Consider the following 57,671-nt stretch of genomic DNA (forward strand, 5'->3'; position numbering starts at 1 on the left):
CACAGCTTCCGATTTCCATGCTTGTCACTGCATGGTTTGAAGACCGGCGCGCAACCATGATGTCGATCGCTTATGCCGGAGGCGGCCTTGGCGGTACAGTATGGTCGCCTGTTCTTACAAAATTTATTTCTTCCGGAACTGACGGATGGAAAACCGCAATGCTGTTTGCAGCTGTTACAGTCGGCGTCATCACCGTCCTTACTGCCCTCTTCCTGGTAAAACGTTCTCCTGCAGAGTATGGCACAGAACCATACCGCACCGGAAACAAAACAGACCAGAAGGACAGCCGTCAGGAAAAGGCAGCCGAGTGGATCGGCGTATCTAAAAAAGTTGCCACAAAATCCAGCGCATGGTACTGCGTCCTTGGCGTTGTGATCTGTGTCGGTATACTGGCTGCAGGAGTTACAACTCATGTTCCGAACTTTGTCACATCCATCGCGCAGGACGGCGGAACTCTTCAGGGAACAGTATTGTCCGTTTATTCCGTTGTTTCCATTTTTGGTATGCTGGGCGGCGGCGTGTTGATGGACAAACTCGGCATCCGCAAGACCGTTCTTTGTGCAGCTGTACTGGTTATCGTCGGGCTGGCAAGTCTGGTGGCTTACTCTGTAACCGGAATTACAGTGGTCGTATTTGGATATGCATTCTTCGCACTGGCTATGTTCCTTCCGAAAGTTCTGCCGGCAGTTTTGATGTCCAAAGTATTCGGAACAAAAGATTATGCCGGAATTTATGCTACTGCTAATCTCTTCTTCCTGATCGGATCTGCTTTCGGCGCTGTGCTGACCTCTATTATCCAGGGGATTGCAGGTTATGGAATGACCTGGATCTTCTACATGATCGTAGCTGTTTTAATGTTCTTCTTTGTATCCGGCGCCATCAGCGGAAGTGAGAAGCTTCAGGCAAAATATCCGCAGGGTGATTAAACAGCAGCTATTTTACGTTAATATTTATTTACTATACTACTTTTTAAGAAAGGGGAACTATTCATGAAACAAATCGACAACAAATTAACTCAAAAATTTGATGAATATCCGCAGTTTGGTGTTCTTCAGGGCGTTAAGGTATTTGTAACTGGTACCAACATCGCCGGACCATTTGCCGGATGCCTCATGGCTGAAATGGGAGCACAGGTCCTTCAGGCCGAATCTCCTTCCATCGCCTGCCAGACAAGAGGTACACTGTCGTGGTCTCAGAACCACCGTAACGAATATTCCATTACGATCAATACAGCAAAGGCTTCCGGACGTAAAATCTTCTATAAATGTGTCGAATGGGCAGATATCTGGATCGAGGCCGGTAAGCCGGGATCTTACGCAAAACGCGGTATTACAGATAAATCCTGCTGGGAACACAATAAAGCCCTTACAATTGTCCATGTATCAGGATACGGACAGTTTGGGCCATCTAAGGACAAACCGTCCTACGATGTGTCCGGACAGGCAATGGGCGGATATATGTACCTGAACGGACCTTCGCCCACTTCCAGCCCTCTGAAAGTAAATCCGTACCTGTCAGACTATGTGACCGCATACAATGCCTGCATCGTCGCTCTCTCCGGCTATATCAACGCACAGCGCACCGGCGAGGGAGATTCCTGTGACGTGGCACAGTATGACACAATGTTCCGTCTGCTGGACAACTATCCGGCAAGGTGGTTCAACAACGGCTATCCGAAGCAGGGCGAGCCTGTTCCGGAGCGTACAGGAAACAAGAGCGACATGGCGGCATGCTTCTCCTTCTACGATACAAAGGACGGCAATACTATCTTTGTCGCTATCACAGGACAGGGCCCTGTTACCCGCGGATATCCGATCATCGGTATGGGAAAACCGGGCGTGGCAAAAGATATTCCAAAAGACTGTACCGGATTCCCTCTCTTTGACCCAAGGGGACAGAAAGCCGACAAACTCCTTACCGAGTTCTGTGCTTCCCACACCTGCGACGAGCTGGAAGAAATCTTCAACAAGGCAGGTATCCCCTGCCAGAGAGCTTACGGACCTGCTGATATCGAAAAAGATCCGCAGTATGAAGCACGTGAGAACCTGGTGGAATGGGAAGATCAGTGCTTCGGCCGCATGAAAGGCATCGGCATTACCAATATCTTCAAGAAGAATCCTTCTCAGATCGTTGCTTCCGCTCCCTGCTTCGGCGAGCACAACAGGGAAGTTCTTCAGTACTTTGGCTATACCGACGAGGAGATCGACAAACTCTACAAAAATAAAGACATTGTAACATGGACTCCTGCCGAGACAGCAAAACGGAAATTATTCGTAGAATGGGGATTCTTCTGGGATCCGGAACGTCAGGCAAAACGGATCGGACTGGAATATCCGCCGAAAAAGAAAACAAAGAAATAGTAGCAGCTGCTACTCATGAAATATTGATTAACCTCCGAAAAAAGACCGCCGGATCGGGTGCAACATTCCTGATCCGGCGGTCTTTTCCCGCATATATTTACCGGGTTAACCTTAATATTTACTGCCTATCCGTCTTTTATGCAGTTTACTAGTTATAGCGGCGATACGTCTGTTATATCTGCCCGCTATGATAAATAATCTTTGATATTTTCTTCCCCGAATTCAGATATCCGCTTTGTCTGACACCTTCCTGAACAATCCGATCCAGCTTTTCTTTCGGCATTCGCAGAACCGTATCATCCTCCAGAACAATTTCACATCCGTCATCATTATTACCTGTCTCCCCGCATTCTACTCTATACATATTCTTTCTGTTGATTGCACCGATTTCTTCCAGTGCATTGATCATACGGTATACAGTTGCCAAGCCGATCCTTTTATCTTCCTGTGATGCCTTGTAATAGATTTCTTTACAGCTTGTACAGTCATTTTCTAAAATAATATCAATCAGGATCTTTCTCTGCTTTGTGATCCGGCACCCGTTTTCTTTTAGCCTTTGAATAATCTCATCTTTTCCGTTCACTCACTCGCCCCGCCTTACGTTTGTGAAATACTGATGACTTCAAATCCTGCTCCGCCGCTCCATGCACCCTCACCGTTAAAACGTTTGCCTGATCCTTTCAGTATAAGAGATACCACATCAACGAATACGTTTTGAAACAGGATTATTCCTACCTTGAATTAGTATATTCTAACTTTAGTTAGATTTCAATAACTATCTTATACATTTTTCAGGATTTTTTATTTAATAGGAAATTTCTTTCCTATTAAATAAAACGTTCTGCGGGATGCGCACTCGCGCGAAGTGGAATTTTGCCACTAAGGCGACCGCGCTCGGCGCGAGAGTTCCGCAAGCGGAACTCTTTGTTCTTTTAATCAAGCGTCTCCCACACACAGGGATATATTACGTTGACCTAAGCCGGGCCGACAACTGAGGGGGACTGCACATATTGTGAGTCCCCCTCTTCGCATCATTCTTATTTATTTCCGTCTGTCAAAAGATTTCTCATGCTCCTTAAGCTGATCAGCAGGGTCGATGTATTGTGGAGCAAAGCGGAGGAGGTAGGCCTGATCATTCCAACGCCTCCCAGCAGGATCAGCCCTGCATTGATCCCGATAATCTGGTGATAATTTTTCCTGATCCGCTTCATCATTCCGTTTGTGAGGCGTTTCAATGTAACAAGCTCTCCCAGGTCTTCCGCTGCGATGGTAATATCGGCAATCTCTCTTGCAATCTCTGCGCCATCGCTGATTGCGATGCCGGCATCAGCAGCAGACAGAGCAGGGGAATCATTGATTCCGTCCCCGATCATAATAACCTTATGCCCCAGTGCTTTCTCCCGTTCCACAAATCCGGCCTTTTCTTCCGGCAGCACCTCCGCATAATACTCATCTACACCAACCTGGCGTGCGACAGAGGCGGCAGTCTTCTCACTGTCTCCAGTCATCATAACTGTTTTCTTTATTCCTTCTGCCCGCAGCGCCCGAATCATATCTGCCGCTTCTTTCCTTAATGGATCTTCGATACAGATGACTGCTATCAGCTCCTGCTCGACGGCAAGATACAAGTGGGAATATTCTTCCGGCAGCGTCTCAAACCTTTCCTGGTATTCCGGGCGGACCGCACAGCTCTCATCCTCAAAAACAAAATGTCTGCTGCCGATCACCACTTTTTTCCCATCGATATAGGAAGAAATCCCATGAGCTACGATATATTCTACTTTAGAATGCATTTCCTCATGGGCGAGCTGCCGCTTCTTTGCCGCATCCACCACGGCCTTTGCCATGGAATGGGGAAAATGTTCCTCCAGGCACGCCGCAATCCGCAGACATTCTTCCTCCGGATAATCTCCAAAAGGAAGTACCGCTTTCACAGTCGGCTTCGCCTTTGTGAGCGTCCCCGTCTTATCAAAGACCACTGTGTCCGCTTCTGCTATTGCCTCTAAAAACTTCCCGCCCTTTACTGTAATTCCGTATCCGCCTGCTTCCCGGATCGCTGACAGTACGGTCAGCGGCATAGCAAGCTTTAGGGCACAGGAAAAGTCTACCATGAGCACAGATAACGCTTTGGTTACATTCCGGGTCAGGAACCATACGCCTGCTGTTCCGAATAAAGTATACGGCACAAGCCTGTCAGCAAGGTGCTCCGCCCTGCTCTCCATGGAAGACTTCAATTTCTCAGAATCTTCGATCATTGCCACAATCTTTTCAAATCTGGTAGATCCTGAAACCGCCTTTACCAGAACGTCCAGTTCTCCCTCCTCGACTACAGTTCCCGCATAGACAGACTGGCCCTGTACTCTGCGTACAGGCATGGCCTCCCCGGTCAGAGAAACCTGGTTTACCATCCCTTCCCCGCCGTAAACTTCTCCGTCAAAAGGAATCACATTTCCCATATGTACGGTCACGACATCTCCCTTCCGGATCTGGTCTGCCTTCACAAGGATTTCCTGTCCGTCTCTTTTAAGCCAGACCTTTTTAATGTTCAGGGACATACTCCGCGCCAGGTCTCCCACTGATTTTTTATGGGTCCACTCTTCCAGAAGTTCTCCGACTCCCAGGAGAAACATAACCGAACCGGCGGTATTAAAGTCTTTGCGTATGACAGAGACGCCGATCGCTGCCGCGTCCAGAAGCGGGACTTCAATCTTCCCTTTCCGGATACAGCACAGTCCCGCGGCAAGATATTTCAGAGAGCGGAACACCACAACCCCCGCCCGCAGCGGAGAGGGCATCAGAAGTCTCCCACCGTAATGCAGCAGTATTTTCGCAATAAGCTTCTCCTTATATGCTGTGTTCAGCGTCCTCCCGGAATTACGAACAACTGTTTCCGGCACAGTTACATTTTCATACCGGAAACTTCTCAGCAGCCGGATCAGCGCGGTCCGATCCCCGCTATAACAGATGACAGCGTCTGCGGTGCGTTCATACACTTTGACATCTGTTATATTTTTCTGTCTGTCCAGATACCACAAAAGAGTATCCGCCTCCGCACATGTCATTTTTTTCTGAATGACATGAATGCGAAGACGGCCTCTGATCTCATGCTTTATGATATATTTCATAGACGGCTATATCTTTCCTTCATCTGAAGGATCCGCACCGTCTTCTTCTGTTTCCTGCACTGCCGCAGCCTCCTGCGCTGTCCTTTCCTCATTGATCTGCTGTGCTTCCGCAAGGATATCCTCTGCGTTTTCCTGGACTGTGGTAACTGTTTTCATCACGCAGTCCTTCGCGCGCAGAGCAGCCGCCGTACACTCTGTATATACCTTCTTTGCATCCCTGCTGGATAAAATCTTTACCCCTGCCGTTCCGAAGAGGACACCTCCTGCAAATAATCCGATCTTCTTCATTAATGATTCACTAAACATAAAATTCTACCTCCTGATAAGATTTTTATACTGACTGACTATCGTCTGATCACTTATGTCTGTATCCGGTATAAAATACCATTATAAAACAGAATACTGCAGCCCACGCCCAGAATTTATGCTGTTTCACTTGCCATCACTTCCTTCTCCTCTGCTGAATCACCTTAAAGGTATAGTATCAGCATAGCAATACTTTTTCGGGCTAGTCAAACATAATCGCCATTATCGATAAATCTTCTCATTATCTTATATGCTCTCGAATTCCGCTTGACAGCAGGAAGGTTTCTGATACATATGCAAACTTTCTCACTTCCTGCCTTTCGATCTGAATGTAATTTTCATGCATATCCGTCATCTTAATGCATACCAAAAGGGTGAGAAGCCTAATTATTCACTTCTCACCCCTCTTTACCATAACAGCATCCTGACTCACAAGTTTTTTCAGGTTCTCACTATTCGCTTATAAAACACTGCTCTTTCGTCCCACATAATTCAGCAAGCGCATTAAATCCACCAAATTAACAGTGCCATCTCCGTTAATATCCGCTGTTTTAAGTGGTTCCGTTTCCAAAAGTTCCTTCCTCCCAATATGATTCAAACACATCATAAGATCGACTAAGTTAATGTAGCCATCTCCATTAATGTCTCCCGCCTTCTTCTCTATCTCTCCAGAAGAAGGGTCATACACATAATCTGTATCAGAGGCTTCCGGCAATTCATATAGGAAATTTACTCCCGAACTATCGGGTGAATCCGGAATATGATCTGTAAAGTTTTCATTTCCTACCAGGAAATAATCATGCTGAAACTCTTCATAGAACTGATCGTCCCATGTAGCATCCAGCCAGTAGTATAGCCCGTCATCCATCTGCACCATGTTCCAGGCATGTCCGCCCCCGGCATATCCTGTCACATATATATTCTCAATATTATAAGAATTCATCATAACCTGCATCACTTTCGCATAGCCTTCACATACCGCCGACCGGCTGGAGGTCATAGCACCTGCAATAGAATGAGAAATTGGTATTGTGGTATCTTCTGAATATTCAATATCTGCAATCAAAGTATCATGGATATATAGCACTTTATTGTAGATATGATCCTGGTCTGAAATTCCAGACTGATATACTGTCTCTGCTGTGTTTACTATCTCATCTAATGTATTTCTGCGAACATCACCATCAGCGTATTCGTCATACGTCACGACCTCTAAGGTACGGCCGGAGTATAAGACACTGTTCGCCAACCAAAAATACTGGGGATTATCGTTCCGGAATGTAAAGTAAACTTCTGTCTTTTCATAGCCTGTCAAATCAGTCAGACCAAGTTCTGACAGATTAACTGTAAATGCTTTTGCATACTGATTTTCACCGACCGATACTGTCGACGCATCTGACCCATCTACGGTAAACTTTCGGCACTCTTCATTCAATTCACGATAAAGTGCCTGCCTTTGTTCTCCATGATCTCTCTTTATCATATCCTGATACCCGTAATCTGATCCATATTCTAAAAATGGATACTGAGCTCCTGCCTGTGCATCCTGACTACCCTGACTCTTTTCTTCCGCACTCCATTCGTCAGCCTGCTCATCAGATATTTCAATCCCAACCAATGCTTCCAGATCTCCTATGGCTTCACGCAACACATACTCTTGTGCATGAACTTCAGAGACATTTCCGGCAAACCATATCAGACAGATAACAAATAAAATAGTCCTTATCCATCTGCGAATTATTCTGTAGTTATCTTTTATCCTCATTTTGTACCCTCTTTTCACTTAACTATCTGACTTAATCAAAGGATCATAGCGCAGATGTCTTTCTCCCTACATAGTTCAACAGTCTCATCAAATCTACAAGATTCACTGTTCCATCTCCATTGATATCTGCCGCTTTCAAAGCCTCACCTTCCAGGAGTTCTTTTCTTCCCACATGGTTCAGGCACTTCATCAAATCCACAAGATTGATTTGTCCGTCTGCATTGATGTCTCCCGTTGTTCCGCCTTCGATATGAATCTGATAAGCTGCCGTCAATTCACCATCCGCAGTAGTTACCCTGATTTCTACACTCCCAGCTCTTTGTGCTGTTACAATTCCAGACGGATCCACCGTGGCAATTTTTTCATCACTGCTTGTCCACACTGCATTTTCTAAAATGCTGCCGGAAGGATAACATACAGGATCCTGCCAATAGTTTCCCTCCTGATCAATTTCTACATTATTATTTATAAAATACATATTTTGAACTGCCGGCAGAATGGTTTCGTTAATTACCGCAATTCCCTTTTCCTTCAATGTCTGAATATCTGCATTATTCAGCGGAGTATTGGACACATTGATCTCCTGCAAGCCCTCTAAATCTGTCAGTACAGACAATCCGAAAATCATATTTCCGGACAGATCCAGTGTCTGCAATTGCTTCAGGTTCTGCATATGCGCCAGATCTTCTTCTGTCAGATTCGTACATGACAGATTGACACTGATCAAGCGGGCCAAAGTCTCCATCCAATCTAATCCCTCCAGGGGATTTCCTTCCAGCGACAGCTGCTGAAGATTTATGTAAGTCTTCAATGCCTCCGCTTCTGCTATTGCATTGTAAGACAGATCAAGGCTTACCAAACTCTCCGCTTTCGCCAACGCATCTACACTGTTGATCTTATTATTTGAAGCATTCAGTACTGAGAGCTTTTCCGTGTTAATTCCATCCAATGATTCAAGGCCGCATCCGCTGATATTCAGTTCTGTCAAATTCACAAGGTCTGATAAACCTGACAAATCTATTTCTTTCATAGGATTATCTGCCACATTCAAATACTGTAGATTCTGCAGCGTTCCTGCCGTTCCGAAAACCAGGATTTCATTTCCGCTGACGTCCAATCGTTCAAGTTTAGTCAGTTTTTTCAGCGAAGACAGGGTGGTCAGTTCATTATCCGCAAGCTGCAGCTCCGTAAGTTCTCCTAAAGAGGCAAGCGCACCCAGATTAGAGAGGTACTGTCCGCTGGCGTCTAACTTTTTTAAATTCCGCAGCCCAAATATAGGCGACAGATCAGTAATCTCATTATTTGCTATATCCAGTTCTTCCAGGTTATCAAAATACTGAAGTCCGTTTAAATCTCTGATGTATCCGTCTGAAAGATCCAGATTTGTGATTTCATCAGCCTTACTAAAATCCGGTTCTCCCGATCCATCGTCCCCCAGAACATCTATCAGTTCTTGCCGCAGCCAGTCATCTTTTACAGTCGGCGATAAAGCGGGGATCACAATTTCTTCCTGCTCTTCTTCCGGTACTTTTATACTTTCCGCTGAATGATCCGCTGCTTTGACAGACATGGTTTTCGCACTTTTCGAAAGTATATCCAATACCTTGAAGCTCTTCTTTAAATCCTGAACACTTTTACTGTCACTGGTGTTCAACACTGAAGAATCTATGCAGACATTTTTTACTGCTTTTTCTACAAATTTCTTTACTACGGACGTTGTAATATCCCCCCAGCCAAATGTGCCTTGCAGGACTCCAGCAATACCACCGCTAGCATATCCGATAAGCTCACTCTTCATATTTTCAGCCAGATATTTTTGAGCCTTTTCTGAAAATTCTTTTACATTTGCATTTGATACGATTCCCACAGTTGAGTCATAAGAAGCCCCGTCCACATTTAGATACACAGCGTTCACCCCGCCAAATCCAAATGCAACGCCTTTACTTTTCAGGACACACTCCTTCCCGTTTATCTCAAATCGTAATTCCTGCTGCACACTGGATGACTCCACAAATCCCTCGCAAAGAGGTGTATTCAGTGTGTTGATCCATACAGATGCCAGCGCGTTTACAAATTGATTTTCTTCTGCTGTCAGCTGACTGCTATTGGACTGAAAAGCGCTCTGTGTCGCTACGCCCCGGAACGCGCTTTCCACATTTGCGCTCCAATTGGCGCTCTCTGTAGCAGAGGACAGATTTTGTCTGGCTGCAAATGTCCATTTCGAGGTATTCACAGTACATGTATAGGCGCTTATATAATTTCCGCTTTCCAAAGCCATCTCCTTGAATACGCTCTCGTCTTCTACATACAGTTTCCCCAGGCAGAATTTATCTCCATCTGCCTCAAGGGAAACATCCTGCTTCCCATAGAACACAACATTGAAATTGCCGCTTTGAGAAATAAAGCTGCTTTTATTTCCCTTCCCATCCTTTTCACTGGAAGCAGAGAGGACACTATGTGCCGCAGGAATATGGAAGAGGAGTACCTTGAGATGAGCCGTCTCGTGCAGGACCGTTCCATCCACATGTTTCAGACAGGCGGGCACCCTTCCATCTTGACAAACGCAGAGCTTTCCGCCAGAGTCATAACTGAATTTATCTACAGATAAGCTGTACTCTGCTACTGCCAGGTACAAGCGAACACAAAGCGCCGCCTCATCCTCGTATTCTGAAGATGAAGCGGCGCTTCGTTCCTTTTATCTGTTGTGATATTTTATATTCTCTCCTCTGTCTGAGCGTCAAACAGATGGATCTTGTCCTTTCGGAAGTTGAAGTGCACTCTGTCTCCTTTGCGGATGGGAGTGTCTGCCGCTGTTCTGACTGCCACAGTTCCCCCATCGTGATCGAAATACAGATATGTCTCCGAGCCCAGCATCTCATAGACACGGACCTTGCTTTCTACTCCCTCGTCCGCGATCAGCATATCCTCCGGGCGCACGCCGATAATGACGTCCTTCCCAAGCTCGCTTTTTTTCTTTACCCGGTCAGCCATGTCCGGGGGCAGCTCGATCTGCATACCCGCTGTGCTGACATAGACCTTCTCATAGCGCATCTGGCATCTGCCTCTGAAGAAATTCATGGGCGGCATGCCGATAAATCCTGCCACGAACACATTGGCCGGTTCATTGTACAGCATTTCCGGGGAGGCGATCTGCTGGATCTCGCCGGCTTTCATAACCACGATCTTTGTCCCCAGCGTCATGGCCTCTGTCTGGTCATGGGTCACGTAGATAAATGTACTGTTCAGTTCCCTGTACAGCTTCTGAATCTCCCTCCTCATCTGGGTCCTGAGCTTGGCGTCCAGGTTGGACAAAGGCTCATCCATGAGAAAGGCCTTCGGCTGCCGCACGATGGCGCGCCCCATGGCCACTCTCTGCTTCTGTCCGCCGGAAAGCTCTGCCGGCTTTCTGTCCAGCACCGCTTCCAGTCCCAGGATCTTTGCCACTTCCTCCACTTTCTGTCTGCGTTCTTTTTTCGGCACATGCTTCAGCCTCAGGCTGTATGCCATATTCTCCGCCACTGTCATATGTGGATAGAGAGCATAATTCTGGAATACCATGGCTATATCCCTGTCGCAGGACTGTACATCATTCATCTTCTTCCCATCGATCACAAGAGTGCCGTCGGAGATCTTCTCCAGACCGGCAATCATGCGCAGGGTGGTGGATTTTCCACACCCGGAAGGTCCTACAAAGACCACGAAATCCCTGTCCTGTATATCCAGGGTAAAATTCTTTACCGCGGTAACTCCATCATCAAATTTTTTATAAACATGGTTTAACTGAATTTCAGCCACAGCTATTCCTCCTTGTCATCCGTGTCTGATCTGTTTTATTTATTCCATCCGCTCCAGAAGCTGCGGCAGCTCCTGGATGGAATTCAGAATATAGTCCGCCTCGCCCCGGAAGTCTTCCTCGCTGCTGACGCCGCTTAAGACTCCAATGGCAATGCCGCCGTTGTTCTTTGCAAACACAACATCATTGTAAGTGTCTCCCACCACGGCGATCTCCTCCGGTTTCAGATGAAATTTGTTCTGAAACTCCAGGAACATATCCGCCTCCGGCTTGGGTTTTCGGATACCGTCATCGGCTCCTACATAGTCAAATTCCTGGTATGTGCCCAGCTTTTTCAGACAGCTCTCTGCCGAGTACAGGGTGTCAGCCGTGGCAAGTCCCACGCAGATCCCTTTTCCTTTCAGATCCCGCATGACCTGTCCGATATCTGTCAGCTCTCTGTAGCTGATGTCTCCGCTGGTGACACTCCCGTTAAAGAGCCGCTCCAGCTGCTCCTGAACCCTGCCGGTATCCAGGACAATGCCTTTTTCTTCCAGCGCCCGGCAGATATCTTCCGCGATCTCCTGGTAGGACTTGTAGGCAAGCGCACCTTTAGGATCCACTTTCCCGTCTTCCACGCCCATGGCCCGCAGCACATAATCGGTCATCTGCGCGTTGTCGTCCAGGTTGTTTTCTCGTAAAAACGCCGGAGTCACTTCCAGAGCCGCCTTAAGCCACAGGGAGAAAAAATCCACCAGGGTTCCATCTTTGTCAAATAAAATTCCTCTGATCATATTTATGGTTCATCCATCATCTTATTTATTTCGCCGAATGTGCGATATCTGGATATCTTCTGTCCCTTGAACACAGGGTTCATGTAACCAAGAAGCTGCTTTTTGCTGCTGCGGATCTCCAGACGTATCCACTGCCACTGCCTTTCTTCCAGGTCTGTCTCCGCCAGGACTTCCCAGGCGCCATTTCCCAGTTCTTTTACTTCCAGCTTCTCAAAGCTGCCGTTTTTCACAAGGGAGATCTCCGGCTGTTCAGAAAGCCCCTCCACGACAGCCTGTATGGTGACTGTCCTGGCTTCCTCCGGAAGTTCGTCCCCGGGCAGGAATGTTTCTCCTGCCGCATGGATCACCGGCGTCATTTTACAGAACCGGGTCACACACATATGTCCCGCCTTCACGGCTGTCATCAGATTTTCCGGTGACAGATCGCCGCAGCAGACCCATGTAGCCGGATCGCCGGGGATAGACGGAAGATCCGCCCCCTCGTAGCGCTCCTCCACCAGATTGTGTGAGTCGCTGCCTCCCACACCGTAGATCCTGTGTCCGTCCTGCCACAGCGCGTCCAGAAAGCGCACCGCCTTCTCGTTGGAGTCCGGAGCGTCTGTGTACGTGGGATCATTGATGATCTCCAGGCAGTCTATGTCGCGCAGATCCGTCTGTTCATAGAGCCATTTCCAGATGGTGAGGAAAGGATGATTGATGCTTGTGATCCAGTGATTTCTTCTGGCCTCCTGTATGGTCTCCTCCATATAGGTATCCACGATCTCCTCCCCATTGTGGGCCACGATGTCCATGATGCGCTCCGGCATCTTTGTGATACCAAACAGGTTCATGTGCCCTTTGTCCGTCGTCACTTCTATGCCGGGAAGGATACACAGGGATGTATTGCACCATCCTGTGTGCATCAGGTTGTGCTCTGTCGGCACGTAGAAATCCATCTCCATATCCTGTGCCTTCTTCATGGCTCTTTCCAGGGACTCCTTGCCGTCAGACAGCCTTGTATGGGTGTGGAAATCACCCTTGTACCACTGCTTTTTCGTTCCACATATTCTGTCCCAGCGGTACTTCTCCGGCGAGATAGCCAGCCCGTCATCCACCCAGCAGGTATCCATCGGATCTGAGACAGCGCCCTTTTCATCGGACACTGTCATGGTGATCTGTCCTTCTCTTTCCCCCAGTCTCTGGTTCAGATATTCTGTGAAAATACCAAGTCCTACCTGCCATGTGCCCGCCTGGATCCTGCCGGGCACGCCTCCGATTGTGGTATCCTCCGGTCCTGCCCCGATGCCCAGGTTCTGTTCTCCCCAGGCAAGCTGCTTCTGCAGCCGGACGCGGCCGTCTGGATCTTCCACAATGATAAAGCTCATGTACCGGAACTCATCCGGAAGATCCACCTGGATATACAGGTTTTCTGTATCACAGGGAACCTGTACCGGTTCCCTGTGCAGATTGTCCGCTTTGCGGCTGATGGTAAATGTCAGTGTCTCTTTCATTTTATAACGCGTCCAGCGCCTCCTGTGCTGTTTCCTGTGCTGCGTCCAGCGCCTCCTGTGCCGGAACATTCTCCAGCTCTACCTGGTCTGCCGCGATCTTCAGTGCGTCAAGGATCTTGCCTCCCGTCGGGTCTACAAGGGCTGATGTGCCGTGCATGGACTGCTGCAGAGGTACAAGTGCATGGGGGTTCTCATCTGTGTAGGCTTTGAAATCCGGCACTTCCTGTGTGGACTCACGCACTGCCACGTATCCTGTAGCCATGGACCATTTTGCCTGGTTCTCCGGTGTTGTGAAGTATTTCATAAATTCATACACGCCCTGCTTCTCTTCATCAGAGGATCCCTCCAGCATAACAAGCTGCAGTGCGTCTGCTGTAGGTGCGGACGGATTGTCGCCAAATCCCGGCTGCTCGATGGCTCCCACAATGCTGAAGTCAAGGTCTGCCTGGTCTCCTGAGGATCCTGTGTATCCGCCGGCCTTGTTCTGAAGCACATCGTCAATGGTTGTATACCAGTACTCCCATCCCTGTCCACCGGAATGTACTTTCATGATCTGGTCATCGTGGATCCACTGACGGAAGCTCTCCCACACATCTACCCACTCTGGTGAGTTGATCAGACATGTCTCCCCGTCCTCGCTGATCAGGGAAGCGCCGTTGCTTAAGGCAGCATCCACCAGGTTTGCGTAGCCCCACATAGGCTCCCAACCGATGACAGAGCCGTCGTCTGTAGTGATCTTCTCTGCTGCTGCCTCAAGATCTTGCCATGTCTTGATGGTGGTTGGGTCAATGCCTGCGTCTGAAAAGATCTGTTTGTTGTAGTACAGTACCTGTGTGGTTCCATATGCCGGAAGGGCAAACAGCTTTCCGTCTGCATCCACGCCCTGCTCATAGAAAACTTCAATGTAGTCGTCTTTGTCAAACTCATCATCAGCCTCTACATACTCGTTAATATCTGCCACAAGGTTCTTTTCGGAAAGGTTTCTGGACTTGTCTGTGTCAAGAAGTGCCATGTCCGGCGCGTTCTTTCCTGCAATACCTGCCTGAAGTTTCTCATATGTCTCTGTGTAGTCTGCCTGGGTTGTAGTCGCTACCTCGTACTGATCCTGTGAGGCATTGAAATCATCCACGATCTCCTGGAATACATTTACAGCCGTCTTTCCTCCGGAATACCACAGATCGATCTGGATCTTTCCGTCTGCTGTGGTAGTTGTCTCAGAAGCGGAGCTACCGCCGCAGCCAGCCAGAAGAGAGGTTGCCATTGCGCATAATAAAAGTGCTGATACAATTCTTTTTTTCATGTCATTTCTCCTTTTTTGTTCAATTCCTTTTTTACTTTTCCTTTATTCAGTTAAAAATAATCTATGTAAGAGGGACTAGCCCTTCATACCCGTATCTCCGCCGATGCCGTTGATAAACCATTTCTGGGTAAAGGCAAAGAGGATCAGAAGCGGCAGGACGATGATGGCGCTTCCCGCCATAACAAGGGGCCACTCGGTTCCGTAGGCGCCTCCTTCGATAAAGAACTTTCTAAGTCCCTGGGACACCAGCATTTTCTCGTCTGTGTCCGTGATAAGGGACGGCCACATGTAGTTGTTGTAACAGGTGATAAAATTCATAAGTCCCATGGTGATAAAAGAGGACTTTGTCATGGGGCACACCACTCTCCAGAGGATCTGCCAGTGGCTTGCCCCGTCTATCCTGGCCGCCTCGATCATTCCCGCAGGCACCTGCATGAAGGCCTGTCTGAGAAGGAAGATGCCGAATATGCTGACACATCCCGAGATAATAAGGCCTGTGTATGTATTCAGAAGTCCCCAGTTGGCCAGAATGATGTAGCTGGGAATATAGGTGGCTGCCGTGGGCAGCATGTACGTTCCCATGATAATGGCAAACAGAACTTTCTTACCCTTAAAGTTCATAAACACGATGGCATAGGCGATCATGGCCCCTGTGACAATCTGTATCAGCAGTGTAAATGCAGATACATACAAGCTGTTTGCCACGTATTTCAGAAGCGGGGAGTTAAAGATGACTTCATAAAAATTCTGCCACTGAAATTCTGCCGGGAAGAAGGCAGACACATCCATAACTTCCGCCTTTGTCTTCAGTGCACTCAGCACCATCCAGATGAAAGGGAACACTGTAAATACGCAGAACACAAGAAGTATGATGATTTTTCCTGTCTTTTGAATTCCTGTTTTTATCTTCATATTTTTTCCTCTTTTCTAATAGTGAACCCATTTTTTGGATGCTGTGAACTGTATGGTTGACAGGAACACCGTCAGAATGATCATGACGATAGCCACCGCTGTAGCCTGTCCCATATTAAATTCCTCAAATCCAAGCTGATAGTACATATACAGCAGCGTCCTTGTGCTTCCCGACGGGCCGCCCTGGGTCAGGATCTGTATCTGATCATAGGCCTGCAGGGAACTGACCATTGTAATGATCACCAGGAAAAATGTGGTGGGGGAGATACACGGCAGCGTCACATCCCGGAATCTCTGCCAGCTCTTCGCCCCGTCAAGGCCGCTTGCCTCGTACAGCTCTCCCGGAACTTTCTCCAGAGCCGACAGGTAGAAGATCATAGCGTATCCCAGGCTCTTCCAGACAGTCACAATGATCACCGCCAGCATGGCTGTCTCGGAACTTTTTATCCACTGCAGTGCCGGAAGATGCAGAAATTCCAGCACTGCGTTTGCAATTCCGGTGTCCGGATCATAGATCCAGGTCCACACAATGGAAATTGCCACTGTAGGCGTGATCCACGGGGAAAACAGAATGAACTTCACGATCCCGCTTCCTTTGAACGCCTTCTGCATCAGCAGCGCCAGGAGCAGTCCCAGTACGATGGTGGGAACCAGGGTTCCCACAGTAAATACAAGTGTATTCCACAGTGCATCGTAGAAACGGTCGTCCTTAAAAAGCGCTATAAAGTTGTCAAGAAATACAAAATTGTATGTTGGCGACATGTAATCCCAGTCTGTAAAACTGATGTAGACTGACCGAAGTATCGGGTAAATCCAGAACACGATCAGCGGGATCAGTGCAGGCAGGACAAACAGCCACACACTTCCCACCTTTCGGAAATTAATCCTTTTTTTCATAACTCATTTCCTTTCTGTTTATAATTCCATAGATCACAAGCATTGTAACCGCCGTTGCGGGCAGTGAGATCCATATGCCGGACATCCCCACAGCCACCGGAAGCAGAAACAGATACGCCGGCGAGACGATCAGACTTTCTGCAAACGTGAGGATCACGGCCAGCTTCGTCTTCAGCACTGCATTCAGATAGGACAGATTGAATTTGACAAAGCCTGTCACAAGAAAGGCAAGTGCGCTGATCCGCATGCCGGTTTCAAAAAATACAACCGCCTCATCCGAAAGCCCGAACCACCGGGCCAGGTGCGGCGTACAGATAAACACTGCTGCCATGGTGATGACTCCCAGCACACCGGCTCCGGCTCTTGCTGTCTTTCTGACCTGTGCCAGCTCCGCAGGCTTTCCTGCTCCGTTGTAGTAGCTGAGCAGCGGCTGCACGCCGTCTCCTATGCCGGTGAGAAGGTACTGTACCGGAAACACAATATAGGAGATCACTGCATAGCAGGCTACCGCCGCGTTTCCACCGTACCGCAGGCACTGCCAGTTGGTGAAGATCAGAGCCACCGTGGGAGCCAGGGATACGCCGAAAGCCGTGACGCCGCTGCGGCAGATCCCTGCGGCCAGCTTTCCCTCCAGAGCCGGACGGGCTTTCTCTTTGTAAGCCTTAAGAAGAACCGCCACGCTGATGACGAGGACCACAAGCTGGGCTGTCACCGTGCCCCAGGCCGCACCCCGTATCCCCATTCCCATTGGAAACATCAGATAATAGTTGACTCCGATATTGACCGCAAATCCGGTCACCATGCTGATCATGGCCGCGAAGGACAGGTTCATGTTCCGCAGGATGGGAGTGATACCGGTACCGCATACCTGGAGCACGCCTCCCGCGATAATGATGCCTGTGTACTTCTGTGCCTCTTCCAGCACCTCACCTTCCGCCCCTAAGATCTGAAGAAGAGGATCTCTCACAAGAAAGAGGAAAAGTGACAGGAGAATACCAGCCAGGACAAGAAGGGTCGCTGTGGTATTGAACATTCTCCTGCAGCCTTCCCGGTCCCCTTTCCCCATCATATTGGAATAGAGGACGCTTCCGCCTGTTCCGATCCCGACTCCCAGCGCAGTGATCACTGCCGGTATCGGCCAGGCGATATTGATCGCCGCAAGTCCGATGTCCCCCGCCGCTTTTCCCACAAACAGTCCGTCCACCACACTGTACATGCCTGACATCGTGAATGCGATCATGGTCGGGAGCGCCTGTTTTAAAATTCGTCTGAACATGGATTTCTTATTCCTTTCTCCTGCGTCCTTTCGGACACAACCCGGATTATAAACAATGATTTTTAAAAAATCTTCAAAGAAATGTAAAGTCTGCGTTAAGTCATTTTCTGCGGGAGAGCATAAAAAAAGGACCTCCCGGAGCAACGCTCCGAAAAATCCTTTTCCCCATTTTATTCTTCTTTATGATGCATATCCTGCTCGAACTCCTTCGTGGACTGTATCAGCATCCTGTCAAACCGTTCCGGATCGCTGAGCATGATCGCCCCGCACAGGGCGTCCACAAAAGCCATCTGAGAGATCCTGGATGAGATCCATCTGCTGATCTCCGAAAAATGGATCGTGGGCGTAATGAAAATGTAATCCGCGATCCGTGCCAGCTCTGACGTCTGGCCGCCTGTCACAGCCACCGTCACTGCCCCCGCCTGCTTAGCCGCCGCCAGGGAATCTATGACAGCCTGGGTTTCTCCGGATATGGAGAAACCGATGGCCACGTCCTTTTTCCCCAGATGCCCGGCGCTGACTTTCTGAAAGAACAGATCCGAGTAATTCCGGCTGGTAAGTCCCAGATGAAGCATCCGCCCCGAAAGTTCAGCCGCCGCGTTGGCCGAGTTGTCTGTCCCGTATACATCGATGATCTTGGCCTTTTTAATGACTCTGACCACCTCTTCCATCTGTCTGAGATCCAGATGTTTTGCCATATCGGATATCATGGTCAGATCATCCCGTATAATCTGAAAGACTGCCTCGTACTTCTTATTTTCACGCTTCTGCCCGGTCTGCTCACCGGACAGTTCCTGCTGCCCCTTCTCCTGCCACACAGTCTTCTGAAAGGCCGACCAGCTTTCATACCCTGCTGCCTGCAGCATGCGGATAATGGTGGCCTGCCCCACGCCGGCCCTCTCTGCCAGTTCCCGCACAGTTATGTTCCCGGCCGCCTCCGGATTTTCCAGAAGCAGATCTGCCGCTTTTTTCTGGTTCCGGCTCAGCATGGCATAGCAGAGCCTCAGTTCAGTCTCCCACATATCTGTCACTCCCTTGTCCGGAACATTGCTCCGTTTTTTTGACTTTTTTCAATGTCTTAATTTTAGCATTGTCGGCCGGACAAGGGTGTAGAAAATTTACAATTTTACAAAGATTTAACCTCACATTCGTGTTCTGTGTGCAGCAGCATATGTGCTTTATGTGACATAGGCTGCCCCATATACTCGTCATAGAGCTTCAGAATATCCGGGTTCTCGTGTGAGAAGCGCACCTTGTAATCCCGGTCCAGGCGATAGAGCTGCTTCCCTCTTTCAAATGCCAGCTCCTGTCCGTCGTGGATCGGCTGTCCGCCGCCGCCCACGCAGCCGCCGGGACATGCCATGACTTCCACAAAGTCATACTGCACTTCCCCTTTTTCCATTCTGTCAAGAAGGGTTCTGGTATTTCCAAGGCCGCTGACTACTGCCGTGCGTACTTTGATCCCATTGATGGTAACCTGGTTCCGCTTTACGGCAGTGACAGGATCTTATTCGCGGACATCCAGTACAGAAGCCCTCGTCATCATCCGTTGGCTCTTCATCTTCCATCATCTCTTCAAGAGGACAGTCTTCTTTATCATCGCAGTATTCACAGTTCCCGTCACACCCTTGGATCCCTTCCAGCATCGCAAGAATAGATAACGTCTCTTCTGCTATCTGATCAAACTTTTCGGCAGACATTACGATCAGATCGCCTTTAGCACGTTCTATCTTCAGAATACCATCCTCATCGATGTTATTTAAGACATTTGCTATTGTCGTAAAATTCTTTAGAAATTTCTTTTCAGTTGTTGTAATCATACAATTCTCCTTTCGGCAGATAATATCTGTTTCATATGAATATGGTAGATGACTACCTGGAACGAGAAAAAGACGCCCGAAGGCGCCTTTCCCTGTTATGCAACTTTTTTTAATTTTCCATTTTCGATGGTATATACAGAGTCTGATAAATACTCTTCTGGTGAAACTTCTGTCATGTTAACATCCTTAACCATGGCTTTACATATTTCGGGCGACACTTTATCTTTAAAATATGGGGGCAGAATTAAAAGTTCAAAAACGGAAGCTGGTAAAATCAAAAAACCATCTGGGAATAACTTATTTAGCTTTTTCTGTATTTTTGGAGAAAAAATTGCTCCGGCAGTATGAAAATTCCCATGAGAAAATAAGACAAGAAACATTCTTTCTGACGAACCATCAATATTCTTCTCAAAATAATTTTCATCCAGATTTCTCATTGCCAAATCAAAGGGTGAATGTAATCCCACGTTGTTAAGCTCTTCTGAAGCATATGCCGCCTCAAATACCTGCTCTTCTGTCACATTCCATAATTTTAGAATAGTCTTAGTCACTTTAAAGCTCATACTATCATTCAGTACAACAACTGGATAAAAAATGAGGTCTTCCTCTCGCCGTATGATGATATGATGAGACTTCAGCATTTCTTCATATGACTCATTCATAACACCGATAGTAAGCTTATCTTTTATTTCATTAAATGACGTAGGAAGATGAATTTCATCAAGCGGACATGCTCCACGGATTTTTCCGATCATAGTCAGAATTTCATTTATTACCTTATCACAATCTGTTTCGTAACTGTTCGGATAATAGATTGCAGATGCATTTTCTCGAAAGGTAACTGAAATTCCAGTACACTCTCCTCCATTCTTCGCTGCCGTGACTATCTCCGCCTTAAGGTTCGGATAGTTTCTTTTAAGATACTGTACTACCTCGTTTAAATTGATCATCGTTACTTCCTCCTCTTATTATTTATTACAAAAGAAATTGGGAAAATACAGTAAATGAAATTGAATATAAATACGAAAAACACTGTAATTCAATGTTAGAATTGATAGCAACAAAAAAAAGACACCCAAAGGCATCTTTTTTTCACCCTATAATCCTTTATTATACATAATCAGTCATATATGCTTTCCTCCTCTTTATTATTTTACATGGTGAGTATGCACAATAAGGTTATAAAAGGACTTTAAAAAAAAATAAACATCCCCCATTATTACGGCGATGTCATATACGCAAATACAGTTATGTCACTTTTTGGTTACCTGAATGGTTACTTTTTGTTATGAATAAAAAAAATCCCTTGATTTCAAGGGATTTTCCAACTGCGGAAGATGGGACTTGAACCCACACGATCGCATTGATCACAAGATCCTTAGTCTTGCTCGTCTGCCAGTTCCGACACTTCCGCATGACATCTGCTGTCCGAAAATTATAATACTACATCACTCTTCGAATGTCAACAGTTTTTATTAAATTTTTTATATTTCATATAATATATATATTTTCAGAAATCCTTTGAAAATTTCCGCCCTGTCAGGCGGAAACCTTCAGGAACTTCCTTTCTTGCCTCTTATTAAGCAATACTCTTCTTTGCAAGCTCTGCCAGTGCTGTAAATCCTTCTTTATCATTTACAGCCATCTCTGCCAGCATCTTTCTGTTCATATCTACGTTTGCAACCTTTAATCCGTGCATAAATTTACTGTAGGAAAGTCCGTTCATTCTTGCAGCAGCGTTGATACGTGCGATCCAGAGCTGACGCATCTGGCGTTTACGCTGTTTTCTTCCTGCGTATGCGGAAGTCAGCGCTCTCATAACAGACTGTTTTGCAACTCTGTACTGTTTGGAACGTGCTCCTCTGTATCCTTTCGCCAGCTTTAAAGTTCTATTGTGTTTCTTCTTAGCGTTCATTCCGCCTTTAATTCTTGCCATGTCTTATTCCTCCTTCAATCTTTCGCCAATCTTACAGATATGGTAATACTTTCTTCATATTCTTTACATTTGTTGCGTCTGTAATTGTAGCCTGTCTAAGATTTCTTTTTCTCTTTGTAGACTTCTTGGTTAAGATATGGCTCTTATAAGCTTTGTTTCTTTTCAGCTTTCCTGTACCTGTTTTTTTGAAGCGCTTTGCAGCCGCTCTATTTGTTTTAATTTTTGGCATGATATTTTCCTCCTTAAGATAATTAAATATTTTTAACGTTTTTCAGTTAAAACCATGCTCATGTTTCTTCCTTCCAGTTTCGCCGGCTTTTCCACCACCGCTGTATCTGCAAGCAGTTCTGCAAAATCATCCAGAATATGCTTGCTCTGCTGTACGTGAGCCATTTCTCTTCCCCGGAAACGCAGAGTAACTTTGACCTTGTTGCCTTTACTGATAAATTTTCTGGCATTGTTGACTTTTGTATTCAAGTCATTTGTGTCAATGTTCGGTGAAAGACGCACTTCCTTCACTTCAACCGTTTTCTGTTTTTTCTTGGCTTCTTTTTCTTTTCTTGCCAGCTCATATTTGTACTTACCGTAGTCAATGATCTTACATACCGGCGGCTGAGCCTTAGGAGCAATTTTTACCAGATCAAGTTCCGCCTGTTCTGCCAGCTTCATTGCTTCTCTTGCCGACATGATACCCAGCTGTTCTCCATCTTCGCTGATCACACGTACTTCTCTGTCTCTGATCTGTTCATTAATCATTAAATCGCTAATTGTAGTGCACCTCCATCATAAAATAAAAAATAAGTGAATAGCTCAGACTACCCACTTATATCACATAACATGCTCACTCATGTAAGACTGTCAATATCAAACCGATAGTCACCCGATCGTGCTATGGTGAGAGTGGATACTCTGCTTTGTTTTTTGCTTTACGCATTGTCAATATTATCACATTTCTTTTTTCATGTCAACACTTTTTTCTACCTGAAATATCGGGTTTTACTTGCTAAATACTATCTTATTCATTATAATATAACCTGCACACATTTGAAAGGAAAAACAAAAAAATGAGAAAAACAATATCTTATGAGGAGGTTTTTTACAAATGAATAACAGAAGCAGTTTTTCCGGCAAGCTGGGATTTGTACTGGCTGCTGCCGGCTCAGCAGTCGGTCTGGGAAATATATGGCGTTTCCCCTATCTGGCTGCACAGTATGGAGGAGGGACTTTTCTCCTTGTCTACCTTATTATAGCAGTTACCTTTGGTTTTTCACTGATGATCGCCGAAGTGGCAATCGGACGTAAAACCGGTTTGAGTGCGATCGGTGCTTTTAAAGCTCTGGACTCCCGTTTTGGATTCCTGGGACTTTTAGCTTCCCTTGTTCCAATTATTATCCTTCCGTATTATTCTGTGATCGGCGGATGGGTCATTAAATATTTTGCCGTATTTCTGACCGGAGGAGGCGCCGCTACTGCAGCCGATGATTACTTTACCGGTTTTGTAGGCAGTGTTTTCCAGCCTTTAGGATGGTTCCTGCTCTTCCTTGGCGCTACTGCAGTCATTGTTCTGCTTGGTGTAGAAAAAGGAATTGAAAAAGTAAGTAAATTTATGATGCCGATTTTGGTAGTGCTTGCCATTGGTATTTCCATTTACTGTCTCACCTTAGACGGAGCTATGGATGGTCTGGCATACTACGTACAGCCTCACATGTCTGATTTCTCTGTCAAGACTGTACTTGCCGCTATGGGACAGCTTTTCTATTCCATGTCTCTTGCTATGGGTATCATGGTAACTTACGGTTCTTATATGCGTAAAGATACGAACCTTGAAAGTTCTGTACGCCAGATTGAAATATTTGATACTGTGATTGCTTTCCTGGCAGGCCTTATGATCATTCCGGCCGTATTTGTTTTCTCCGGCGGAGATCCGAAAATCCTGCAGAGCGGTCCCAGCCTGATGTTTGTCATTCTGCCTAAGGTTTTTGAGAGCATGTCCTTCGGCGGAGTTGTAGGAGCTGCATTTTTCCTTCTTGTTATTTTTGCAGCCCTGACTTCTTCCATCTCTTTGATGGAAACAATTGTGTCCATTTTCCAGGATAAATTTCACTGGACCAGAAAAAGTTCCTGTATCTTTGTGACTGTAATGAGCATTGTACTTGGAGCGCCGTCCTCTCTTGGATTTGGCCCTCTCTCCTTTATCAGCTGGGCAAATATGACAATCCTTGACATTATGGATTTTGTCAGCAACAGTGTGCTTATGCCGATCGTTGCCTTTTTCACCGCAATCTTTGCCGGTTTCATTATCAAGCCGAAGAGTATTTCAGATGAAGTGCGCTTAACGAATGGAAAATTTGCAGGGGAAAAATTGTTTACCGTGATGATCAAATGGATCACCCCTGTATTTTTGATATTGATCCTTGGAAGCTCTGTTGCCAATGCAATGGGATGGTTTAAACTTTAATTCATCCATATCACGGAAAGGCGGTATGACCACATGTCTATAGAAAACGTAAAAGCACATTTCAGGAAATGGGATATGGAAAACCGTGTCCTGGAATTTCCCGTATCCAGCGCCACTGTCACAGAGGCCGCCCTGGCCCTGCATACAGATGAGCAGCGAATTGCAAAAACTCTTTCCTTCATGGTGGATGAGCAGCCGATTCTTATCGTCACTGCCGGAGATGCCCGTGTTGATAACAAGAAATACAAAAGCACTTTTCACAAAAAGGCATCTATGTTAAAACCCGATCAGGTGCTTGATCTGATCGGCCACCCGGTCGGCGGCGTATGCCCTTTTGGAATCAAAGACGGGGGCAGCGTCTACTTGGATGTATCGCTAAAGCGTTTTGAGACAGTATTTCCTGCCTGCGGCAGCGCCAACAGCGCCATTGAACTGACTATCCCGGAGCTGGAAAAATATTCCGGTTTTAAAGCCTGGGTAGATGTCTGCAAAGAATAGCGTCGGTGTACAAGGGGCAGCACGGTCGGCGAAGGGTAAACAAAAAACCGTCTGCGGTATGGATATGACAGGCTGATAAAACAGCTTCTGTCCGCAGACGGTTCTCTATTTTATTATTTTTTTATTCCACGATCCAGGATTCTATCTCTTCCGCGCCGGCATATTTTTCCAGATACTCTTTTCCCTTCTCCAACACCTTTTTAAGATCTCCGTTCTCGGAAAAGCAGTAGACCAAAGTCAGTACTTCCTGCGCTTCCTCTGTGATCATTGCTCTCTCGGAATCACTGGTAGAGCTTCCGATCGCCCCTTCTTCATCTGCCAGAACAGGAAGCGCCTCTATATTTATTTCGTTTTTCCCGATTCCCTTGTAGGTTTCTCCGGGAAGTCCTATCCGAAACGTCAGTTCCTCACCTATTTTATCCGCATCATAGGACCCTGCAGAAAACCCGGATTCAATGGATATCAGATTATTCACATCTACCACTGTATTGACCTCGTAAAGCCCTTTTCCCTGTCCGATCCGGCGGATCAGCGCTTCTGACGACACTCTGTATCGGCTTGGATCCTTTCCGAATGCTTTATAGGCCGCTCTGGATTCTTTGATACCCGGAATCTCATTTATTCCATAATCAAAAATCTCATCTTTTACTTTTTTTAAAATATCCTTTTTAAGATATTCCCACATCTGCTCATTCTTTTTTTCTACTTTGACATGGTACTGCAGACAGCCAACCTTTGTTGCCGGCCATTTCTCTTTCATATTTGGGTCAATGGTCAGATTTTTTTTCATGAGTTCTACCTCTTATCTTTCGTTTCCCATACAGAATACCGCCACTACGCCCGGACCGGTATGGCTTCCGATCACAGTTCCGATATTATTGATCAGAATATTGTCTATTCCCATTTTCTGGCGTACCAAAGAAGCTACATATTCTGCATCTTCGATACAATCTCCATGGGTAATCATGATAATATCATTATCCCATCCTTCTGCCTGTTTCACAGCCATATCCACAATCTTATTGAGAGCTTTCTTTCTTCCTCTCTCTTTTCCGATAACCTGAAGGGCGCCGTTATTATCCATGTGGATGATGGGCTTGATCTGCACCATAGTTCCAAGGACTGCCGTAGCTTTGGAAACTCTTCCGCCTCTGTGAAGATGATTCAGGTCATCCACTGTTACATTATGGCAGATATGGAGCTTATTTTCCTCTACCCACTTTGCAGTTTCTTCCAATGTCTTTCCGCTTTCCTTCTGCTTTAGCGTCTTATAAAGCAGAAGCGCTTCGCCCAGACAAGCGCAGAGCGTATCGATCACAATAACTTTTGATCCCGGATATTCCTCCATCAGCTCTTCCGCCGCAATTTTCATGCTGTTGCATGTTCCGCTTAAAGCAGAGGAAAAGGCGAGGTGGAGCACATCCTTCCCTTCTTTTACAAAGCCTTCCAGAGCCTCTTTTGCTTCCTCCGGATTCACCTGTGAAGTAACAGCCATTTTCCCTTCTCTGAGTTTCTGAAAAAACTCTTTTGAAGAAAGTCCATCCATATCCTCATAAGTCTGTCCGTCTATTGTATATCGAAGAGGAACAACCGGAACATTTCTCTCTGCCAGCCATTCCTTCGGCAAATCTACCGTACTGTTTACTGTGATCACGTAATCTCTCATTCTTACGACCTCCTAAATCCCGTTTTCATAATCATACCACCTTTTCCACTATTAGGCAAAATTTTTTTCGGAATGCTGTTTCGGAGATCCCTTCACGGTGCCTTTTGAATATTGGCGTCCCTTTTTCTAATTCAATTTCACACGAAGAAAATTTCTTCCTGTAAAAGTCTTGTTAAAACATATCATACAAAGAATAGTCACCGTTCCCAGAGCAAATCCGCCCCAGTTAAACAGAGCTGTTAAAACCAGCAGAATAAGGCGCATAAATTTCAGGGCATAGCCCAGCTCAAAATTAGGCTGGGTATAGTTAGCCACCGCCACGAATGCCATATACAGCATAACTTCCGAGTTAAACCATCCGGACTGTACTGAAAATTCTCCCATAACAATACCTGCAATGACACTTAGAGGTGTACTTAACATACTGGGCGTATTCAATGCTGCCAGACGAAGCCCGTCTATGGCAACCTCTAATATCAAAAGCTGAAACACAAGGGGGATATTGACTGTATCCCTCAGGGCTACAAAATGAAAAACCTCCGGCAGCCAGTTCAGATTCTGCATAAATAAAAGGAATACCGGCGTAAAAAAAACAGTCAGAAATGTGATGATCCCCCGTGAGATTTTTAAGTAAAGCTGTGTGATCAACGGGAAATAGTAATCATTTGCCTCTTCGATGATATCAAGAACAGACGTTGGCAGGATCATGGCAGAAGGTGAATTGTCCACCAAAAGAACGATTTTCCCCTCCAGCAGACAGGCGGCGGCTGTATCCGGACGTTCTGTATATTTAAATTTCGGCATCGGATTGAGTAATTTTCCTCGGAACAGCTGCTCTGTCAGTGTCTGCTGGTTCATACGGAGATCTTTTGTGTGAATATTTTTCAACTCATCTATCAGGCGTGAAAGAAGCTGCTTATCTACCCGGTCAGTCATATAGCAGACTGCCACGTCTGTTCGGGAACTTTCTCCGATATCCAGCATCTGCATCACAAGGTGAGGATCCCGGATCCTCCTCCTCATCAGCGCTGTATTAAATACGATTGTTTCTACAAAGCCATCCCTGGATCCCCGAAGAGATTTATCCTTTTCCGGTTCCCCCACATTTCTGGCCGGGTAAGTTCTGCAGTCGATCACAATACATGCTTCATAGCCGTCAATAAAAAGACAGGTAGTTCCTGACAGAAGATTTCGGAACACCTGATCAAATTCTCCTATGATATCAACTTCTACATAAGGCACATGCTGTTTTACAAATCCTGTGGCACTTGCAGGCATATTCTCCTTCGTCACTCCAAGAAAGGAATCCATAATCTTCAGCATCGCCTCGTCTTTCATAAATCCGTCAATAAAGAAAAAGGCAGCTTCCCTTCCTCCAATCATAAGATCTCGTTGTATCAGATCAAAACTGTCCTGAATCGGCAGGATCTGATTCATATATGCGACATTCTCCTTTACTGAGGCAGTCACAATTCTTGTATCCGGCATAATCTTATTTCCTCCATATCCTTATACGATATGTTTAATTTGCCCTGATCTGCCGGAAATATGCAAAAAGAGACAGGGTAATTTTCACCCTGCCTCCTTTTAACTTCTATTTCCCGGTTGTACTGCCGAACCCTCCGTTTCGCACCGCATCTGCGTCATCGTCGACTGTAATGCCGTATTCTACAAAAATCCCCTGCATAAATCCTGTCCCGGCCGCTATTTCAATGGTTTTCCCTTCGTTTGTATCATTTGTGATCTTGGAAAAAATATGGCCTTCATTATCAGAGTAAAAATAATCACTGTCTATGATCCCAACGGTATTATTCAACTGAAGCCGGTATTTAAAACCAAGTCCGCTTCTCGGATAGCATTTCAGCACCCAGTTCTCTTCCATTTCCACGCGGATCCCGGTAGGAATCTTTACAGTTTCACCCGGTGCGATCGTCAGAGAAACGGGTGCAAAAAAATCATAACCCGCTGATCCTGATGTCGCTCTCTTCGGAAGCTTTATTTCCTCATATATTTCGCGGATCTTCTCCTTATCTGTCTCACCAAACGTATCCTTCCATCCTTCTGTAAACTGTTCCAGGCTTACTTTATGAAATTTAGCAATTCTCTTAATCATGTAAAACAATTTCTCCTATCTGCAGTGTTTTTGGCACATCGATCACCATCTGATTTGCGCTCCCTTTCCAGTGAAGGGTATTGTCCTTTTTCTCTTCCTGAAATTCTCCATCTACAAGAACATCCAGATACTTTGCAATCTCCAGATCCTTTACTTCCTTCCAGAGACTTCCTGTATAAAGCCAGATTGTTTTGTTCGGATATTTTTCCCGTATCTCTTTTGCCAGCGCAGTGACCTGCCGGACATTCGCTTCATGAAGAGGATCTCCGCCGGAAAATGTAATGCCGCTTACATAGTCCTTATCAAGTTCATCGAAAATCTCCTGCTTTGCCTCCTCGTCAAAAGGAAGTCCTCCTTCCGGATCCCATGTAATGGGATTATGGCAGCCCGGACAGCCATGAGCACATCCTGCCACCCATAATACTACCCTAAGTCCGTCCCCATTGAGCATATCGTCTTTCGTAATATTATGATATCTCATTCCTACATACTTTTCCTTTCTGCAATTTCGGCCATTTTCGCCTCATTCAGTCTGGTATCTCCCTTCACTCTGGAATAGGAAAGGTAACCGTTCATACGGTCGATCTTCGTCAGATTTTTACTGCCGCATACCGGACATACATCCATAGAAAGCTCCTCATGTCCGCAATCATCACAGTAAGCAAGGGAAAGGTTGACTCCCTCGTAGTATCCTTTTGCCATAGCGCGCCGCACCAAGGATTTGATCGCTTCTTTATTATAATTAACCGGATATTTCACATACTGGATCTTTCCGCCGTTGCTTAAATCCCAGAATCTTCCCTCCAGGTCCTGTTTCTGAATGGGAGTAATATCCTCGCTGACATGGCAATGGAAACTGTTGCTCACATACTCTCTGTCCGACACGTTTTCAATGATCCCATACTTCTTGCGGAACTGTTGCACCTGAACGCCGCACAGATTTTCTGCCGGAGTTCCGTAAATGGCATAGAGCCTTCCATCTTCCTTTTTAAATTCTGCAATCTTCTCATTAATATAGCGAAGTGTCTCCAGGGCAAACTCTCCGTCCTCTACCAGAGACTTCTTATTATGAAGCTGCTGAAGTTCATTCAGAGCCGTAATCCCAAAGGATGCTGTAGCAGACTTCAAAAGAGGTTTGATCTTATCGTAAAGTCCAAGATGTCCGCCGTAAAATCCTCCTTCACAGTAAGCCAGAGGATTGGTGGATGCTTTCATCTCGCCCAGATAATCATAGGTTCTCAAGTGAAGCTGGCGGATCAGATTCAGATAATAGTCCAGCACCTGATAAAAGTCTTTGCTCTCCTGTTTTGCCTTTGCATAGATCATAGGCAGATGTAGGCTGATCGCTCCGATATTGAACCGTCCCACAAATACCGGCTGATCGTTTTCGTCTGCCGGCTCCATTCCGCCTCTTTCATACCACGGAGACAAAAATGCGCGGCATCCCATAGGACTTATGATCTTTCCATATTTCTTATAAATCCCCGCCACATACCCATCTCCGGTAAGGCTTAGCCAATCCGGGTACATGGTTTTAGCGGAACAGTCGATTCCCGCCTCAAAGACATCTTCCATCGGGCCTCCCGGTCCGTGAAGATTCTCATCATACAGGAAAACGATCTTCGGGAAAAGGACAGGCTTTTTATGTCCTTCCTTCCCCTGTCCGTTCTTCCTGACTTCCAGCATTTTCATTGTCACCAGCTTGCCGTATTTGCTCGGTACTGTTCCGGCTGTCACTGTGATAAAAGGATAGTCTCCCCTGCTGGATGAAACGGAATTAAACTTGTATTCCCATCCCTGGAATCCCTGTTCCATCTCCTTTTCCAGATCTGCCCATGCTACCTTCTGCACAGTTTCTTCATCCAGTCCCAGATCACGGTATTTTCGGATCAGCTTTTTGTGGGATTTCTCTGCAAATGGTTCCAGGATCTCATCTACACTCGGCACAGTAAAACCGCCGTACTGCTGGCTTGCCGCACTTAGAACAATATCGCCGATCACATCAAACGCAGTGTCCAACGTCTTAGGCTCATTATACCAGAGATTTCCCATCTCAAAGCCTCCTGTCAGCACTGATTTCACATCGAAAAGACAGCAGTTCATAGTATCTCTTCTTGCAGACATATCATGGATATAAATATATCCGTCACGGATCGCCTGAATCTCCTCCACTGTCAGGAAAAATTTCTTATAAAGTTCTTTGTTCAGTTCATTAAAGATCAGACTTCTTTTGGTGGACACAAGAGCGCTGTCCGTATTGCTGTTTTCCTTGTCTCCGATGTACATGATAGACTGGCTTTTCTTATATACATCATCCAGCATCTGCACAAAATCCTGCTTGTAGTTACGATAATCGCGATAGCTTTTTGCCACCACCGGGTTCACTTTCTCCAACGCGCCCTCCACCACGTTATGCATTTCCGCAATGGGAATTTCCGTGATGTCCATGTCGTCCACTTTTTCTTCTACAAATTTGCAGATAAACCCCAGTTCTTCATCTGTAAATTTGATAAGGGCACGATAGGCTGACTTATTTACTGCAACCACTACCTTCTGTACATTAAACGCTTCCTTCGTCCCGTCTTTTTTGATTACTTTTACATCTTTTTTTACCATATGATGCCAGTCTCCTCCACTTCGTCGCTCTCTATATTTAGTATCATTCATCTTTTTTATTCACTATATAGTGTATAAATTTGCTTTATTAAGTTTATCACCTGTCCTATGTTCCGTCAACGGTATACGGCCTGAAATTTTTCACAAAAAAAGAACCCTGACGGGTTCTTAATTTTGGATGATTCTCTAGTTGCCGCATTCTATGCTGATTTCGTTAAACTGCTTCAATATTTCATCTACAGACATCGCCTTTTTTTCCTCACCTTTCAGGTCAAGTACAGCCTCGCCCTGATGCATCATCAAAAGACGGTCTCCATACTCTACCGCATAGCGGAGATTGTGAGTTACCATGATCGTAGTCAGTTTCTTCTCTTTTACGATTTTGTCTGTCAGCTCCATGATCAGCTCTGCCGTCTTAGGATCCAGAGCCGCCGTATGTTCATCCAGAATAAGAAATTCTATAGGAGTCATCGTAGACATCAAAAGAGCCATCGCCTGTCTCTGGCCTCCGGACAGCGCTCCCACCTTAATATCCAGCTTATCCTCCAAACCAAGTCCCAGCTGGCTTAAAAGTTCTTTATAATAGGAAATTCTCGCCTTATTGGTCCCCCGTCCGAATCCATACACCTTTCCTTTATTATCCGCCAATGCCATATTCTCCAGAATCGTCATGGAAGGACAGGTCCCCATGGCAGGATTCTGATACACCCTTCCGATCCTTCGGTTTCGTTTGTATTCTTTCTCTTTAGTAATGTCAGAGCCGTTCATAAAAATCTGGCCGGCCTCTACCGGAATGCTTCCGCAGATAATATTCAGCATAGACGTTTTTCCGGAACCGTTGCTCCCGATTACGGAGACAAATTCTCCTTCTTCTATGGACAGGTTAAACCCGTGGAACAGACACATTTCATTGACTGTACCGGGATTATAGTATTTATGAATGTCTTTGAGTTCCAGCATCCGGTTTCACCTTCTTTCTTCTTTCCATACTGATAATCAAAATTACCAGGAATAAAACTGCTGTGATCAATTTCATTGCCTGTGGTTCAAAGTTGCGGATAGCGACAGCCACACAGGCTTTATATATGACAGAGCCGATCAAAACAGCTGTAGTAGCCTTCATAACAGTAAGCTTTTTAAAGATACTTGTTCCGATAATAACACTCGCCAATCCGATCACGATCGCCCCGGTTCCCATTGAAATCTCAAACACTCTCTCCTCCTGGCAGAATGCGCTTCCCGCCAGAGCTACAAGGCCATTGGCGATGGCAAGGCCTACGATTTTCACATTGCCCTGATCCTTGGCCAGAGAAGTTACCAACACATCATTGTCACCCACCGCCCGCAGAAGATAGCCGGACTTTGTTTTCAAATAAAGATCCAGAAGGATCTTGCTGATCGCTGCCAGAACAAGAGCCAGGATCAGCGTTATATAGCTTTGCAGGGCTTCCGGCATGATTCCCTGGATCCAGTCATTTTTAAAGATACTGTCCTGGGAAAACAACGGTACATTGGAAGTTCCCGCTATATACAAATTGATAGTCCAAAGAGCCGTCATCATAATAATTCCCGATAACAAATCTCTTACTTTCCCCTTCACATGGATCAGCCCGGTGCAGACCCCTGCCAAAGCTCCTGCCAGAAAGGCTGCTAAAAGAGAGAGATAAGGATTTATCCCCTTTGTAATAAGAAGAGCGGTCACCGCTCCGCCAAGCGGAAAGCTTCCATCTACCGTAAGATCCGGAAAATCCAGTATCTTGTATGTGATATAAACCCCAAGAGCAAGTATGCCATATATCAACCCCTGCTCAAAAATAGTTACAACAAAATCCATGAATCATGCCTCACCTTCTGTTATTTCCTCTGCAGATACGTCTCTTTATTCCGCCTCTGCCTCAGAGATCGTATCAAAGCTTTCTACTGCTGTTCCTGCCAGCTCCTCCGGTACAGTAATTCCAAGATTTTCCGCTACCTTTGTATTTACGTAAAATCCGGGCTCTGTAATCGTTTCATAAGGAAGTTCTGACGCCTCTGCCTCTCCTTTGAGCACCTTTGCCGCCATCTGTCCTGTCTGCTTTCCAAGCGCAATATAATCCAATCCTTCTGCTGCAAGGCAGCCGATCTTTACCTGCTCGATCTCGCTTCCGAAAATCGGGATTCCCTTTTCATTCGCCTTTTCCAGAATAGTCGGCAGGGACGCAACCACTGTATTGTCTGTCAGATTTGTAATGCAGTCTACCTGGCTTAATAAATCATCTGCCGCAAGAGAAATATCCGCTGTTGCCGTGATCCCTTTTTCCACAATCTCAAAATCGTAATCTCCTGCAAGTTCTTTATATGTTTCCAGCGCTGAAATAGAGTTGGCCTCACTTGTAGTATACATGATGCCGATCTTCTGGCCATCAGGGAGCATAGTCCGGATCATCTCAAGCTGTGCTTTAATCGGCAGTTCGTCAGATGTTCCTGTCACATTTCCTACCGGATTTCCTTCTTCATCTGCAAGTTCTGCCGCCACCGGATCTGTTACTGCTGTATAAATAACCGGAATATCTGTATCCATTGCTGCATTGTATGCGCTCTGAGCAGTAGGCGTTGCAATGGCGCATATCATATCCACCTTGTCAGAAACGAAAGTATCGGATATCTGACTTGCCGTCCCCATATCTGCCGCTGCATTTTTGTAGTCCACCGTAAGATTTTCTCCTTCAACGATTCCTTCCTCTTCCAAGCCCTGTAAGAATCCTTCCCGGCAGTTATCCAAAGAGCCGTGCTCTGCAAACTGTGAAATACCAATGGTATAGCTCTCTTCTCCACTTCCGGAATCTGATGATCCGGAGCTGCCTGCGCATCCTGCCGTCATTGCCATCGTCATTACTGCTGTTAATAATACTGCTACTGTTCTTCTTTTCATTGTTTTGTTCTCCTTTTCCTTTTTGATTCTTTGCTGTTGTTAGGAGAGAAAATCGTGAAATGAACTTCTTCTTCGTGCAAATGCGCATCCCGCCAAGCGTTTTATTTCATGGGGAACGAGGTTTCCTGTCAAATAAAAAACCGCCCCAAACCAAAGGTTTGAGGCGGTAATAAACTTTATTATCGCGGTACCACTCAAATTGACGAAGCGTCCACTTTTCTCATGTACTAACATACACTCCTGATTGATAACGGGTTCGGTTCCCGACAAACCATACTCACCATTCCCGGTTTTCAGGCCGCCCTCGAAAGTCCATTCAACTATCCGTCCGGTACAGCACTTCCACCATCTGCCGCTCTCTTTCACCTTACAATGATAATCTACTTCTCTTTCTCATCGGTTTTGCTTATATGTATCTGATGGATATTACTTTACCTCTCTCAGATCATTTTGTCAAGACATTTTCCGTTTAAAATTATTTTATCAGTCATCGATAACCGGAACAGGGGTTTCATCCCAGGCATCCAGATCATTAATGTACTTCTTCGTTTCACTGGCAATGACATTTGACAACAGAAGAACTGCGATCAAGTTAGGTACAGCCATCAAAGCATTCAGGATATCTGCCAGTGCCCATACAACGTCAAGTGCGACAACCGGAGCGATTGCTGCTACAGCAACATAAAGGATACGATATCCGATAAGTACTTTTTTACCTGCAAAGTATTCTACTGCACGTTCTCCGTAATATGCCCATCCAAGAACTGTTGAGTATGCGAAACAGATAATGCCGAGTGTCAGAATGATCGGTCCAAGATACGGAATCTGCTGGAATGCTAATGTAGTTAAAACTCCACCGTCCTCGATCTCATCCGCATTAATGTTTGGATTCTTCATAACAGAAGTTACAATTACAAGACCGGACATCAGACATACAACTACTGTATCCCAGAAAGTACCTGTGGAAGATACCAGCGCCTGACGAACCGGATTTCTTGTCTGTGCTGCTGCCGCCGCGATAGGAGCAGAACCCATACCAGATTCATTGGAGAAAAGACCTCTCGCAATACCAAAACGCATTGCAGCCATAATACCTGTTCCTACAAGTCCGCCTGCCGCTGCTCCCGGAGTAAAGGCCAGTGTACAGATTGTCTTGATTGCCGGAATAATATAGTCATAATTGAAGCCAAGAATAATAATACATCCCAGCACATAAAAGATTGCCATAAATGGAACCAGCTTCTCACACACGCTTGCAATACTCTTAATACCGCCGAAAATAACAATCGCAGTAAGAACAGCAATTACAATACCAACGATCCATCCCGGAACACCAACGTTTTCTTCCACGATATTGGCAATCGCGTTTACCTGTGTGGCACAGCCGATACCAAAAGAAGCAAATCCAGCGAAAATCGCAAAGATCATACCAAGAACTTTTCCAAGGCCTTTCCATTTTAACCCTCTGGAAAGTGCATACATGGCACCGCCCTGCATACGTCCGTCTTTTGTCTTTACACGGTATTTTACCGCGATCAGAGATTCGGAATACTTTGTAGCAATTCCGAATACACCGGAAAGCCAGCACCAAAGCACAGCTCCCGGACCGCCAAGAGCAATCGCAGTACCTACACCGACAATATTACCGGTACCGATGGTAGCGGCAAGCGCTGTTGTAAGCGCTCCAAAGTTGGAAACCTCTCCTTCTGCATCCGGATCTCTGGTTACAGAAAGCTTAATTCCTTTGCTCAATGTCTTTCTCTGGATAAAGCCAGTACGAATTGTCATGAAAATATGGGTACCAAATAACAGAATGATCAGCCACCAGCCCCAAATCACAGCATCAATATCATAGATCGCATTACTGATTGTTTCAAACATAAAATGCCCCCTTCTCTTCCATTTTGAAATTCCTTTGTGTTTTCTGCTGCTTTTTGCCTTGTTGTTTTGACTTTGTAACGTACCGGTACACGGAAAAGCATTCTCTGATTCCTCTCTTCCGTATTGTTATTTTCTATTTTACCAAAATTTTCTGAAAATAGCAAGTATCGTTACAACTTTAACATGCAATTGTGTTTCTCTTTCTTCAAGTTATTGAATATTTAGTCTCACACCTCATTTCCGCTATATTGCACTTATTTTTACCAAAATATATCTATAATTTTGGCTTTTTATGAAAAAAGACGCAGGAAAATCAGTCCAACAACCTCTTTGCCTGCATCTTTTCAAATATGGATTGTATTATATGCTTGTCTGACTGTATTGTCAAGGTATATTTTTTCACTTTTTTATAAAAATTTCTTTTTTCTTTGAATATTCATACAGTTACTTTCTGCAATTTTGCCATTTTATTCATTTTTCTTTTCTTCCTGTATGCCCAAAAATTTTTCAGACTTTCATCACATTTTATACACATTCTGTTTCTAAAATGAAAAAGAAAAATTTTCTGAAGCGAGGAGGTAGTGCATTGATCGAAGTGAAAAATCTTGTAAAATGCTACGGATCACATACCGCCGTGGATCATCTGAATTTTACGATCAAAAAAGGGCAGATCTATGGTTTTCTCGGTCCAAACGGCGCCGGAAAATCAACAACTATGAATATCATGACCGGTTATCTGGGAGCAACGGAAGGAGAAGTTCTCATTAATGGCCACAATATTCTCACAGAGCCTTACAAAGCCAAAAAGGATATCGGTTATCTGCCGGAACAGCCGCCCCTCTATATGGATATGACCGTTCTGGAATATCTGAAATTTGTTTTCTGTCTGAAGCAGCTTGGCAAAACGTTTCAGGAAGAGCAGCTTGAGAAGATCATCCGTCTTGTAAAGCTTGGTTCTGTCAGAAACCGTCTGATAAAAAATCTTTCCAAAGGATACCGGCAGAGAGTCGGACTTGCAGGAGCTTTGGTAGGTTTTCCGGAAATCATTATTCTGGATGAGCCGACAGTCGGGCTTGATCCGCAGCAGATCATTGAGATCCGCCAGCTGATCCGCAGTCTCGCCACGGACCATACTGTCATTCTCAGTTCACATATTCTCTCTGAGGTGCGGGAAATCTGCGACCATATTATGATCATTTATCAGGGAAAACTGGTGGCAAGTGATACTCCCGAAAATCTGGAACATAAGATGCAGGGAAATGAGACGATCGAACTCCTTGCAAAGGGGAACTTGTCTTCCGTGAAAGGAGCCGTCGCCTCTCTTTCATCTGTTCTGGAAGCCGAATATACCGATCCTGATGAAAACGGATGCATCAGCGCGGTATTGACAGTCTCGGGGAAAAAAGATATCCGCGAAGATATCTTCTGGGCATTTGCTGATCGCAAGCTCCCTCTTCTGCGTCTTGCAAACACCCGGACAACGTTAGAGGATATTTTCCTGGAACTTACCTCAGCGCCTGAAATCGTCCGGCCAAAAGCCTCTAAAAAATCATCCCCACGAGTACAAAAGAAAACGATTCCAGAGGCTAAGCTGCCGGAATCCAAATCAGAAAATCAGGAAGAGAACGAGGAGGAGAATGATGAGAGCAATTTATAAAAGAGAACTGGATTCTTATTTTCATTCCATGATCGGCTATGTATTCATTGCCTTTTTTCTTGCTTTTACAGGAGTCTATTTTATGGCATATAATCTGACTTACGGATATCCCGTTTTTTCTTATGTGCTAAGCTCCCTTGTATTTATTCTTATGCTTGCCATACCGGTGCTCACTATGAAAAGTTTTTCCGAGGACCGCAAAAGCAAAACAGATCAGCTTCTATTGACAGCTCCTGTGTCCCTGGGACAGATCGTAATGGGAAAATATCTGGCTATGGTAACTGTTTTCCTTATTCCCAACATTGTGTTCTGCCTTTTTCCTCTCGTCATTAAAATACAGGGAAATGCCTATTTTCTGACAGATTACAGCGGAATCCTGATCTTTTTTCTCCTTGGATGCGTTTTCATATCTATTGGCATGTTTCTTTCCTCCCTTACAGAAAGTCAGATCATCGCCGCTCTTTCATCCATCGGCGTACTTTTGATCCTGTATCTCTGGGACGGACTGATCGGATTCCTTCCCTCTTCCGCTCTTTTGAACCTTTTCATCCTTATCGTGATATTTACGCTTGTATGCGCCCTTGTCTGGCATCTTACCCGCAATTATATTCTGGGCGGTGTTCTGGAAGTGATCGTGCTTGCCGCATGCATCATTCCCTATGCAGTAGATTCCAGCCTTTTTGAAAATCTCCTTCCGGATTTTCTCGGACGCCTGGATCTTACGGCCCCTCTGACAGATGTTGTATCAAATCAGCTTTTTGACACAAATGGGGTTATTCTGTATCTTTCCATCATCGGACTGTTTATTTTTCTGACGATGCAGTCCATACAAAAAAGACGCTGGAGTTAGGAGGAGCATATCACTATGGGTAAAATCAAAAATTTGTTTTCTACTGTTTCATCCCGGCAGGGCAGTTACAGCCTTGCAATGACTGCCGTTGTCATAGGGATTGTTGTTTTCATTAATCTGATTGCCGGCAGGCTCCCCAGTTCCCTGAAGCAGATTGATATCAGCACTAATAATATTTATGAGATCACAGATACCAGCCGGGATCTTTTGAAGGATCTGGATAAAGGTGTGGATTTTACGGTTCTTGCCGAAAAGAGCAGCGCCGATGAACGGATTCGGAACTTTATTGAAAAATATGCAGCTCTTTCCAGCCACATCAATGTGGAATGGATTGATCCGGTTCTTCATCCGTCTGCACTGACAGAATATGAGGCAGAATCTGACACTATCGTTGCCTCCTGTCCTGATACGGAAAAGACGACCACTGTTTCTTTCCAGGATATTATCACTTACGATGAAATGTCCTACTATACTACCGGCAGCCTTACAGAGTCTGAATTTGACGGAGAAGGGCAACTGACAAGCGCTGTGAATTATGTTACCACTGATGTCAGCAAAACCATTTATACGGTGAGCGGGCACGGAGAAAGTTCTCTTCCATCCTCAGTCACAGACCTGATGGAAAAATCTTCTTTTACTACAGAGGAGCTGAATCTTATGATGGCCTCCTCCATACCGGAGGACTGCGACCTTCTGCTGTTTTATGCACCGTCTGCCGACATTTCGGAAGATGAGCTGAATCTTCTTACCTCCTACATGGAAGACGGCGGAAATGTATTTTTTATACAGGGAGAAGATTTGACGGATATGCCTAATTTTTCTTCTCTGATGGAAACTTACGGTCTTCAGCCGTCCCAGGGGTATATCGCAGATATGCAGCGCTCTTATCAGGGAAATTATTACTATATTTTCCCGCTGCTTAGTGTATCCGGAGATCTGGCTGAAAATATAGAATCCCAGATGGTGCTCCTTGCCAATGCTCACGGCTTTACAGAAGGAACGCCTGCACGTGACACCATTACCCTTACTCCTTTCATGACAACCTCATCAAACAGTTACGCTGTGACAGAAGACGGGAACACAGAAGAGGGAAGTTATATCCTGGGGGCTGCTGCCACAGAAAATGACAGCCGTTTTACAGTCATCAGCTCCTCTTCCATGATCGATGAAACAATTACCAGTCAGTTCACAAACATCGAAAATCTCTCTTTGTTCATGAATGCCGTTACCGCCAATTTTGATGATGTGGAAAATCTGTCCATTGAGGCAAAAAGTCTGCAGCTCGAAAACAATACGATGCAGTATACCGGATTGATAGGCATTGTCGCCATTGTCGGTATCCCTGTCATTTTCCTGATCTATGGACTCTGGCGTTGGATAAAACGCCGAAAAGCTTAAAGGAGGGTATAAAAATATGGACATGAAAAAGCACCGCACATTGCTGATTCTTCTTGCGCTTTTTGTCATACTCATCCTGATCTTTCTTTTTCTTTCCTTTTATGAAAGGAAGCAGGAAGAACAAAACGGCGGGGATGACTCTCAAATATCTGTCACAGACATAGAATCCCTCTTAGCTCTTTCCTATACAGACCACAGCGAGGGAACCACCATGAGCTTTGCAAAAGACGGAAATACCTGGTATGTCTCCAATGACAGAGATATCCCTCTGACGCAGAGTTATATCGAAACCATGGAAGATACCTTCTGTTCTCTTACCGCCACCCGGGAAATTTCTGATCCTGATGCCCTCTCTGACTACGGGCTTGAAGATCCTGCCTATACCATCGAACTAACAGATCAGGACGGAACTCTTACAACTGTTACCATCGGCAATTCTGTAGATGAAGACTACTACCTTGCTGTAAACGGGCAGGAAGATATTCTTTATACGGCAGACTCCTCCATTGTATCATCCATGCAGTATGACCTTGATACCATGGTTGCAAAAGATGATGTCCCCTCTATCGGAAGCGGAAACCTTGTACAGGCTGACATTACCGAAAATGGGACAACAACAATCTACTCATCTGACAATGACGAACAGACGGAAACTATCTCTACCATTGCCGGCGGATACGGGGCCATGAGTCTGACGGAGCTTGCAAGCTATCATGCCGATGCCGAGGAGCTGGCTTCCTTTGGCCTGGATGAAGATTCCAGAATCACAGTGAAACTGACTTACAATGAATCTTCTGAAGAAGAATCTGATGAGGATCCTCTGACCTTTACGCTGTATATCGGAAATACTACAGACGACGACACCCGCTACGTGCAGGTACAGGACTCTGATCTTGTATATCTGGTAAGCTCCGGCATTCTGAACAATCTATTAGGCGGCAGTGAAGAATAAAGCAATGTGCGCTTTCAGACGTATAACAAAAACAGGCAATGTTATCAGAATTGCTAACTGACATATTCTGATAACATTGCCTGCTTTTTCTTTCTATTCTCTACTGCTATTTTTTCAGGATCAGGGCTACAAATACCAGATCTTCATCGCCGTTATTCTTTACTCCGTGTCCGTCGCCGTCCTTGCAGAATGTTACATCTCCGGCTTCAATCGGAACAGCCTTTCCGTTGTCATCGTACATGCCTTTTCCACTTAACACATAGTAAGTTTCTGTCTCACCGTGATGCTCATGATGTCCAAGTTCGCAGCCCGGTTTCAGTGTTACGCGGCTGAACATACGGCAGTGCTCGCCCAGCTGCTCCTCATTCAGCAGCCCTTCCTTCATAATGAAACCGGCACCGCCGTTGGCACGCTCCACAGTAACAACTTCTCTTTCGTTTGCTTTTGTCATGATTCATGTCCTCCTTTTTACTGTCCTTATTTTACCACACCCGGACATTAATTGACAATCTTATAATATTCTCTTGCGGTAATAGCGAATACAATAATGTAAAATGCCGCGAATATCAGCACAGTCACCACAGTACACAGGACGAAAAGCCCGGTATTGAAAAGTCCGAATATCCCCAGAAGTTTTGTTATCACATTGAAGGCAACCATAATATGAAGGATGGAAAACAGCAGAGGCAGGAAAAATACAATCAGGATCTGACTGCGGATCGCCCGGCGTATTTCTCTTTTGTCCATTCCTACTTTCTGCATGATCACATACCGTTCCCGGTCATCCAGACCTTCAGATATCTGTTTGTAGTAGATGATCAGCACTGTCGCCACTAAAAACATGAATCCAAGATACATACCGATGAAGAACAAACATCCGTAAAAGCCGAAAAAGCTTTCTGTCCCTGCCTGTCTGCTGGTAAAATAAGTACCCGGAAGTTCTTCTGTGATCCTGTCCGCAATCTTCTCCTCTACCACGGCCTTTTCTTCATCACTGCCTGTCATATCAAAATCTATGTCATACCGAAGACCGCTTTTCAGTGAATCCAGCTGCATTGCCACTTCATCGTTTGCCACGATCATATACATTCCCGGCGCAACCCGTGACTGATTCTTCTCTTCCAGAACAAAGTCATCCAGCTCTTCTGTTACCTGAAATTTCCGGCCGTCAATCTGGATCGAATCTCTTCCGTAATTCTCAGCTGTAGTATAGATGATCACTTCATTCTCTTTCAGACTGGTGGAGGTGTTTTCCAGTTTCTGATAATCTTCCTGTGGAATCACGTACAATTCTGTAAGATCCCGGGGAGAATAAGTCCCATTCTCGCTGGTCGTAAATTTGTTTCCTCCCTGACTGATAAGAACTGCTGTTCCATAGTGGCAGGCTGTCTCTCCCTCCTTCTTAAGCCCTCCCCGGTCAAGCTCTTCCTCAATAAGCTTATTCGCTTTGTCTATCTTTTCCTGGCTTGCTTCATAGAGCGTCATCTGATAATCATTGGGATACCTATATGCCATCACATCGTCCACGCCCACATACAGGCTCACTGTGCTGGATATCATCACCAGCACTATCGTACTTAAAATACAAATATTGGCAAGCCCCACGGCATTTTGTTTCATCCGGTAGATCATTCCGGAAACAGAGACAAAATGATTGGACTTATAATAAAATTTTTTCCGCTTTCTAAGCAGCTTCAAAAGAGCAATACTTCCTGCCAGAAACAGTGCATACGTTCCGATAATGACTAAAATTACAGCCACAAAAAATGTATTGATCGCTTCAAGAGGGTTCTTGGTTGACACAGCAAGATAGTATCCTGCTGCCATAGTAACAACTCCGATTAAAGCCAGGATCACTTTTGTCTTCGGCTCTTTTTCCCCTGCACTTCCGCCCCGCAGAAGCTCAATGGGATTAGCCAGCCTGATCTGAAACAGATTATAAAACCATGTCAGGAAGAAAATAAATGCAAACAGTATCACCGTATCAAATACAGACTGCACAGAAATATGGAACTCCATTCCCACATCATAGTGAATGATCCGTATTAAAAGGAGATGCATCAGCTTACCAAAGGCCATTCCTCCGGCAATGCCGCCTGCAATGCTGATTCCTCCCACTATGAGCGTCTCTACTGTCAGCATCTTGCCGATATGTCCTTTTCCCATTCCAAGGATATTGTAAACAGCAATCTCCTTTTTCCTGCGCTTGATGAGAAAACTGTTGGTATAAAACAAAAAAATCACGGAAAATACAACCATCACGCCGCATCCCATCCGTAGCACTGTGATTACGTTGACAATCTCAATGCTTTTATTCCCTGCAAGGGCGTCTATAATATAGTACATCATAACCGTAAGGATGGATGTGAGAATAAACGGGACATAGGTTTTTCTGTTATTTTTGATATTGCTGACTGCCAGTCTGGAATAAATTCTGCTATTCATTCCTCTCACCTCCTGTGGCAAGTACAGTCAGTGTATCAGAAATCTTCTGGTAAAGCTGCTCGTTGGTCAGATTTCCTCTGTACAGTTGATGGAATACCTCCCCGTCCTTAATAAACAAAATCCGATCCGCTGTACTGGCTGCCTTGACACTGTGAGTCACCATCAAGATCGTCTGCCCATCCCTGTTAATCTGAGTAAACAGCCTAAGAAGTTCATCCGATGCCCTGGAATCCAGCGCTCCTGTGGGTTCGTCTGCAAGGACCAGCTGCGGTTTTGTGATGAGGGCTCTTGCGACCGCCGCCCTCTGCTTTTGTCCGCCAGAGATCTCATAAGGAAATTTCCCAAGGATCTGGCTGATTCCAAGCTTTTGTGCGATAGGCTTAAGGCGCCCTGACATTTCTTCATAGCTTTTGCCGGAAAGAACCAGCGGCAAAAAGATATTATCCTGCACAGAAAACGTATCCAGAAGATTAAAGTCCTGAAAGACAAACCCCAGATTCTGACGCCGGAAAGCTGCCACTTCTTTTTCTTTTACTTTGCTTAGATCGTTTCCTTTCAGATAAACTCTTCCTGACGTAGGTTTATCCAACGCAGCCAGAATGTTCAAAAGTGTGGTCTTACCGGAACCGGATTCTCCCATGATCGCAACATATTCTCTTGGTTCCACTGAAAAATTTACATTTTTCAGCGCTTCCACCTGATTCCCTCCAAAGCGGGTCGTATATATTTTCTTTACATTTTTCACTTCCAGTAATGACATAAAAAACCTGCCTCCTTTTTTGCCTTTGTCATTTTATTTACAGGCTTATTATACAAAAGAAGGCAGGTCTCTTCCATTCATTTAACTTACATTCCGGCCCTTTATCCTTACATTTTTGTCACATTCATGTAAGTTAACATTGTCGGAAATTTCAGGAAACTTCTCTTATGCAACTGGCTTGATACCATTCAACGCGATAAAAAACTCCATAATAAAAAACAGTATCATCCACACCGCTGTCAGGGCAGAAAACCACATGGATTTTTCAGGACGATTTTCTCTCCACCAGGAAGCAATCTTATCCCGTTTTCTGCAAAAAATGACACAGGTAAGAACAGCAAATCCAATAAGCGTACCGTATTCTACCACACTTGCCGCTGTTTCCGGCAAAAGCTTTGCCAGTTTTCCCAAAGCCTCACTGAAAATCACATTATTCAGTATATGAAGAGCAATAGACCACCGAATGGAATACTCCGATGCTATATAGCCAAACACAACTCCTGCCGCAACAGCAAATAATCCCTGGGGAAAATTCCCATGCATTACTCCAAAAAGCAGTGCTGATATTCCTACTGCAAATCCTTTGCCGCAACTCATAAGACTCTGCATCACGATTCCCCGGTACACCAGTTCTTCCGCTATCGGCCCTACCAGCCCCACATAGAGAAACATTGACCAGTCCGTGCTTGCAGATGCGGCACTGTCCACTGACGCCTGAAGAGAATAACCAAACTGATTTAAAATAATCTCTGCCAATGCCGCTCCCACAATAAATAGCACCTGCAGCGACATAAATACACAGGCCATCTGTCCAAATACCGCCGGTGTCATCCCCTTTTTCCTTACAAAGCTCTCCTTAAGATAGCCATTTTTTCTATGCCGTATTCCAAGATATAAAAGCCCTGCCGCCACGCCTGCAATACTCAAGACACCTGCATAATTTCCCAGACTTCTTTCCAGAATTTTCTGCATCGTACCAGCGTCTCCTGCACAAGAAGGATTCAAAGCGACATACACGCCATATCCCACTGCAAAAAGCAATGTCACTCCTACAAGGATCACATTATAAAACAACACCCCTCTGGCTGTGTGATTTATTTTCTTTTTTAAAGCTCTTTTCTTTGTGTCCATTGTTATTTCTCCTTTCTTTCCTGTATTCACCATATCTCACTTTGGAAAGAACGGAGTTTTTTCGTTGTAAACGGTACTGATTTTGTTGTGAATGGTACTTATTCTGTAAACACAAGAACTTCCAGACTATATACAGACCCTTCTTTTTCTTCACGGATCTGCTGTTTCATGCTGCCATGATATTTTTCTGCCACATAAGCAATATTTAAAAGACCAAATCCATGCTCTTTTTCGTTTTTCTTATCAGTGCATCCTGGCGGCATGATCTTTTTTTGCGGACAAACCGGATTCTCAAACACAAAACATGCCATTTTCCCCTGACAGGAAATTTTTAACCTGATCCAGCCATTCTGCTGCTCACCGTCCTCTTTCCTGTCCATCTTTGCCGCTGACGACCTTTCCAGCTCTTCCAGTGCATTATCCAATGCATTTGCAAATATGGTACAAATATCCATCGCCTGCATTTCAATTTCACATGAAAAATTTCCGTCCAGAGAAAATGAGACTCCCATCGCTTGTGCAAGAAGGAGTTTTTCATTTAAAATTGCATCCACAATCTCATTTCCAGTCTGCACGGCATGATCTGTCTGACGAAGCTCTCCCTCCAGATTTTCCAGATAAGTTCTCATTCTGTCCAGGTCTCCTGTCTCTGAAAGTCTGCACAGACATGCCAGATGGTTTTTGATATCATGACGAAATCTCCTAAGTCTCACTTCCTGTTCCTTATAAGCACGGAAATGTACCAGCTCGGCTCTCATATAATGTTCCCCTATAGTTGTCATATATTGAAAATATCCCTTTTTGTTTCCCTGTTGTACCAAAGCAACTGCAGAAACTTCAAGAAATACGATAGACAGACATCCAAGACCTGTCAAAAATCTCGACATATCCTGCGAAAGTCCGGCTTCGTATATGGTTATCAGGAAAGAGCCCACTGCAAAAAGGAAAATCCCCACTCCGTGAAGAAAGTTCCTCTCCCACCTTCCAAGCTGCCTGTAAGCACTTTCTTTGGCCGCCCTCTGCCGGAATCCCGCACCTTTGATATAGAAAATCAAGACAACTATCCAGAAGATTCCGTCCGAAAGAAGTGCATTTTCTCTTTCCGGAAGATAGGCTCCTGTCACCAGATATGGAACAGCATAGAAAAGCGCCGTAATCCCTACCAAAAATCCAAGCGCCGGAATCAAAAGAAATATTCCTCTTATCCTGTGACTTTCCCTTGTCAAAAATATATAGACACAGAAAAATAAAATTCCTGTAATCTGTATATCTTCCCAAATTCCGGGAAGCATCTGAACAACAAATGTAAAAACAAAAAAGGCTGTTCCATATATGAATTGAGCCTTTCTATTTTTCAGAACCGGCTCCAGATAAACATATCGGCTCACAGCCAAAAGTGCCAGCAAAATCTCCGCCATCTCTATACAGTTATATAAACATAATGCCAATTTTCCCATACTTTTTGCACCCTGTCAGTTCTCTTTCACCCATTTAGACATCATCCTCTGAAAGGATTCTCTTCGGTTGCGCCCTACCGGAATCTGCGTGCCCTCTGTTAAAAAGACCTTCTTTCCATCATAGGAATATACTTTTCTAAGATTAATGATCCAGCTTCTGTGAATCTGGAAAAACTGTTCTTCAGGAAGCTGGAATAGCTGATCTTTTATTTTGCCTCTTATCAAATAGCGTTCCTTTTCTGTCTGGATAGAAAGATATACGTTCTCACTTTTTAAATAAAGAATTTCCTCCACAGGGATAAAAAGATCCTTTCCATCCACCCTGACAGATAAGCGTCTTCCTTCCGCTTCCATTTTTTCTACAGATTCCAAAGCCTGGTGCAGCTTTTCTTGCTCCACCGGTTTTCCAAGAAACCGAAAAGCCCCCACTTCATAGCCCTGCATAGCATATTCTGTATGACTTGTCAGAAGAATGACCGGTATGGAAAGCCCCATTTCTTTTACTTTTTCTGCTGTATCTAATCCTGACAAGCCTGGCATTTCAATATCGAGAAAAATGCATCGGTATATCTGCGGATTCCTTTTTATCACTCGAAGAAGATCTTCTCCGGAATGAAATGTTTCAATCATTACATCCAAACTTTTATAGTACTGTTCCAGTTCTTTACGGATCATTTCCAGGAAGATGGGCTCATCGTCACATACTGCTATTTTCATCTGGCATTTCTCCTCTCATCTCCTGCAAAAGAATATCCCCGCTGTGGATCGCCCGGATCTTTTCTCCCATGATTTTTTTCATCATTCGGTATGGCTCCTCACCCGTACAGTGTCCGGTATAGTAGATCGTCGGCGTCTCTTTTAAAACTCTGGCCGTCTCCTCAATGTTTCGGATATCTTCCGCAGTGTAGCCTTTCTTTTTCTTCATATGGAAGCCGCTGATCACTGCATCCGGATAACTGTGATAAATCTTCCTATAGCGTTCCAGAATGTTAAGGATCCCATTATGTGCGCATCCGGAGAGAAGATAATGCTTTCCATCCTGCCTGATCACAAGGCACTGTTCATGGTCGAACACATCCTGAACAAACCCCTTTTCTGTCCTTCTTTTCAGGACCCGGTTCCCTTCCGGCCACAGTTTCCTTCCGGAAATATGGGAAAATAGGAAAAGTTCCTCATCGATCCTGTAATCTCCCTCCAGCAAAACAGACCGTGAATCCCCCGGAATATCAGGATCTATTCCGATATACCTGACTTCTTCTTCCTCCACATGATAAAAGGCTCCTCCGGCTGCCCTCTGCATGTAAATGACTGCCTTTTGATTGCATTCCAAAAAGCCGGGAATCCCTCCGCCATGGTCGTAATGGCCGTGACTTAAAATTACCGTATCCACTCCCGCCATATCGATCCCGAGCATCCCGGCATTTTTAAGGAACTGACTGCTGGCCCCTGTATCCATCAGAAGCTTATGCTTCTTCGTCTCTATGTATAAACTAAGCCCATGCTCGCTAAGGCATCCCTCTCGTCCGGAATCATTTTCCATTAAAACTGTAATTTTCATTTTTAACAGCCTCCCAGGATATAATTTTTTATGGCAGCCTCCACCCCGTTTTCCTCATTTGACGGAAGTACGTAATCTGCTTTTTCCTTTAGTTTTTTCACGCCATTTCCCATGGCGAATTTCAGTCCGGAAGCCTCAAACATGGAAAGGTCGTTCTCCCCGTCCCCGATACAGGCAATCTCGCTCTTTTGGATCCCAAGATGACCGGAAAGCGCTGTAAGCGCTGTTCCCTTGGACGTATTACGGGAAAAGATTTCCATATATATTTTCGTACTGGCAAAAGAAAGCTGAGGAAAATTTCCCAAAATCTTTTCCAGCCTGATCCTTGTGCCCGGTGCAAGGAAATACAACTGGATCTCCTCCACCCCTTTGTTCCTGCTCCGGATATAGGACGCCATATTTTTAACAAGCTCCACTCCCCTGGCGTCTTTTCCGTAAAATGCTCTCCCCATAAGAGCAAGCATTCTTCCCTGTATCAGATAGACATGCTCCATGTGAGACGCGATTCCTGCCCCGCTTCCGGCACACTCCTCTAAAAGTGAAAGGGCGGTCTCCTTAGGAATATCAGAACAAAGCAAACTTTTATCCAGCTCACAGTCTGTCACCCGGGCTCCATTGGAACTGATCACATACCGATAGATATCTTTCCTTCCCGCCAGCTGATGAGGCAGGCAAAAAAAACATCTTCCGGTAGTAGGCACTACCGTAATCCCCGACTTTGCCGCTGCCTCCAGCGCCTTTTTCGTTTCTTCTGTCATCAGGCTCTTCCTGTTTAAGCAAGTGCCGTCCATATCCACAGCAAGCAGTTTTATCATAAGTCCTTCTTCATCTCCTGATTTTTATTCCATATAAATTTCCATACGCGAGATCAAATTTGTCACATTCAGTTTATTGGCAAAAAGCTGCCGGTAGGTTTTATTTCTCGTTTACTCCGCCTGCACAGGAACTCTTCCCAGGCCCAGAAATACAGTTGTCCCAACACCGGGTTCTGATTCGATCCAGATACTGTGCCCCAGCTTATCCGCCACCTGTTTGCAAAGATACAGCCCTATGCCGGTAGACTTTTTGTGCTCTCTTCCCGTATAGCCGGTAAAGCCCCTTTCAAATACACGGGGAAGATCCTCTGCATAAATACCGATTCCGGTATCCTGGATCATCAGGGTAAGCTCATGCTCCTTTCCTTCGGATACACGGATCGATATTTCTCCTTCCTTTGTGTATTTCAGCGCATTGGATAAAAGCTGTTCCAAAATAAAGGACAGCCATTTTTCGTCTGTGAGCACGATCCGGTCTGATTCCTGATAATTCAATTTCAGCTTCTGCAAAATAAAAAGTCTGGAATATTTTCGTACTGCCTGTTTAATTAATTTATCCAGAGAATACCACTGCAGCACAAGATCTTTGGAAATATCCCCGATACGCACATAGGTCATGACCATCTCCACATATTGTTCTGTGCGAAAGAGCTCTTTGTCCATTTCCTTTAGAAAACTGTCTGATCCATGTTCCTGCCCTTCTTCCTGCAAAAGAAGACGCATTGCCGCAAGGGGCGTTTTGATCTGGTGCGCCCACAGACTGTAATAATCTACACTCTCCTGTCTTGCAATGGCGGCGTCTGACTCTTTCTCCATCTTCTGATCCCAGAGAACCGACAGCATTTTCTGATACTGCTCCTCTGCCAGAGTATCTGCACTTTGCGCTCCCGGCCTTAAAAAAGAAATGTTTTTCAGCATTTCTTCCCTTTCTCTGCTTCTTCTTACATAACGGACAAAATTTGCACTCCCCCACAAAATCAGCCATATCATCGACAAAAAGACTGCGTATGACATGGCCTCCATCCGAACTTCATAGAGAAGCCCCACTATCAAAATAATCGCCGCCGCTCCGAAGTAACCAACGATTCCTCTCCAGTGTTCTTTTAAATAGTAGCCTGCTGTTTTCATGCTTCCACCATATATCCAATCCCTTTTTTTGTCACGATCATCTGTTCCAGGCCTACCCCGGCCAATTTTTTCCTGAGCCTTGCCACATTGACTGTCAGTGTGTTCTCATCAATAAAGGCGTCGCTCTCCCACAATCTTGCAATGATCTCGTCCCTGGAAACAATTTTTCCTGCATGTTCCAGTAAAATCTGCAGGATTCGAAATTCATTTTTCGTCAGTTCTATTTTCTGCTCCTGATAGATCAGCGAAGCATCCGACAAATTGAGGATACATCCTTTGTGTTCAATAATATTGGTATTCCCTCTGTAAGAATAAGCCCTTCGGAACATTGCCTGCACCTTCGCTGTCACCACATTCAAATCAAAGGGTTTTTCAATAAATTCATCTCCACCCATATTCATAGCCATAACAATATTCATATTGTCTCCTGCCGCTGACAGAAAAATAATGGGCACATCGGAAATCCTGCGGATACTGCTGCACCAGTGATAGCCATTATAAAAGGGCAGTCCGATATCCAGAAGTACAAGATCAGGCTGAACGTTTGAAAATTCTTCCATCACATTTTTAAAATCCTCTACACAATATACTTCATAGTCCCAGCCTGACAGATGTCTTTTCAAAGCCTGTGCAATTGTTCTGTCATCTTCCACGATCAAGATACGGTACATAATCCCTCCTAAATTTTCCTTCTTCCTGATAGTATTCTACATGATAAATCCATCCTTGAACAGTAATTTAAAAATTTTCCTGCAAGATATATCATAAAATAAATATAGAAAAAGCACTCTGAAGATTCCTTGTCTTCAGAATGCCCTTTCTAGAATTATCCTTAAATTTTCGCAATATCGATCAGTGTCAGCTTCTTGATATCTGTATTTTCCAGACTGGTGATCAAAGCTTCCGCTGTATCAATAGCCGTGAGCACGTTTACGCCCGTCTCAATGGCATTTCTTCTGATCACGAATCCGTCTCTGGAACGATCAGCGCCCTGAGGCGGCGTATCGATGACAAGATCGATCTCATGTCCCAGGATCAGGTCCATAAGGTTCGGAGATTCCTGCTCGATCTTGTTGACCGGGATCGCTTTTACTCCTCCGTCCTGCAGTGCCTTAGCTGTACTTCTTGTAGCGAAGATCTTGTAGCCGATCTTTTCAAAGCGGCGTCCGATCTCTACTGCTTCCGGCTTATCCTCATCCCTTACGGTAATGATCATGTTCTTGTACTTCGGCAGTTTGATTCCTGCTCCCAGGAATGCTTTGTAAAGCGCCTCGTCAAAGGTGCGGGCAATACCCAGACATTCTCCTGTTGACTTCATCTCTGGTCCGAGGCTGATATCAGCGCCCCGGATCTTCTCAAAGGAGAATACCGGCATTTTAATGGCAAAGTAATCCGCCTCTTTCTGGAGTCCCGGCGTATAACCAAGGTCTTTGATCTTGTGTCCAATGATAACCTTTGTTGCAAGAGGAACGATCGGAATGCCTGTCACCTTGCTGATATAAGGAACCGTACGGCTGGAACGGGGATTTACTTCAATGACGTATACTTCCTCACCGCACACAATGAACTGAATGTTGATCAGTCCGATGACATGCAGGGACTGCGCCAGCTTTCTTGTATAGTCCTCAATGGTTCTCTTTGTCTTCTCCGAAATACTCTGTGCCGGATAAACGGAAATACTGTCTCCGGAGTGGATTCCCGCACGCTCGATATGCTCCATGATACCCGGGATCAGGATATCCTCACCGTCGCATACCGCATCTACTTCGATCTCTTTTCCCTGAAGGTACTTATCAACCAGAATCGGGTGATCCTGTGCAATACGGTTGATAATACCGATAAATTCATCAATGTCGTGATCGTTGATGGCAATCTGCATTCCCTGTCCGCCAAGTACATAGGATGGACGCACAAGAACCGGATAACCCAGACGGTTTGCAACCTCTTTGGCTTCCTCTGCTGTAAAGACGGTTCCTCCGGTCGGACGCGGGATTCCGCATTTTTCCAAAATTTCATCAAACAGCTCTCTGTCTTCTGCTGCATCTACATTCTCGGCAGATGTACCAAGGATCGGCACTCCCATCTTCATCAGTGCCTCTGTCAGCTTGATAGCAGTCTGTCCGCCGAACTGCACAACCGCTCCGTCCGGTTTCTCCAGATCGACAATACTCTCCACATCTTCCGGTGTCAGCGGTTCAAAATACAGCTTATCTGCAATGTCAAAGTCTGTACTTACTGTCTCCGGGTTATTATTTACAATAATCGTCTCATAGCCTTCTTTTGAGAATGCCCATGTACAATGCACAGAACAGAAGTCGAACTCGATTCCCTGTCCGATGCGGATCGGTCCGGAACCAAGAACAAGTACCTTTTTCCGGCCGCTTGTCTCCTCCACTTCATTCTCGCTTCCGTATACGGAGTAATAATATGGCGTAGCTGCCGCAAACTCTGCCGCACAGGTATCTACCATCTTGTAGGAAGCGGTGATTCCATACTCGTGACGCATATCGTGGATCTGACGCTCCGTATTGCCGGTCAGAGCCGCGATCACATTGTCCGGAAATTCCATTCTCTTGGCTTCTTTCAGTGTTTCTGCTGAAAGTGATGTTGTCTTTAAGGTCTGCTCCATCTCTACCAGACGGGCAATCTTATCAATAAACCATTTGTCAATCTTTGTAATACGGTTGATCTCATCATAGGAGATACCTTTTCTGATGGCCTCTGCGATCATCCAGATCCGGCGGTCATCTACGATCTCAAGCTTTTCCAGAAGCTCCTCTTTAGTAAGGTCGGAGAAATCATAGGACATCAGGCTGTCCACATGCTGCTCCAGAGAACGGATCGCTTTCATCAGTGCACCCTCGAAGTTGTCGCAGATACTCATGACCTCTCCGGTCGCCTTCATCTGTGTTGTCAGCGTACGTTTCGCACTGATGAATTTGTCAAACGGAAGTCTCGGCATTTTTACGACACAGTAATCCAGCATAGGCTCGAAGCTTGCGTATGTCTTCTGTGTAACCGCATTTTTGATCTCATCCAGTGTATAACCAAGGGCAATCTTAGCTGCAACCTTTGCGATCGGATATCCGGTAGCTTTGGAAGCAAGCGCTGAAGAACGGCTGACACGCGGATTTACCTCGATAACGCAATATTCAAATGTCTCCGGATGAAGAGCGTACTGCACGTTACATCCTCCGGTGATGTTCAGTTCACTGATAATGTTAAGAGCTGAGGTACGCAGCATCTGATACTCTTTATCTCCCAAAGTCTGGGACGGAGCTACTACAATACTGTCTCCTGTGTGAACGCCTACCGGGTCGATATTTTCCATATTACATACTGTGATACAGTTGCCGTTTCCGTCACGCATCACCTCGTACTCGATCTCTTTCCATCCGGCGATGCAGCGCTCTACCAGAACCTGTCCGACACGGGAGAGACGAAGTCCGTTTTCCAGGATCTCTACCAGCTGTTCTCTGTCATGGGCGATACCGCCGCCGCTTCCTCCCAGAGTATAGGCCGGACGAAGCACAACAGGATAACCGATCTTCTCCGCAAACTTAATACCATCCTCTACATTTTCCACAACGAGGGACGCTGCACATGGCTCTCCGATCTTTTCCATGGTAGTCTTAAATTCCAGACGGTCCTCCGCTTTCTTGATCGTTTCGGAGGTTGTACCGATAAGGCGGACATTATTTCTCTTAAGGAAGCCGTTTTCTTCCAGCTCCATAGCAAGGTTCAGAGCTGCCTGTCCTCCCAGAGTAGGAAGCACGCTGTCCGGCTTTTCCTTCAAGATCAGCTGTTCTACCACTTCTACAGTCAGCGGTTCAATGTAAACACGGTCTGCAATATCCTTATCTGTCATAATTGTAGCCGGGTTGGAATTGAGAAGCACAACCTCAAGCCCCTCTTCTTTCAGAGAACGGCACGCCTGTGTTCCCGCATAGTCAAATTCTGCAGCCTGCCCGATTACAATCGGTCCGGATCCAATCACCAGTACCTTTTTAATATCTTTATTTCTTGGCATTAGTTTGCTCCTTTCATCATATCCATAAACCTGTCAAACAAATAACCGGAATCCTGCGGTCCCGGGCATGCTTCCGGATGGAACTGAACCGTAAAGATGTTCTTTCCGATATAAGAAAGTCCTTCGTTCGTTCCGTCGTTGACATTGACAAAAGCTTCCTTTGCCACAGACGGATCAATGGTGGATGCATCCACTGCATACCCGTGATTCTGTGAGGAAATATATACCCGGTTGTTGCTTAAATCTTTCACCGGATGATTTCCTCCTCTGTGTCCGTATTTCAGCTTATATGTCTTTCCTCCATTTGCCAGTGCCATAAGCTGATGTCCCAGACAGATGGCAAATATCGGGATATCTGTGTCATAGAGCTTCTTGATCTCTGCAATGATCTCGGTACAGGTTTCCGGATCTCCAGGGCCGTTGGAGAGCATAATGCCGTCCGGTTTGGATGCGATGATCTCCTCTGCCGATGTATCAGCCGGATAAATGGTCACGCGGCATCCTCTCTTATTAAGAGAGCGTGCAATATTATTCTTTGCGCCGAAATCCATCAGAGCCACTTTCGGTCCGTTGCCCTCCAGCACGTATGGCTCCTCACAGGTTACCTTGGATACCACATCTCCGACTTTGTATGCGTGAAGTTTCGGGATAATCTCATCAAGATCATAGTTTTCATTGGTCGTGATCATTCCGTTCATCGTACCTTTTTCTCTTAAGATCTTTGTAAGGGCACGGGTATCAATTCCGGCGATTCCCGGAATATCCTGCTCCTTCAGGAAATCCTGAATGGTGCCCTCGCATCGGAAATTGCTGGGCATTCTTGATAATTCTCTTACGATGTAACCGTCCGGCCATGCTTTCTTTGATTCCATATCCGGTGTTATTCCGTAATTTCCAATTAATGGATAGGTCATAACTACGGCCTGTCCTGCGTAAGAAGGGTCAGTCAGCACCTCCAGATAGCCTGTCATGGAGGTATTAAATACAATTTCACTTATCATGTCTTTCGTAGAACCTATGCTGGTTCCTGTAAAGACGGTTCCGTCTTCTAAAATAAGAAACGCTTTCATTTATTCACCTTTTCCCTTCACTTTGTTTTAATGGCAATATGTAAAGTCATGTTTTGCCCCATAAAAAAGGCAGTCCGTGCAAGCACAACTGCCTTTCTATGTCTATTTCCAGCGACAAATCATGTCTCCACAAATTGTATTGATTATACTACAATCTAAGACTTTTTTCAACCACTTCTCGCATTTTTATTTTTGTTCCAAAAATGAAATTTTAAATTCCACCTCTCCTACGGGTAGTAGCGTTTACTTCTGCACAGTTGATATTTACTCTTTCATACATCCATGGTATGGTTATCTCTCCTTCTGACAGCAGTAGAAGGAGGCTCATCATGAGTAAATATATTCCTGGTAACCAAAAACATCTTACCCTTGAAAACCGTATCTATATCGAAAACGAACTAAATAAGGGCACTTCCTTTAAGGATATTGCCAGGTTCCTGTGTAAGGATCCTACTACAATCTCTAAAGAAGTCAGGGCTCACCGTCTCTCAGACTGGTATCACAAAGGGACTTTCTATAATGCCAAAAACTTCTGTATTCACCGCTATCACTGTAAGAAAACGAACGCCTGTGGAAAGATTGTCCTGTGCGGAATCAAATGCGCATCCTGTCCTACCTGCAACCAAACCTGCAGAAACTTTGAAAAAGAGCATTGCGTAAGGCTTGACCGGGCTCCCTATGTCTGCAACGGCTGTACGAAAAAAATCAATCACTGCACGCTTGCCCACAAATACTCTTATAACGCCAGGTTCGCTGACAGGAAATACCGGGAAAAACTCCGGGATTCTAGAACAGGTATTAACATGACCAAACGGGAGCTTCACAAAAAGGATCAGATCATTTCCCCTCTGATCGAACAGGGACAGTCTCCCTATCATATCCTGACAAACCATCCGGAGCTGGATATGTCCGTCCGTACCCTGTATTCGTATCTTGACCAGGGACTCTTTACGGCAAGGAACATAGATCTGAAACGGAAAGTTCATTTCAAACCAAGAAGGTGCCATAAAACACAGATCACGGACAGAGCAGTCTTTAGCAACCGATTATATCATGACTTCTGTTCCCTTGCCCTTACAGGCTATGTCCAGATGGATACTGTCCATTCTTCCAGGGAATCAAAAAAGACCTTGCTGACCATGTTTTTCACCAAAGAAAAACTCTTCCTTGCTTTTCTGATGAACCGCTGCACCAAAGGCGCTGTCCGTCTTGTTTTTGACCGTCTGGAAAAGCGTATGGGAACCTATGAATTTACTTCCGTGTTTGAATATATCCTCACGGACCGGGGCTCTGAATTTGGTGATCCGGATGCTTTGGAAACCGGCGTAAACGGAATACAGCGTTCCAGCATTTATTACTGTGACCCGATGCAGAGTGGGCAGAAGGGCGGATTGGAACAAGCACACACGATGCTGCGGATGATCCTCCCAAAAGGAACCAGTTTTGAATTCCTTACACAATGGGACGTAAACCTGATTGTGAACCATATCAATTCCACACCGAGGGAAAGCCTGGGTGGGAGGACGCCATACAGCGTCGCGTTGGAAGCACTTGGAGAAGAGGTCTTAAACGCATTTCAGCTTAGACCGATTGCCCCGGATGAGGTAAATCTGACGCCTAAGCTGATCCGCTTTAATCACTAATCAACTGATCGAAATCTGCTGTCAGACTGGAAGTAAACGTTTCACATTTTTTAGATGTGGCCGGTGGAATTCAGTCCCGCACACCGTATTCCAGCGGTCCGTTTCCCATGCCCAGAAATCAAGTATTTTTCGATGAGTTTAGCTAATTATAACAGAAAACTGGAGATTTTGCTTAAAAATCCCCTGTAAAATCCGCGAAAAATAAAGTATGGTGGAATTTACCTCTTCACCGGAATTTAAAATTTCAATTTAGCTTTTATTTTTGTTCTTACATCTGCATAGCGTCAACTATTGTCGGCGTAATCTCTCCCAAAGGGTAAATGCCTCCTGTTTGCATCAAGATTTTGTATAAGTCAATCACCTTCCGGACTTATTTGCATATACTATATGCAACAGACTTAAATGGCCTGAGAGGTTCTTATTATGAATGGTTCCATTCCCACTAATTCAGACACTCCCTCCAAGGGAAAACTTCAGATCAATGTTACATCAGAAATCAATCACTTTCCTGTATCCGGTGCCAATATCCGCATTTCCTACACCGGAATACCTGACAGTACAATAGAGGAAGTGACCACGGATTCCTCCGGACAGTCAGAAACTCTGGAGCTCGATGCCCCTCCGGTAGAATACAGTCTGGACGTCACTTCAGAAGAACAGCCTTATTCGGAATATACCCTTCTTATCACTGCTCCGGGATTTGAAACGATCAGCATTGCCGGCACAGAAATCCTTGCAGATGTCACTGCCATCCAGAACATACAGATGCGTCCGTCTGATTCTTCGGAGACGGGGGAAGAACGGTTCGTGATTCCCGCACATACTTTATATGGAATCTACCCGGAGAAAATTCCTGAAGCAGAGATCAAACCTGTCAATGA

The 57,671-nt window shown here is 45.3% G+C and carries 50 protein-coding genes, 1 tRNA gene, 1 pseudogene and 1 other annotated feature (2 of these 53 running past the window's edge); of the genes and pseudogenes, 10 read left to right on the plus strand and 42 right to left on the minus strand.

Annotation, left to right across the window (positions count from 1 at the left end; genetic code table 11):
- Both R2J37_RS10145 and R2J37_RS10150 read left to right on the plus strand, forming a co-directional pair.
- Window positions 1-926, plus strand: partial view of an MFS transporter gene (locus R2J37_RS10145; protein WP_230105863.1) — the 3' portion only. Its footprint begins 349 nt before the window's first position; the window shows 926 of its 1,275 coding nt (coding positions 350-1,275); the start codon falls outside the window, past its left edge; its stop codon occupies window positions 924-926.
- A gap of 63 nt (window positions 927-989) precedes the next feature.
- Window positions 990-2,360: a CaiB/BaiF CoA transferase family protein gene (locus tag R2J37_RS10150; RefSeq protein WP_230105862.1), complete on the plus strand. Its 1,371-nt coding sequence runs from the start codon at window positions 990-992 to the stop codon at window positions 2,358-2,360.
- A 172-nt stretch (window positions 2,361-2,532) separates the two neighbouring features.
- Here the strand turns inward: R2J37_RS10150 and R2J37_RS10155 are convergent, their stop codons facing one another.
- From R2J37_RS10155 to infC, 20 genes and pseudogenes are all read right to left on the minus strand, one after another.
- The gene (locus tag R2J37_RS10155) at window positions 2,533-2,943 is read right to left on the minus strand and encodes a Fur family transcriptional regulator (protein WP_230105861.1); all 411 of its coding nucleotides are present in this window, start codon (window positions 2,941-2,943) and stop codon (window positions 2,533-2,535) included.
- A gap of 454 nt (window positions 2,944-3,397) precedes the next feature.
- Window positions 3,398-5,485: a heavy metal translocating P-type ATPase gene (locus R2J37_RS10160; protein WP_316264840.1), complete on the minus strand. Its 2,088-nt coding sequence runs from the start codon at window positions 5,483-5,485 to the stop codon at window positions 3,398-3,400.
- A 6-nt stretch (window positions 5,486-5,491) separates the two neighbouring features.
- On the minus strand, window positions 5,492-5,791 hold the full coding sequence (locus R2J37_RS10165; protein WP_230105859.1) for a DUF6110 family protein: 300 nt from the start codon (window positions 5,789-5,791) through the stop codon (window positions 5,492-5,494).
- A 460-nt stretch (window positions 5,792-6,251) separates the two neighbouring features.
- Window positions 6,252-7,556: a dockerin type I domain-containing protein gene (locus tag R2J37_RS10170; protein WP_256195043.1), complete on the minus strand. Its 1,305-nt coding sequence runs from the start codon at window positions 7,554-7,556 to the stop codon at window positions 6,252-6,254.
- A gap of 43 nt (window positions 7,557-7,599) precedes the next feature.
- A complete protein-coding gene (locus tag R2J37_RS10175) occupies window positions 7,600-10,191 on the minus strand; it encodes a leucine-rich repeat domain-containing protein (RefSeq protein ID WP_256195033.1) in 2,592 nt (863 codons plus the stop codon).
- A 77-nt stretch (window positions 10,192-10,268) separates the two neighbouring features.
- Window positions 10,269-11,351: an ABC transporter ATP-binding protein gene (locus tag R2J37_RS10180; protein WP_316264844.1), complete on the minus strand. Its 1,083-nt coding sequence runs from the start codon at window positions 11,349-11,351 to the stop codon at window positions 10,269-10,271.
- Window positions 11,352-11,390: 39 nt separating this feature from the next.
- Window positions 11,391-12,122 carry an HAD family hydrolase gene (locus R2J37_RS10185; protein ID WP_033126992.1) on the minus strand — a complete coding sequence of 244 codons (732 nt, stop codon included), beginning with the start codon at window positions 12,120-12,122 and terminating at the stop codon, window positions 11,391-11,393.
- A gap of 2 nt (window positions 12,123-12,124) precedes the next feature.
- Complete coding sequence (locus R2J37_RS10190) at window positions 12,125-13,612, minus strand: CehA/McbA family metallohydrolase (RefSeq protein WP_316264847.1); 1,488 nt, start codon at window positions 13,610-13,612, stop codon at window positions 12,125-12,127.
- Between the two features lies 1 nt (window position 13,613).
- A complete protein-coding gene (locus R2J37_RS10195; RefSeq protein WP_256195026.1) occupies window positions 13,614-14,912 on the minus strand; it encodes an ABC transporter substrate-binding protein in 1,299 nt (432 codons plus the stop codon).
- Window positions 14,913-14,987: 75 nt separating this feature from the next.
- On the minus strand, window positions 14,988-15,824 hold the full coding sequence (locus R2J37_RS10200; protein WP_256195025.1) for a carbohydrate ABC transporter permease: 837 nt from the start codon (window positions 15,822-15,824) through the stop codon (window positions 14,988-14,990).
- A gap of 15 nt (window positions 15,825-15,839) precedes the next feature.
- Window positions 15,840-16,721: a carbohydrate ABC transporter permease gene (locus R2J37_RS10205; RefSeq protein WP_256195024.1), complete on the minus strand. Its 882-nt coding sequence runs from the start codon at window positions 16,719-16,721 to the stop codon at window positions 15,840-15,842.
- The gene (locus R2J37_RS10210) at window positions 16,705-17,997 is read right to left on the minus strand and encodes an MATE family efflux transporter (protein WP_316264849.1); all 1,293 of its coding nucleotides are present in this window, start codon (window positions 17,995-17,997) and stop codon (window positions 16,705-16,707) included. Before R2J37_RS10210 ends, R2J37_RS10205 begins: the two co-directional genes overlap by 17 nt.
- Before the next feature lie 170 nt (window positions 17,998-18,167).
- Window positions 18,168-19,019, minus strand: a complete 852-nt coding sequence (locus R2J37_RS10215) for a MurR/RpiR family transcriptional regulator (protein ID WP_256195022.1) — start codon at window positions 19,017-19,019, stop codon at window positions 18,168-18,170.
- Window positions 19,020-19,123: 104 nt separating this feature from the next.
- Window positions 19,124-19,462, minus strand: a pseudogene (locus R2J37_RS10220) (iron hydrogenase small subunit); the annotation flags it as partial.
- A complete protein-coding gene (locus R2J37_RS10225) occupies window positions 19,404-19,817 on the minus strand; it encodes a hypothetical protein (RefSeq protein ID WP_256195021.1) in 414 nt (137 codons plus the stop codon). The pseudogene R2J37_RS10220 and the gene R2J37_RS10225, both read right to left, overlap by 59 nt.
- A gap of 95 nt (window positions 19,818-19,912) precedes the next feature.
- Window positions 19,913-20,767 (minus strand): DUF5688 family protein, encoded by an 855-nt coding sequence (locus R2J37_RS10230; protein ID WP_316264850.1) that lies wholly within the window; start codon window positions 20,765-20,767, stop codon window positions 19,913-19,915.
- 379 nt (window positions 20,768-21,146) lie between these two features.
- Window positions 21,147-21,231 (minus strand) — tRNA-Leu (locus tag R2J37_RS10235).
- Between the two features lie 165 nt (window positions 21,232-21,396).
- Entirely contained in the window at window positions 21,397-21,753 is a 357-nt protein-coding gene (rplT, locus tag R2J37_RS10240) for a 50S ribosomal protein L20 (RefSeq protein WP_230105858.1), read from the minus strand.
- 31 nt (window positions 21,754-21,784) lie between these two features.
- A complete protein-coding gene (gene rpmI, locus R2J37_RS10245; RefSeq protein WP_004840820.1) occupies window positions 21,785-21,982 on the minus strand; it encodes a 50S ribosomal protein L35 in 198 nt (65 codons plus the stop codon).
- Between the two features lie 32 nt (window positions 21,983-22,014).
- Window positions 22,015-22,509, minus strand: coding sequence for a translation initiation factor IF-3 (gene infC, locus R2J37_RS10250; protein ID WP_230105857.1), 495 nt, complete (start codon window positions 22,507-22,509; stop codon window positions 22,015-22,017).
- Between the two features lie 346 nt (window positions 22,510-22,855).
- Between infC and R2J37_RS10255 the strand changes: the two genes are divergently transcribed.
- Window positions 22,856-24,211 carry a sodium-dependent transporter gene (locus tag R2J37_RS10255; protein WP_316264860.1) on the plus strand — a complete coding sequence of 452 codons (1,356 nt, stop codon included), beginning with the start codon at window positions 22,856-22,858 and terminating at the stop codon, window positions 24,209-24,211.
- A gap of 33 nt (window positions 24,212-24,244) precedes the next feature.
- A complete protein-coding gene (locus tag R2J37_RS10260; protein ID WP_316264862.1) occupies window positions 24,245-24,709 on the plus strand; it encodes a YbaK/EbsC family protein in 465 nt (154 codons plus the stop codon).
- Between the two features lie 121 nt (window positions 24,710-24,830).
- Here the strand turns inward: R2J37_RS10260 and R2J37_RS10265 are convergent, their stop codons facing one another.
- The 10 genes from R2J37_RS10265 to R2J37_RS10310 form a co-directional block, all read right to left on the minus strand.
- A complete protein-coding gene (locus R2J37_RS10265) occupies window positions 24,831-25,499 on the minus strand; it encodes a B3/B4 domain-containing protein (RefSeq protein WP_230105854.1) in 669 nt (222 codons plus the stop codon).
- Between the two features lie 12 nt (window positions 25,500-25,511).
- Window positions 25,512-26,375 (minus strand): DegV family protein, encoded by an 864-nt coding sequence (locus R2J37_RS10270; RefSeq protein WP_230105853.1) that lies wholly within the window; start codon window positions 26,373-26,375, stop codon window positions 25,512-25,514.
- A 126-nt stretch (window positions 26,376-26,501) separates the two neighbouring features.
- The gene (locus R2J37_RS10275; protein ID WP_316264865.1) at window positions 26,502-27,863 is read right to left on the minus strand and encodes a spore germination protein; all 1,362 of its coding nucleotides are present in this window, start codon (window positions 27,861-27,863) and stop codon (window positions 26,502-26,504) included.
- Between the two features lie 106 nt (window positions 27,864-27,969).
- Window positions 27,970-28,485, minus strand: coding sequence for a dCTP deaminase/dUTPase family protein (locus R2J37_RS10280; RefSeq protein ID WP_316267026.1), 516 nt, complete (start codon window positions 28,483-28,485; stop codon window positions 27,970-27,972).
- Complete coding sequence (nrdG, locus tag R2J37_RS10285; protein ID WP_230105851.1) at window positions 28,481-28,969, minus strand: anaerobic ribonucleoside-triphosphate reductase activating protein; 489 nt, start codon at window positions 28,967-28,969, stop codon at window positions 28,481-28,483. The genes R2J37_RS10280 and nrdG overlap by 5 nt, the downstream gene beginning before the upstream one ends.
- Before the next feature lie 2 nt (window positions 28,970-28,971).
- Window positions 28,972-31,104 carry an anaerobic ribonucleoside-triphosphate reductase gene (gene nrdD / locus R2J37_RS10290; RefSeq protein WP_230105850.1) on the minus strand — a complete coding sequence of 711 codons (2,133 nt, stop codon included), beginning with the start codon at window positions 31,102-31,104 and terminating at the stop codon, window positions 28,972-28,974.
- A 186-nt stretch (window positions 31,105-31,290) separates the two neighbouring features.
- Complete coding sequence (locus R2J37_RS10295) at window positions 31,291-32,064, minus strand: ABC transporter ATP-binding protein (RefSeq protein WP_230105849.1); 774 nt, start codon at window positions 32,062-32,064, stop codon at window positions 31,291-31,293.
- The gene (locus R2J37_RS10300; protein WP_256195013.1) at window positions 32,039-32,938 is read right to left on the minus strand and encodes an ABC transporter permease; all 900 of its coding nucleotides are present in this window, start codon (window positions 32,936-32,938) and stop codon (window positions 32,039-32,041) included. Before R2J37_RS10300 ends, R2J37_RS10295 begins: the two co-directional genes overlap by 26 nt.
- A 45-nt stretch (window positions 32,939-32,983) precedes the next feature.
- On the minus strand, window positions 32,984-34,015 hold the full coding sequence (locus tag R2J37_RS10305; protein ID WP_316264868.1) for an ABC transporter substrate-binding protein: 1,032 nt from the start codon (window positions 34,013-34,015) through the stop codon (window positions 32,984-32,986).
- Window positions 34,016-34,171: 156 nt separating this feature from the next.
- Window positions 34,172-34,421 (minus strand) — a binding site (T-box leader).
- 77 nt (window positions 34,422-34,498) lie between these two features.
- Window positions 34,499-35,896 (minus strand): alanine/glycine:cation symporter family protein, encoded by a 1,398-nt coding sequence (locus R2J37_RS10310; protein ID WP_230105846.1) that lies wholly within the window; start codon window positions 35,894-35,896, stop codon window positions 34,499-34,501.
- Window positions 35,897-36,482: 586 nt separating this feature from the next.
- On the opposite strand from R2J37_RS10310, the gene R2J37_RS10315 reads away from it, so the two are divergent.
- From R2J37_RS10315 to R2J37_RS10330, 4 genes are read left to right on the plus strand one after another with little or no spacing between them, the layout of a single operon-like run.
- Entirely contained in the window at window positions 36,483-37,553 is a 1,071-nt protein-coding gene (locus tag R2J37_RS10315; protein WP_316264871.1) for an ABC transporter ATP-binding protein, read from the plus strand.
- The gene (locus tag R2J37_RS10320; RefSeq protein WP_316267028.1) at window positions 37,537-38,403 is read left to right on the plus strand and encodes an ABC transporter permease; all 867 of its coding nucleotides are present in this window, start codon (window positions 37,537-37,539) and stop codon (window positions 38,401-38,403) included. The genes R2J37_RS10315 and R2J37_RS10320 overlap by 17 nt, the downstream gene beginning before the upstream one ends.
- A gap of 15 nt (window positions 38,404-38,418) precedes the next feature.
- Complete coding sequence (locus R2J37_RS10325) at window positions 38,419-39,801, plus strand: GldG family protein (protein WP_316264873.1); 1,383 nt, start codon at window positions 38,419-38,421, stop codon at window positions 39,799-39,801.
- Between the two features lie 16 nt (window positions 39,802-39,817).
- A complete protein-coding gene (locus R2J37_RS10330; RefSeq protein ID WP_316264874.1) occupies window positions 39,818-40,753 on the plus strand; it encodes a DUF4340 domain-containing protein in 936 nt (311 codons plus the stop codon).
- A gap of 106 nt (window positions 40,754-40,859) precedes the next feature.
- Here the strand turns inward: R2J37_RS10330 and R2J37_RS10335 are convergent, their stop codons facing one another.
- The 12 genes from R2J37_RS10335 to R2J37_RS10390 form a co-directional block, all read right to left on the minus strand.
- On the minus strand, window positions 40,860-41,204 hold the full coding sequence (locus R2J37_RS10335) for a cupin domain-containing protein (protein ID WP_230105844.1): 345 nt from the start codon (window positions 41,202-41,204) through the stop codon (window positions 40,860-40,862).
- 47 nt (window positions 41,205-41,251) lie between these two features.
- Window positions 41,252-43,198 carry an ABC transporter permease gene (locus tag R2J37_RS10340; RefSeq protein ID WP_316264876.1) on the minus strand — a complete coding sequence of 649 codons (1,947 nt, stop codon included), beginning with the start codon at window positions 43,196-43,198 and terminating at the stop codon, window positions 41,252-41,254.
- The gene (locus tag R2J37_RS10345; protein ID WP_316264878.1) at window positions 43,191-43,958 is read right to left on the minus strand and encodes an ABC transporter ATP-binding protein; all 768 of its coding nucleotides are present in this window, start codon (window positions 43,956-43,958) and stop codon (window positions 43,191-43,193) included. Before R2J37_RS10345 ends, R2J37_RS10340 begins: the two co-directional genes overlap by 8 nt.
- Window positions 43,959-44,123: 165 nt before the next feature.
- On the minus strand, window positions 44,124-45,089 hold the full coding sequence (locus tag R2J37_RS10350; protein ID WP_316264880.1) for a CPBP family intramembrane glutamic endopeptidase: 966 nt from the start codon (window positions 45,087-45,089) through the stop codon (window positions 44,124-44,126).
- Between the two features lie 98 nt (window positions 45,090-45,187).
- Window positions 45,188-46,546 carry a sensor histidine kinase gene (locus R2J37_RS10355; protein WP_316264882.1) on the minus strand — a complete coding sequence of 453 codons (1,359 nt, stop codon included), beginning with the start codon at window positions 46,544-46,546 and terminating at the stop codon, window positions 45,188-45,190.
- A gap of 15 nt (window positions 46,547-46,561) precedes the next feature.
- Window positions 46,562-47,263 carry a LytR/AlgR family response regulator transcription factor gene (locus tag R2J37_RS10360; protein WP_230105783.1) on the minus strand — a complete coding sequence of 234 codons (702 nt, stop codon included), beginning with the start codon at window positions 47,261-47,263 and terminating at the stop codon, window positions 46,562-46,564.
- Window positions 47,244-48,104: an MBL fold metallo-hydrolase gene (locus tag R2J37_RS10365; protein WP_316264885.1), complete on the minus strand. Its 861-nt coding sequence runs from the start codon at window positions 48,102-48,104 to the stop codon at window positions 47,244-47,246. The genes R2J37_RS10360 and R2J37_RS10365 overlap by 20 nt, the downstream gene beginning before the upstream one ends.
- A gap of 2 nt (window positions 48,105-48,106) precedes the next feature.
- Window positions 48,107-48,919: an HAD hydrolase family protein gene (locus tag R2J37_RS10370; protein WP_316264887.1), complete on the minus strand. Its 813-nt coding sequence runs from the start codon at window positions 48,917-48,919 to the stop codon at window positions 48,107-48,109.
- Between the two features lie 111 nt (window positions 48,920-49,030).
- Window positions 49,031-50,047 (minus strand): sensor histidine kinase, encoded by a 1,017-nt coding sequence (locus tag R2J37_RS10375; protein WP_230105780.1) that lies wholly within the window; start codon window positions 50,045-50,047, stop codon window positions 49,031-49,033.
- Entirely contained in the window at window positions 50,044-50,718 is a 675-nt protein-coding gene (locus R2J37_RS10380) for a response regulator transcription factor (protein ID WP_230105779.1), read from the minus strand. Before R2J37_RS10380 ends, R2J37_RS10375 begins: the two co-directional genes overlap by 4 nt.
- A 161-nt stretch (window positions 50,719-50,879) precedes the next feature.
- On the minus strand, window positions 50,880-54,077 hold the full coding sequence (gene carB, locus R2J37_RS10385) for a carbamoyl-phosphate synthase large subunit (protein WP_316264890.1): 3,198 nt from the start codon (window positions 54,075-54,077) through the stop codon (window positions 50,880-50,882).
- On the minus strand, window positions 54,077-55,147 hold the full coding sequence (locus tag R2J37_RS10390) for a carbamoyl phosphate synthase small subunit (protein ID WP_230105777.1): 1,071 nt from the start codon (window positions 55,145-55,147) through the stop codon (window positions 54,077-54,079). Before R2J37_RS10390 ends, carB begins: the two co-directional genes overlap by 1 nt.
- Before the next feature lie 329 nt (window positions 55,148-55,476).
- Here R2J37_RS10390 and R2J37_RS10395 point away from each other — a divergent pair, with 329 nt between their 5' ends.
- Together R2J37_RS10395 and R2J37_RS10400 are read left to right on the plus strand one after the other, a co-directional pair.
- A complete protein-coding gene (locus R2J37_RS10395) occupies window positions 55,477-56,790 on the plus strand; it encodes an IS30 family transposase (RefSeq protein WP_316264893.1) in 1,314 nt (437 codons plus the stop codon).
- A gap of 423 nt (window positions 56,791-57,213) precedes the next feature.
- Window positions 57,214-57,671, plus strand: the 5' end (the start) of a protein-coding gene (locus tag R2J37_RS10400) for a peptidoglycan-binding protein (RefSeq protein ID WP_316264895.1). It continues 808 nt past the right edge of the window; 458 of the gene's 1,266 nt are visible here — the first part of the coding sequence; the start codon lies at window positions 57,214-57,216; its stop codon lies beyond the right edge, outside the window.

This window comes from Claveliimonas bilis (genome assembly GCF_030296775.1).
Classification (GTDB): domain Bacteria; phylum Bacillota; class Clostridia; order Lachnospirales; family Lachnospiraceae; genus Claveliimonas; species Claveliimonas bilis.

What these genes read in the sequence shown, in the direction of transcription:
- R2J37_RS10150 (WP_230105862.1), top strand. Translation starts at nt 990, where the DNA reads ATGAAACAAATCGACAACAAATTAACTCAAAAATTTGATGAATATCCG.
- R2J37_RS10160 (WP_316264840.1), bottom strand. Translation starts at nt 5,485, where the DNA reads ATGAAATATATCATAAAGCATGAGATCAGAGGCCGTCTTCGCATTCAT.
- R2J37_RS10165 (WP_230105859.1), bottom strand. Translation starts at nt 5,791, where the DNA reads ATGTTTAGTGAATCATTAATGAAGAAGATCGGATTATTTGCAGGAGGT.
- R2J37_RS10170 (WP_256195043.1), bottom strand. Translation starts at nt 7,556, where the DNA reads ATGAGGATAAAAGATAACTACAGAATAATTCGCAGATGGATAAGGACT.
- R2J37_RS10185 (WP_033126992.1), bottom strand. Translation starts at nt 12,122, where the DNA reads ATGATCAGAGGAATTTTATTTGACAAAGATGGAACCCTGGTGGATTTT.
- R2J37_RS10190 (WP_316264847.1), bottom strand. Translation starts at nt 13,612, where the DNA reads ATGAAAGAGACACTGACATTTACCATCAGCCGCAAAGCGGACAATCTG.
- R2J37_RS10195 (WP_256195026.1), bottom strand. Translation starts at nt 14,912, where the DNA reads ATGAAAAAAAGAATTGTATCAGCACTTTTATTATGCGCAATGGCAACC.
- R2J37_RS10200 (WP_256195025.1), bottom strand. Translation starts at nt 15,824, where the DNA reads ATGAAGATAAAAACAGGAATTCAAAAGACAGGAAAAATCATCATACTT.
- R2J37_RS10205 (WP_256195024.1), bottom strand. Translation starts at nt 16,721, where the DNA reads ATGAAAAAAAGGATTAATTTCCGAAAGGTGGGAAGTGTGTGGCTGTTT.
- R2J37_RS10210 (WP_316264849.1), bottom strand. Translation starts at nt 17,997, where the DNA reads ATGTTCAGACGAATTTTAAAACAGGCGCTCCCGACCATGATCGCATTC.
- R2J37_RS10215 (WP_256195022.1), bottom strand. Translation starts at nt 19,019, where the DNA reads ATGTGGGAGACTGAACTGAGGCTCTGCTATGCCATGCTGAGCCGGAAC.
- R2J37_RS10225 (WP_256195021.1), bottom strand. Translation starts at nt 19,817, where the DNA reads ATGATTACAACAACTGAAAAGAAATTTCTAAAGAATTTTACGACAATA.
- R2J37_RS10230 (WP_316264850.1), bottom strand. Translation starts at nt 20,767, where the DNA reads ATGATCAATTTAAACGAGGTAGTACAGTATCTTAAAAGAAACTATCCG.
- rplT (WP_230105858.1), bottom strand. Translation starts at nt 21,753, where the DNA reads ATGGCAAGAATTAAAGGCGGAATGAACGCTAAGAAGAAACACAATAGA.
- rpmI (WP_004840820.1), bottom strand. Translation starts at nt 21,982, where the DNA reads ATGCCAAAAATTAAAACAAATAGAGCGGCTGCAAAGCGCTTCAAAAAA.
- infC (WP_230105857.1), bottom strand. Translation starts at nt 22,509, where the DNA reads ATGATTAATGAACAGATCAGAGACAGAGAAGTACGTGTGATCAGCGAA.
- R2J37_RS10255 (WP_316264860.1), top strand. Translation starts at nt 22,856, where the DNA reads ATGAATAACAGAAGCAGTTTTTCCGGCAAGCTGGGATTTGTACTGGCT.
- R2J37_RS10260 (WP_316264862.1), top strand. Translation starts at nt 24,245, where the DNA reads ATGTCTATAGAAAACGTAAAAGCACATTTCAGGAAATGGGATATGGAA.
- R2J37_RS10265 (WP_230105854.1), bottom strand. Translation starts at nt 25,499, where the DNA reads ATGAAAAAAAATCTGACCATTGACCCAAATATGAAAGAGAAATGGCCG.
- R2J37_RS10270 (WP_230105853.1), bottom strand. Translation starts at nt 26,375, where the DNA reads ATGAGAGATTACGTGATCACAGTAAACAGTACGGTAGATTTGCCGAAG.
- R2J37_RS10275 (WP_316264865.1), bottom strand. Translation starts at nt 27,863, where the DNA reads ATGCCGGATACAAGAATTGTGACTGCCTCAGTAAAGGAGAATGTCGCA.
- nrdG (WP_230105851.1), bottom strand. Translation starts at nt 28,969, where the DNA reads ATGAGATATCATAATATTACGAAAGACGATATGCTCAATGGGGACGGA.
- nrdD (WP_230105850.1), bottom strand. Translation starts at nt 31,104, where the DNA reads ATGGTAAAAAAAGATGTAAAAGTAATCAAAAAAGACGGGACGAAGGAA.
- R2J37_RS10295 (WP_230105849.1), bottom strand. Translation starts at nt 32,064, where the DNA reads ATGCTGGAACTCAAAGACATTCATAAATACTATAATCCCGGTACAGTC.
- R2J37_RS10300 (WP_256195013.1), bottom strand. Translation starts at nt 32,938, where the DNA reads ATGGATTTTGTTGTAACTATTTTTGAGCAGGGGTTGATATATGGCATA.
- R2J37_RS10305 (WP_316264868.1), bottom strand. Translation starts at nt 34,015, where the DNA reads ATGAAAAGAAGAACAGTAGCAGTATTATTAACAGCAGTAATGACGATG.
- R2J37_RS10310 (WP_230105846.1), bottom strand. Translation starts at nt 35,896, where the DNA reads ATGTTTGAAACAATCAGTAATGCGATCTATGATATTGATGCTGTGATT.
- R2J37_RS10320 (WP_316267028.1), top strand. Translation starts at nt 37,537, where the DNA reads ATGAGAGCAATTTATAAAAGAGAACTGGATTCTTATTTTCATTCCATG.
- R2J37_RS10325 (WP_316264873.1), top strand. Translation starts at nt 38,419, where the DNA reads ATGGGTAAAATCAAAAATTTGTTTTCTACTGTTTCATCCCGGCAGGGC.
- R2J37_RS10330 (WP_316264874.1), top strand. Translation starts at nt 39,818, where the DNA reads ATGGACATGAAAAAGCACCGCACATTGCTGATTCTTCTTGCGCTTTTT.
- R2J37_RS10335 (WP_230105844.1), bottom strand. Translation starts at nt 41,204, where the DNA reads ATGACAAAAGCAAACGAAAGAGAAGTTGTTACTGTGGAGCGTGCCAAC.
- R2J37_RS10340 (WP_316264876.1), bottom strand. Translation starts at nt 43,198, where the DNA reads ATGAATAGCAGAATTTATTCCAGACTGGCAGTCAGCAATATCAAAAAT.
- R2J37_RS10345 (WP_316264878.1), bottom strand. Translation starts at nt 43,958, where the DNA reads ATGTCATTACTGGAAGTGAAAAATGTAAAGAAAATATATACGACCCGC.
- R2J37_RS10350 (WP_316264880.1), bottom strand. Translation starts at nt 45,089, where the DNA reads ATGGACACAAAGAAAAGAGCTTTAAAAAAGAAAATAAATCACACAGCC.
- R2J37_RS10355 (WP_316264882.1), bottom strand. Translation starts at nt 46,546, where the DNA reads ATGGGAAAATTGGCATTATGTTTATATAACTGTATAGAGATGGCGGAG.
- R2J37_RS10360 (WP_230105783.1), bottom strand. Translation starts at nt 47,263, where the DNA reads ATGAAAATAGCAGTATGTGACGATGAGCCCATCTTCCTGGAAATGATC.
- R2J37_RS10365 (WP_316264885.1), bottom strand. Translation starts at nt 48,104, where the DNA reads ATGAAAATTACAGTTTTAATGGAAAATGATTCCGGACGAGAGGGATGC.
- R2J37_RS10370 (WP_316264887.1), bottom strand. Translation starts at nt 48,919, where the DNA reads ATGATAAAACTGCTTGCTGTGGATATGGACGGCACTTGCTTAAACAGG.
- R2J37_RS10375 (WP_230105780.1), bottom strand. Translation starts at nt 50,047, where the DNA reads ATGAAAACAGCAGGCTACTATTTAAAAGAACACTGGAGAGGAATCGTT.
- R2J37_RS10380 (WP_230105779.1), bottom strand. Translation starts at nt 50,718, where the DNA reads ATGTACCGTATCTTGATCGTGGAAGATGACAGAACAATTGCACAGGCT.
- carB (WP_316264890.1), bottom strand. Translation starts at nt 54,077, where the DNA reads ATGCCAAGAAATAAAGATATTAAAAAGGTACTGGTGATTGGATCCGGA.
- R2J37_RS10390 (WP_230105777.1), bottom strand. Translation starts at nt 55,147, where the DNA reads ATGAAAGCGTTTCTTATTTTAGAAGACGGAACCGTCTTTACAGGAACC.
- R2J37_RS10395 (WP_316264893.1), top strand. Translation starts at nt 55,477, where the DNA reads ATGAGTAAATATATTCCTGGTAACCAAAAACATCTTACCCTTGAAAAC.